Here is a 57,671-nt window from a genome sequence, read left to right on the forward strand (position 1 = left end):
TTGGTCTGATGGATATTTTGCTTGCTCAGTCGGCAATGCCTCCGCTGATACAATTCGAAAATATATTCAAGAGCAAGCTTAGTTTATCGATTCATCCCCGCGACTTTCGCTACGCTCGGATCACGGGGTTTTCTCGACAGATTAGATAAATTTTAGTTGAATGAATAAAATAAAAATGCAGCCATTAGGCTGCATTAGAAAGGGCATATTAATTGTGCGGCCACACTTGGGTTGGGTTTCTGTTTTCATCTACCGCAACAAAAGTAAACACTCCGCGTATCGCATGTTCACGATGATCCTTGTACATGTCTTCGACATAAATATTCACTTCAACTTTAAGTGATGTATTACCAACATGGATAACATTTGCAATCAGCTCAGCCAAGCTGCCAGCGGGTATCGCTTTTTTAAAATCGATACGATCAGAACTGACGGTAACTAAAGTTTTACGACAAAAACGGGTGGCGGCGATAAAAGCCGTTTCATCCATCCAAGCTAAAGCATCGCCACCAAATAAGGTGTTATGGTGATTGGTATTAGAGGGAAAAATAGCCTTTATAACGCGCGCTTCTGATTGAGCAATCCGTGCTGCAATATCATCAGGGAAATCGGTTTGGGTTTGTGCGGGGTTTTGAGTAAGGGACATACAACTACCTAATGTTATGCAGATTAACAAAGATTTAAGCGAAAAAAGCGGCGCATTATACTGTATTGCGTTTAGCCATGTCGATGTCACTGTGCCAATTGAGCTTAATAGAGCCCGTTTATTAGCCCTTCAGTGACCTGGCCACCGCATGATTGGCACTGCAGGTGACATGGCTTAGTCTTTAGTCTTTAGTATTTTGTATTTTGTATTAGTATTGACCTTACATTTGCCCATTAATAACGCAGTAAAACACAGGAGACCATTTGTTTATTTTGATTGAGCGTCACAATATACAGACGATCAAACTCATTCGCATCATCGATCGGACGTTGTTTTTCTGCGCTGAGTCGTTCAACTAAATCTGTCGACGTATTACTGTGACCAACCACTAAAATATTTCCTTGTTGAGTTAATAGTTGTTGAGTGAATACGGCCATATCGCGAGGGTCATAAACACTCAGATTGAGTTGCTGATCTTGGCTGACGGCAGTCGCAGTTTCACGGGTACGATTATAGTCAGTGGTGAACACCTTAGTTAGCGGTGTACTGGATAACACCTTCGCTAGGCGTAACGCCCGTAATTGACCTTGTGCGGACAAACTCGGATCTTTACCATCCAGTTTTTCAGCATGTCTGACAATAAAAATAACTTGATGGTTTTTTGGGGGAGTGGCGGGATGAGTAAGTTCAACCGATGCGGGAGCATTCGCCATTAATGGAGCACACATTAGGCTCATTAAACCGATTAGAAAAGAGGTGAATAATTGCTTCATGTTGTTAATCCGCTAAATAATATTCGATGGTTGATACTACGCGTACCTGTTTAATATAAGGCGTGTTTTTATCACGATTACTGATACTGAATTGCCCCTGAGTGGCTTTCTTAATTTTACCTAATCGACTTTGCGAGTCGGAAGCAAATTTTTTGGCGACTGAACGCGCATTGGTTGTCGACTCTTCAATCATTTTGGGTTTAACGTCATTTAATCGGCTAAAAATATATTCAACTTGGGCATCATAGTTATTTTGAGAAAAGACAATACCCATTTTACCCAGTTCAGTTAATTTGGGCATCACAGCGCGTACTTTTTCGATGTCGTTAGAATAGACTGTAATCGTTTGTGACCCCGTGTAGCGTAATTCTATCGGTTGATTTCCACCATATTGTTGCGCCAACTTATCGGTAATCGTGGGCGCGGTGAGCGTAACTTCTTTTGGGGCAACATTTAGCTCGGCTAGAAAGCTAACGACTTGGTTGCTTTGGGCTTCAAGCTGTTTGTAGAGTTCATCGAGATTATTATTGGCCGCAGTAAATTGAATAGGCCAAATGACGATGTCGGCAGGATATTCATTTTCTGCTAAGCCTTTTACCGTGACACTTCGATCGAGTAACTTATATTCAATAATAGCTTGTTTAAGTAATACGCCTAGTGTGCCGAGACCCAGCGCAATCAATATGCCAAAAATAGCAGCACTACGAGACGAACTTTGCATAACAACATCCTTATGGGGGAGTGTGTGGAATGATGACATTGGTTTTTTAGCTAACGCGATTATCTGTTAATAATTGTCCACGGTTATTAAACATCATTATTTACGTTAAAGATAAGCGTTATCGACAATATTAAGCCTCCAAATTAATGACAATCATAATCGAATATGTGCTGAATGTTGGTTTTATGGATTATTTTTAATCCTAGTGTTAGCAAATGCAACCTTCAGTCGGTCACTCAGTGGCGTGTCTTGAGTGAATTAATCCGTTACGCTCAAGCATACAATAGGAGGTTCAGCAATGCGTTGCGTACATTATCCTTGCGTCACTTGTCACTTATCCCTTCTGAGGACGTTATTGATCGTAATAAATTGAATTAATTATATAAAAATGCCAACCATAAATGGCTGGCATTAGGAAACGACTATATAAAGTATTGATAATAGTATAGCCGTTATACAAAGAGGATCGTAATTGGCTTTTTATTGTGTTCGTCACTAGCCTGTGACGTGACCGCTATTTTGCCAGTAAGGCTTTACGTTCTTTCGACGCTTGGGCTAAATCGCGTAACAGCTTTTCAGAATCGGCCCAATGTAAACAGGCATCGGTAATACTTTGTCCGTAAACTAATGGTTGGCCTTTAACCACTTTCTGGTTGCCCTCAATCATAAAGCTTTCAGCCATGATACCGGCTATCGCAGTGCTTCCATTACGCAGTTGCGCCATGATGCTATCGGCAACCTTCAATTGGTTTTGATGTTGTTTCTCACTGTTACCGTGGCTAAAATCTACCACCATACGTTGAGTCACGCCCACTTGCTCTAATTGAGCGCGAGCTACTTCAATATCTTCTGCACTATAGTTAGGTGTTTTACCACCCCGTAAAATAATGTGGCCAAATGGATTGCCATGAGTACGGTAAACTGCCATCGCACCATCTTTATCCGGAGAATAAAAAATGTGTGGCGCTTGAGCAGCGCGCACCGCATCAACAGCGATATTAATGTTACCGTCAGTACCATTTTTAAAGCCGACTGGGCATGATAGCGCTGAAGCCATTTCACGGTGAATTTGGCTTTCAGTGGTACGAGCCCCAATAGCACCCCAGGTAATAAGATCTGCAATGTATTGACCGTTAACCATGTCTAAAAACTCCGTAGCGATAGGGAGTTTTAATTCGGTAATCTGTTGCAGCAGTTCACGTGCGATGCGTAAGCCTTTATTTGGGCTAAAGCTGCCGTCTAAGTCTGGATCTGAAATTAAGCCTTTCCAGCCCACAATAGTTCGTGGTTTTTCAAAGTAGACTCGCATTACAATGCACAAATCATCTTTTAGCTCATGGTGTAATGCGGATAAGCGCTCTGCATATTCGAGTGCTGCTTTAGTATCATGGATTGAGCAAGGGCCAATAATCACCAATAAGCGTTGATCTTCGCCTGCAATAATCGCTTCAACTTCTCGGCGCTGGGCAACAAGATAGTCAGCAGCATCTTGAGTCAAAGGGTATTCTGATGCCAGCTGCGCGGGTGAAATGACTTTGCTTAAAAGGGTAGTTCGTAGTTCATCTGTTTTAATTGTCATGCATATTACCGAGAAATCGTGAGATGCATCTGCATCATATTGCCCGAGATTATATACCCAAAGAAGTTCAACATGCGAGGCTTAGCCTCGGATTCTAGTGGCTAAAAAACAGATTGCCGTAAAAGACTCACCCGAATCAAGCTAGTGAACTCGGGTTTAAAAGCCTTTTTACAGTGCTTTTTATTGTTTATAAATTAGAACATGTGGCGATCTAAACCGGTTATGTCGATAATTTTTGTGGCAATTTCTTCTACGGAATGATTGGTAGTATTCACAAAAGGAATACGCTCTTTTTTATACATCATCTCGACTTCTTTTACTTCAAGTCGGCACTGTCTTAATGATGAATATCGACTGTTTTCCATGCGGCTTTGACGAATTTCATGTAAACGATGTGGGTCTATTGTTAGGCCAAATAATTTTGATTTATTACGTTTCAATGCTTCAGGTAACTTGAGATCATCCATGTCATCTTCAGTAAATGGGTAGTTTGCAGCTTTAATACCAAACTGCATTGACAGATATAAGCTTGAGGGTGTTTTGCCGCAACGCGACACACCTAATAAAATGATATCGGCTTTATCCATGTGTTTCATGGTCTGACCGTCATCATTTTCCATAGTGTAGTTAATCGCATCGATACGGGTTTCATAACCGTGGTTACTTTTACCATGGGTTCGGTGTAATAAAGGCTTAGCTTGTATACCTAAGTGTTGTTCTAATGGCGCAACAAAGGTGTTCAAAAAGTCATAATCGACACATTCACTTGAAAATATAACATTGCGGATTTCAGGATTAATGATTGAGTGAAACACAAGTGGTCTAACGCCTGTTGTAATAAAACAATCATTTATTTGTTGCTTAACTTTTTGAGCTCGCACAACCGTTTCCACAAAAGGAATTGTAAGTGCTTCAAATTCTAAAGGAAACTGCGAAAGTACCGCATGTCCAAAAACCTCTGCTGTGATCGCGGTCCCATCTGAAATATAGAATACTTTTGGTGTCATTCTGACCTCTTGTAGTAATAAAATTACAAATAAAATTATAGATTTACGCTTGTTGTGTGGGAGTGTAAGATGCTATTGCCCTTATGTGAAGTGGCCACTGAAATAAAAACTTGCGGAGATAAAACTGTGCAGCAATATGTACTCTGGTATCAAGAATTAGGCATGGGTGATGTTAACAAGGTTGGCGGAAAAAATGCATCCCTTGGAGAGATGATCAGCAATTTGGCCAACGCAGGAGTTCAGGTCCCTGGCGGCTTTGCAACAACTTCTCATGCGTTCAATGAGTTCCTTGAACAAAGTGGAGTTAACCAGAAAATTTTTGACATTCTGGCAACATTGGATGTTGATGATGTTACTGAGCTGGCAAAAGTAGGTGCGCAGATCAGACAATGGGTTATCGACACCCCATTTCAGCCAGCATTAGAAGTTGCCATTCGCGAAGCTTACGAGCAGTTGTCGAGCGAAACTCAAGAAGCGTCATTTGCAGTGCGTTCATCAGCGACAGCTGAAGATATGCCAGATGCGTCTTTTGCCGGCCAACAAGAAACATTCTTAAACGTTAAAGGGTTTGATGCTGTCATGCTGGCTGTTAAGCATGTTTATGCCTCACTGTTTAACGACCGTGCAATTTCTTATCGTGTTCATCAAGGTTACGAACATCAAGGAGTTGCTTTATCTGCTGGCGTACAACGTATGGTCCGTTCAGACAAAGCTGCTTCTGGTGTCATGTTCACCATGGACACTGAATCAGGTAACAATGACGTTGTCTTTATCACTTCATCTTTTGGTTTAGGTGAAATGGTTGTACAAGGCGCGGTTAACCCTGACGAATTCTATGTACACAAACCTATTTTAGCGCAAGGCCATCAGGCTGTTGTGCGTCGAAATATTGGTAGTAAGTTGATTCAGATGGTCTACTCTGATGATGCTGCACATGGCAAGCAAGTTAAAATTGAAGATGTTGCTGCTGAACAACGTCGTATATTCTCTATTAATGATGAAGAAGTCATGGAGCTTGCTAAGCAAGCTGTGATTATTGAAAAGCATTATGGCCGTGCGATGGATATCGAATGGGCAAAAGACGGTAACGACGGTAAGTTGTATATCGTTCAAGCTCGTCCAGAAACGGTCCGTAGCCGTGAAGATGTCCAGTTAATTGAACGTTTCCACTTGAAAACTAGGGGTGACGTAATCTGTGAAGGCCGTGCTATTGGTCATAAGATTGGTACCGGTGTGGCTAAGGTATTATCTTCGATTGATGAGATGGACCAAATTCAACCTGGTGATGTATTAGTCACCGACATGACTGACCCTGATTGGGAACCTATCATGAAGCGCGCGAGCGCGATTGTGACTAACCGTGGCGGCCGTACTTGCCATGCTGCGATCATTGCACGTGAATTAGGTGTACCTGCTGTTGTGGGTTGTGGTGATGTCACTGACCGTATTAAAACGGGCGACATTGTCACGGTATCTTGCGCTGAAGGCGATACAGGCTTAATTTATTCAGGTAAACAAGACTTTGAAATCATCACTAACCGTGTTGATACATTACCTGATTTACCGATGAAAATTATGATGAACGTCGGTAATCCTGACCGTGCATTCGACTTTGCTCGTTTACCTAACGAAGGTGTCGGTTTAGCGCGTTTAGAGTTCATCATTAACCGCATGATTGGTATTCACCCTAAAGCCTTGCTTGATTTCAACGGTCAAACTGCTGAACTGCAAACTGAAATCAATGAGATGATCGCTGGTTATGATTCTCCTGTTGAATTCTATATTGCACGTCTGGTTGAAGGTATCGCCACTATCGCATCGGCGTTCTATCCGAAGAAAGTGATCGTACGTATGTCAGACTTTAAGTCTAACGAGTATGCAAACTTAGTCGGTGGTGATCGCTACGAGCCAGATGAAGAAAACCCAATGTTGGGCTTTCGCGGTGCCAGCCGTTATATCTCTGAATCATTCCGCGATTGTTTCGCGCTTGAATGTGAAGCGATTAAACGCGTTCGTAAGCAAATGGGCTTAACCAACGTTGAAGTGATGATCCCATTTGTGCGTACTGTTAATGAAGCTGCTCAAGTGATTGAATTGCTTAAAGAACAAGGTTTAGAGCGCGGTAAAGACGGTTTACGCGTCATTATGATGTGTGAATTACCGTCAAACGCACTATTAGCTGACCAATTCCTTGAACATTTCGATGGTTTCTCTATCGGTTCAAACGACTTAACGCAGTTAACATTAGGGCTTGATCGTGACTCTGGTATTATCAGCCACTTGTTTGATGAGCGTAATGATGCGGTTAAAGCATTATTATCTATGGCCATTAAAGCGGCTAAAGCCAAAGGTGCTTATGTGGGCATTTGTGGTCAAGGCCCATCAGACCATCCCGACTTTGCGGCATGGTTAGTAGAGCAAGGTATTGATTCTGTTTCTCTTAACCCAGATACAGTGATTGACACTTGGTTATATTTAGCTGAAGCACACTCATAAATAAGCATAAAAAATACAGTTTGATTTAACCTTTAACCTGTATTTTTTTCAACTTGTTAGAAAAGCCGCTATTTAGCGGCTTTTTTTTGTTTATAATGGATGTATATGCCAATAAATAATAAGTCCTCTATGTTACCTTTGCTATCACATAAACAAACATTAGAACCTATCTATCTTGAGTATCTTGACGCGCTTGAGCAAAGCGAGTTTGAAGGTGAAATAGACAAGCGTTACAGTGCGCGGCTTATTCAGGCAACCGATAACTCGGTATACCAGTTTTTACCGCAAGCGGTTATTTATCCTCTGCATCAACAAGATGTCGAGTTAGTGTTATCGCTAGCGGCGCAACCAAAATATAAACAAGTCACTTTTAGTGCTCGAGGCGGCGGCACCGGCACTAATGGTCAGGCGTTAACTCATGGGTTAATTTTGGATGTGTCACGTCATTTAGACCAAGTGCTTGAGATTAATGTCGAAGAAGGTTGGGCTAGAGTACAAGCTGGGGTGATTAAAGACGCCTTAAATGATGCCTTACGCCCGCATGGATTATTTTTCAGTCCCGATTTATCAACGTCTAATCGTGCCACTATTGGCGGTATGGTTAATACCGATGCCTCTGGTGCTGGCTCATTAGTTTACGGAAAAACATCAGATCACGTGTTAGGCGTGACCAGTGTACTCATTGATGGCAGCGTACTGACCACAACGCCTATTGCCCATAACAAGGTTGATCAACAACCCTTTGGTGCTAATAAGCTGGGCAATACCATCGCCAGCCAAATAGCGGCGATATGCTTGCAAAAACGGGACACTATTATTGAACGTTTCCCTAAATTGAACCGGTTTTTAACCGGCTATGATTTAAAGCATGTGTGGAACGATGACCTTAGCCAGTTTGATTTATCGCGTATTCTCACCGGTTCGGAAGGCACGCTGGCAGTGATCACCGAAACCAAGCTTAATCTTACCCCATTACCTAAAACTCGGATGATGGTGAATATTAAGTATGACTCATTTGAATCCGCGTTACGTCATGCGCCATCATTAGTACAGGCCAAAGCGACCGTCGTTGAAACCGTTGACTCCAAAGTGCTCAACCTTGCCCGTGAAGACATTATTTGGCATTCGGTTGCTGAGCAAATTAAAGCCGTACCGAACAAGATCATAGAAGGTCTTAATATGGTTGAGTTTGCCGGTGAAGATGATGAGGTTAACCATAAAGTCGCGCTATTAGAGGAGATGCTCAGCGGCCAACTCAGTCAACCCCAATTTGGTTTAGTCGGTTTTCAAATCATTACCGACATAAGTGATATCGACAGTATTTATGCAATGCGTAAAAAAGCGGTTGGCTTATTAGGTGCCACTAAAGGGACTCGTAAACCATTAGCCTTTGCCGAAGATACTGCCGTACCGCCAGAAAACTTAGCAGACTATATTATGGAATTTCGGGCGCTACTCGATAGCCATAATTTGCAGTACGGTATGTTTGGTCATGTTGATGCGGGCGTATTACATGTACGCCCGGCGCTTGATATGTGTGATGTCGCCGATGAGCAATTACTCAAAGTGATTTCAGATCAAGTTGCGGCATTAACGCTTAAATATGGCGGGCTGATGTGGGGTGAGCATGGCAAAGGGGTTCGCGGTGAATATGGCCCAGCCGTGTTTGGCGACGAACTCTATGGCGTACTGGAGCAGATCAAAGGTTTGTTTGATCCTGATAATCGTCTCAATCCTGGTAAATTAGTGGCGCCGCCTAAGTCAGGCCCATTGCTATTTAATGTCGACAGCGTTAAACGCGGCAGTTTCGATAGACAAATCCCAGTGCAGGTGCGTGACGCGTTTCCTGATGTGATGAACTGTAATGGTAATGGTCTGTGTTTTAACTACAGCAGTTATTCACCTATGTGCCCGTCGTTTAAAGTCACCGGTGACAGAGTGCAATCACCTAAAGGTCGTGCGGGCTTAATGCGTGAATGGTTGCGTTTACTTGAAGCTGAAGGGGTCGATGTTGACGCTTTGGAAAAGTCTTCCCCACTGGGATGGATGCAACGAATTCAAAATACCCTAAACAACCAACGTGACTATGATTACTCCCATGAAGTGATGGAGTCACTTAAAGGCTGTTTGGCGTGTAAGGCCTGTTCTGGTCAATGTCCGGTCAAAGTAGATGTGCCGAAATTTAGGGCGCAATTTTTTAATATTTACTACAAACGTTATTTACGTCCTGCTAAAGATTATTTAGTTGCCGGTATCGAAGATTCATTGCCGTTGATGGCGGCCATGCCTAAATTGACAAACTTAGCCTCGCAAAACCCGCTGAGTAAATGGGTGATTAAAAAAGTCATTGGTTATGTCGATGCGCCTAAGCTATCAGTGCCTACACTAAAACAGCGCTTAGACGGACATTCAAGCCGCGGTTACGATTTGGGTTCCTTGTATACCATCCCTGAAGCGCAGCGCAGTCAATATGTGTTGGTGGTGCAAGACCCGTTTAACAGTTTTTATGATGCAGGCTTGGTTTACCGTTTTATTCAATTAATTGAAAAGCTTGGATTTAAGCCGATATTGCTGCCATTTAAACCCAATGGTAAGCCGACACATATTAAAGGCTTTTTGGACAAGTTTGCTAAAACAGCGCAAAACAGTGCTGACTTCTTAAACCGCGTTCATGCCCTTGGTATGCCGATGGTCGGGTTAGATCCTGCATTAGTATTATGTTATCGCGATGAGTATAAAGAAGCCTTAGGTCAGCGTCGTGGGCCATTTAAGGTGCTGTTAGCCAATGAATGGTTAACTGATGTTGTGGCATCTCGAAGTGAAGCGTCAGCTTTAGCAAAAGATGCACCGCAATACACTTGGTTCAGTCATTGCACTGAATCGACAGCGAAACCGAATACCGCCAATGAATGGAAAGCCATTTTTAGCCATTTTGGCGCCAAATTACACAGTGTTAATTTGGGGTGTTGCGGTATGGCGGGCACCTACGGTCACGAACTTGAAAACGTTGAGCGTTCTGAAATACTGTTTGAGATGTCTTGGCAGCCGAGCATTGAAAAAATTGCTCAACACAGCCAAGTATTGGTATCTGGATATTCTTGTCGCAGCCAAGTGAAGCGCTTTGCAGGCTTTAAACCTCAGCATCCGATTGAAGCATTGCTTAAATTAATGACATCATAGAAGAGGCCGATTATGGAAGATGAAACAGAAACATTAAGTTCATATACTCGACCTGACGGTGTCGTGTTATGCAGTGATGACACACTGTTTCATATTCAAGCTAATGGTGATTGGCTGTATCTAAACAGTCCGTTGCCAGCAAAGTTTGCGGCCTTGTTTAGTAGTATCTTGCATTGCATCGAAGGCGAGTATTTTTTGATCACTCCCGTAGAGAAGGTTAAAGTATCGGTTGAGGCTTATCCCTTATTGCTGGTGGACTATCATGCCGATCCTATTGACGGTTATAAAAAAAATAAACTGATATTTACCAGTAGCATAGGTACACAAATGCCCGTCATCGATGTTGCTGATATTACTGTGACAGACGATGGTATTTATGCACCAGTAGTACGGGGCCTAGTAGGGCAATTAAATCGCGCCTGCTATTATCGTTACATTAATGAATATTTATCTTTTGACTAAAATAGCTTTTCTTAACGTATAGAGATGGTAATCTAAAAATAAGTTCAAGTGTGATTTAGCTGCTGTAAAGGCATTGGCATTAGTCTTAAACCAGTCAATACATCCCACTGACGATGTAGGAGGTATCATTTGAAACGATTTGAAAGTTTAAGTTACCTGATTTCCCATCTTAATATTGCCTTGCAGCAAGAACTCGACACGCGTTTAAAGCGCTATGAGTTAGACAGTAAACTTTGGCCGGTGTTGTTTACGTTGTGGCAAGAGGAAGGATTAAGTCAAACAGAGTTGTCTAAGCGTTGTGATGTGGCCAACTACACAATGACTCGTCTGCTTGATCATCTGCAAGTCCAGGGATTTGTTACCCGTCACCAAGAAGCGGATAACCGCCGCGCATTTCAAATATTTTTAACCGACAATGGCAAAGCACTCGAGCAAGACCTAATTCATGAAGCCGGGTGGGTTAATCAACACTTTTTAGCGGCATTAACCGATGTTGAACAAAGCGAGTTTATGCGCTTACTGAATAAAGTGAATCAATTTAACCAATAAATAGAGTCGATAAGTTCAGTTAATAATATCTCAGGGTAGTAGCCGCTATTTATTTTTTTATGGCCTGCGACCGCTAAAGTCGTGGCCCTTGCTCACATCTAATACACAGACCAAAAGGGGAACTACAGCTAACCTCTTTTTGATCTCTTCAGCCGTTTCGGCATTTCCCTTAGTTACTTAACCTGATGTGATGGTCTCCTTCCACTACGGCATCGATTTGCCATGATTGAAGTGGTTACAAACAATCAAAATGGGAGAAGACAAAATAAAGATTACTTAAATCGCTGATGCTAAAATTTTGCGATGGGATTAGCCAGCACTTTTAACCTCATTTGTAACCGTCTTAGGTTCATCTTATTTGTAAAAAGTGAGAATGCTAACGTTTCCGCTGATGCATCTTGTGCTGAATGAATATTATTGATTAAAACGCTTCTGAAAAATCATTCATTATTAAAACCTATCTTTTGCGGCTTGCATACCATCATAAAAAGCTAGCGTCATCTAAGTTAAAAGTCCCTATATTGATTACCGTAGCACTGCTAGATAAATGGTGCATATTAGACAGTATGACTTCAAATGTTAACCAAGACATTAGGGTCCAAAATTACCCAGAAATAGTAGGCGCTCCATGACAAATTGATGAGAGTTTTACTATAATTAACAAGACAAAGGATTAAAGGACTATTTTTTATGGTTAAGGTCAAAAGGATTGTTCTGGATGTACTCAAACCTCATCAACCTAATGCGCTTGATTTTTCTCGGGCCATTGCCGAAACAGGTGTCGATTATCAAGTAAAACTGGTTGTTCTTGAGATGGATGAAAATACCGAAACGGTTCAAATAGAGCTGTTTGGTAGCGCGATTGATTTTAAAGGCGTTCAATCTGCCATTAGCAACATGGGTGGTTCTCTTCACAGTATTGATGAGGTTGAAGTACATAATGAAACGGTTGCTGGTTAACATTTTATGAGTCTGTTAAATCAGGCCAAATTTTTATTAGATATCACCCGTACGCGGGGGATTGTGCGTCGTTATTTTGTTGTTAATGGCTTTGATGGTGCACTTACCATGCTAGGACTGATCATGGGTTTTCTTGTCAGTACCCCCGCCGATTTATCAATGATTATTGGTGTCTGTTTGGGTGCGGCGATTGCGCTGAGCATTAGTGGTATTAGTAGTGCTTACATCAGTGAATCTGCAGAGCGAAAGCATGCTTTGGGGCAACTGGAGAGGGCAATGATGAGTGATCTTCAACATAGTGCGCATGGCATCGCAACGCGCTGGGTACCCTTGTTGATTGCATTGGTGAATGGCCTAGCGCCGCTGGTCATTTCACTGTTAATATTATCGCCACTATGGCTGGCAACTGCCGGCGTCAACCTTCCTATTCCACCTCTGTATGCCGCCATCTTTGTGGCCCTGCTGCTCACTTTTTTATTGGGGGTTTTTCTTGGCCGGATATCCGGGGTGACGTGGTTACGCAGTGGCATACAGGCATTGCTAGTGGCGGTGATAACCGCCTCGCTTATTTACTTATTGGTCGGAAACTAACATGTCATCAGTAAAGTGGCACAGTTTACCATTTGCAGATGTTCTACAGCGGCTTAACTCTTCGTTAACAGGCCTGACCACGGAGCAGGCAAAAAAACGCCTGATTGAATATGGCCATAATGCTATTATCCAAAAACGACGACGTTCTCTGCTGTACATTTTACTCGGACAGTTTTCTGATTTCATGATTATTGTGTTGCTGGTAGCTGCGGTGATTTCGGGTTTTATCGGTGAGCCACAAGATACCATTGCCATTTTAGTGATTGTATTACTTAATGCGGTTATCGGCACTGTACAGGAATTTAAGGCAGAGCGAGCCGTGGCGGCATTGCGAAAAATGGCAGCGCCAGAGGCCTATGTACTACGTGATGGTCATCAAGTGACTCTTGGCGCAACAGAGCTGGTGCCGGGTGATGTTGTCATACTGGAAGCAGGCAATATTGTGCCTGCTGATCTGCGCTTACTGGAAGAGGAAGAGCTGCTGGTCGATGAATCAACATTGACTGGTGAATCGCACGCAATAGAAAAGCAAACAGAGCCGTTAGCGGATACCGCGTTGGCCATTGGTGATCGTGTTAATCTAGTATTTAAGAGCAGCATGATCACTCGTGGACGTGGCAAGGGGGTGGTGGTTGCCAGTGGAATGGAAACCGAGATAGGCCAGATTGCTGGGTTGCTACAAGATGAAGCCAGTGTCAAAACACCGCTCCAAACGCGATTGTCACGTTTTGGCCGTTACCTTGCTTTGGCCGTGCTGGCAATATGTGTGGTGGTGTTTGCTGCAGGCTTGCTGCAAGGACAGCCCATATTACTGATGTTTTTGACCTCGGTGAGCTTGGGCGTTGCCGCGATACCGGAAGCACTGCCGGCGGTGGTGACCATTTCACTTGCTCTGGGTGCGCGTAACTTGATTCGGCATAACGTGCTAGTGCGTAACTTACCCGCAGTGGAGACCCTAGGTTCAGTTACCTATATCTGTACTGACAAGACAGGTACTCTGACACAAAATCTCATGACCGTTGAGTTATTTTTCGCCGCTGGAGAGCAGCGCGGATCACTGCCTGAGCCAGAAGCCAGTATTCCATGGGCTGAGCTGGGCCAAGCCATGGCACTGAACAATGACATCATGGAAAAAGATGGAAAACCCGCAGGTGAACCGACCGAACTGGCGCTGTTTGAAGCAGCTCACATGGCCGGTTTTGACAAGTCCATCTTAGAGCTGACAACGCCACGTATAGCTGTGATTGCGTTTGATAGCGAACGAAAACAGATGACAACCTTGCATCAAACCGCCGATTTAGTGACTGCGTACATCAAAGGTGCGCCGGAACAGGTACTACAACAATGTATTCAGGGCTTAAATAATGATGGGGTTACAGCCTTTGAAGTCGCGGCCGTGTTGGCTGAGGCCGCACAGTTAGCGAATAAAGGTTACCGTGTACTGGCATTTGCAAAACGTGAATTTAGCTGTTTACCTGAGTCAGTGGACGCCGAAACAGTGGAGCGAGAACTCACCTTTCTGGGGCTGGTGGCGCTGATCGACCCGCCACGGCCTGAAGTACCCCAGGCTGTGAATGATTGCCTTACCGCGGGCATTATTCCGGTAATGATTACTGGCGATCATCCAGGTACCGCGATGGCGATAGCACAACGTCTGGGTATTATAGATGATGATAGAAAGGTGTTAAGTGGTGATCAACTCGCTAAAATACCTGATGAAGAATTCTCCCGCCTAGTTGACTCGATACGGGTGTACGCGAGGGTGACGCCTGAACAAAAATTACGTATCGTCAAAGCGTTGCAAGACAAAGGCGAATTTGTCGCTATGACCGGAGATGGCGTCAATGATGCGCCGGCATTGAAGCGGGCGAGTATTGGCGTGGCCATGGGGCTGAAGGGAACCGATGTAGCTCGTGAAGCTTCGGATATGGTATTACTGGATGATGATTTTTCCTCGATCGTTCGAGCGATACGGTCGGGGCGCCGCACCTTCGATAATATTCGCAAATTTATCAAATATACTTTGAGTTCCAATGCCGGTGAAATATTGACCTTATTCTTAGCACCATTTTTCGGGTTGCCTATTCCTTTACTGCCGATCCATATCCTGTGGATTAACCTAGTGACCGATGGCCTGCCGGGCCTTGCATTAACCACCGAGCCAGCCGAACCGGATATAATGAATCGTGCGCCATGTCCTCCAAAGGAAAGTATTTTTTCTCATGGTATGTGGCAGCATATTCTCTGGGTTGGGTTATTTATTGGTGGAATATCCATTGCTACTATGGCGTGGGCTATTTCCCGTGATGTCGTTTACTGGCAGACTATGGTGTTTACCGTATTAACCGTATCGCAGTTGTTTCACTCACTGGCGGTTCGCAGCGAGAGCACTTCATTCTTGCGCATTGGTTTATTCAGTAATTTACCAATGCTAGGGTCATTTTTGCTGACGTTGTTATTACAGATGGTGGTGATTTATACGCCCGCATTAAATACCATTTTCCATACCCAGCCTCTACCAATGGTCGATCTTGCTGTCTGTCTGTTTATTTCTTCGCTTATTCTGTTTGCTGTCGAGATTGAAAAATGGCTAATGCACCGTGGTGTTATATACGCATAGTGCGTTACCACTATGGCCTACGGTGACTAACGTCGTGGTGCTTCGCCCACACTAGGCCATATCTTAAACCCACTTTTGTCCACCTCTCAGCTGGCATGGCTAGCTAAGGTCGCACGCCCCAAAGCAATTTAGAGCGACTACTCATTCACGATATACTTATATCGGTTTGCCATATATTTACTCATGCGAGCAATGGGGTTAGTTTCAATATCAATTAATTTACAAGAATGATTCTAAAAAAATGGCTAACCTTACTTAGCTTATAAAGTAAGGTTAGTACCAAAGGTAAAGCGGATATAATTGGCTAGTTCATTTTGAGATAGTCGCTAGAAAATGGCATCTTTTTCTACGTTTCAGCACCATAAAACCTTCCCATAGAGTGTTATGTTTATGTGTACGGCTATAATTGATTTATGCTAAAACACCGCCTAAGTTTCTCGTTATGAAAACACAGAAATGTTAGTAATAGCATGTTTAGCACTAGCCTCCAGCCCCCACAATACGCATCTTCAACACGTGTAAGAGTCACTACCTGATCTGAGAAATTACTACTCCAAATGGGGCCAAGTGAAAAATTTGCTGCCCATTGCTGCTACAGGTAGTACAACAACACGTAGGCCGATAGCAACCCAGCGATCCATAGCACAGTAGTGCCCACGGGCCAAGAGCGCGCGAACACGCCGCGCTCTTGGCTATCTGCTGTATGCGGTTGGCCTAGGTAACGCACTGCCATACGTTGTAAGAATTTCTGCAAGCGGTTTCGTTGTTGCGTAACCACTTCACCTAGTGAGCTAAGCGCTCGTTCGATCAACCTAAACAATGAAAAGGCCGCACGTCGCCAAAGCCAATCTGTGTCGAGGCTAATCGTCATGGTACGTTTCATTAGTGGCAATAATACGAAGAAAGCCAGTCCTGAAAATAGCAACAACTGCAAGTAGAAAAGTACTTTACCAATCGAGTACGGTTGGTAGTCAACGGGATAGGGAAGCAGGGCATAAAGCATTTCAGGGAAAACACCCAGTAAAATGCACAAGCTGGCAAAAATGATCATCGCCAACCCCATATTCCATGGCGCATCTTTTGGTCTTAACCCCGAGTCTTTTTGGAAGAACACAAACCATGGGAATTTGATCCCGGCATGAAGAAATACACCGGCCGACGCGGCGGTTAATGCCATGTAAACCCACACTAGATTTCCATCAACAGCTGCCTGGGATATCATGCTTTTTGTTGTAAAACCTGAAGTCAGTGGAAAACTTGAAATGGCTAGCGCGCCAATAATACCGCAGACGCAGGTGAGTGGCATGGTGCGAAATAGTCCACCCAGCTCCATACATTTATTTTTCCCGGTGCGGTATATAACAACCCCAGCACTCATAAACAGGAGTGCTTTATATATAATATGTGCAAAAGCATGAGCCGTCGCGCCATTAAGAGCCATTTCGGTACCAATGCCTACGGCAACCACCATAAATCCTACTTGGTTAACCACGGAATAGGCAAGGATCCGCCGTACATCATTTTCCAATAAGGCGAAAATAATACCGTACATAACCATAAATAGACCTATGCCAATTAGCACAGGTTCGCCTGGGAATAATAATATCAGTGCCAGTACAGCTGTTTTGGTCGTAAATGCCGACAGGAACACCGAGCCTGTGGGGGTAGATTCAGGGTATGCATCGGCTAGCCAAGCTGATACCGGAGGGGCCGCGGCGTTTATCAATATGCCGATAAGTATCATCCATGTGCTGAAATCTGTTGCCAGCATAGGTTGAATTTGGATAGAACCGGTACCTATCACTACACCTTCAATTCCAACTTTAAGCACCACGCCACCGAGAAGATGCATGATGGCATAACGTATTCCAGCTGCTCGTGCACCAGGCGTTCCACCACACCACACAACAATGGTAGAAAATATCGCCATCAGTTCCCAGTATAAAAACATCGTAATGAGGTCGCCGGCAAAACAGACGCCTATAGCACCTGCAGCGTATGCAAAGGCTGCGGCAAGTTCATACCAACGCGCTATACGAAAAGAGTAAAGACCTCCTACAAAGACCATGATCGCAAAAATAGTAGCAAACAATCGCCTTAGCGGACTCCCCTCGAGGGGTTCAATATTGTATGAAAGAAATTTTACCGTGCCCTGAACACCATCAGGGATCTGCCATATGGCCCACAGGGTAATAATTGGCGCTATTAATATGACAGCCGTCCGCGCGTGACCCTTAACCAAACATATTAGAACAGCAGCTATTAGCAGGATAAATGCTGGAGAGAAAAGTTCAAACGTCATTGCTGCTCTCCTTTACCTTGTCATGACTGGGGGCTGAGGTTTGAACTTGTTCTGGTTCATCGTAATAGTCTAGTGGGCGTTTTAGAAACAGACCTAATAATTTTGCGACTAGTACCATCACCAGACAACTGACAAATCCATAAACTGCACCAAACCCAAACCAGCCATCAAAGCCGAAATAACCTTTAACGTATATGACTGTCTGCGCAAGCACCACCAAGGTCAGTACAACACTGAAACCAATCCAGAGCTTACGAATCGTTGAAGGTCGCACTAACCAGTGCAATTGTTTTTCGTCATTCATTTTAACCGAGCCCCTTAACTACTTGGCTTTCCAATTCAATGACTGGACCGTTAAATAAAAAGAAAGCCAGTGTCAGTATGGCGGTCATACACAATGCCAGCACAGCTAAAAACGGTGCTTCGCCGTGTTCCTTGTCACCGTCTTTTTCTCGCTCAAACCAAACTAGGTATAAAATCGGCAAAAAGTAAGCGGCATTAAGAACGGTACTTGCAATGATGGTGAATACTGCCACTAGATTGTTAGCTTCGAAAGCTCCGGCCAAAATATACCATTTTGAGACGAATCCCGCGGTGGGAGGGACACCAATCATGCTCAGGGCACCGATGGTAAACGCCGCCATTGTCCATGGCATGCGCCTACCAATACCCCGTAATTGATGGATTTCGGTTTTTTTGGAGGCAACATAAATTGCGCCTGCAGCAAAGAACAAAGTAATCTTACCAAAAGCATGCGCCACCATATGTATGGCGGCTCCAACCTCTGCGAGTGGTTTGAGAATGGCTGAGGCCATAACCACATACGATAGCTGGGCAATAGTTGAGTAGGCTAGTAGGCGTTTGATGTTGGTTTGGCGCATTGCAACTAGACTCGCTACAATGATGGTAAAAGCCGCAACATATAAAAGCCATTCTGAGCTGGGTGATTCAAATAGATATTCAATCCCGAATATATAAACGATGATCTTGGTGATCGCAAAAACACCAGCTTTAACTACCGCAACGGCATGCAGTAAAGCGCTCACTGGGGTAGGTGCCACCATAGCCGCCGGTAGCCATTTGTGTACAGGCATCACTGCAGCCTTGCCAATACCGAATACAAACAAGGCCAGAAGTAACCCTATTTCTGGGTCATTCAACTTACCGGCGAGGATCCCGCCTGTAGTAAAGTCACCCGTTCCTGCCACGGTATAAGTCCAGATGATTGCAGGAAGGAACAAACCAATAGATGTACTGAGTAAAACACCCAGATAAATTCTTGCCGAACGTATTGTAGCCGCATCGCCTTTATGTGCTACCAGAGGGTATGTCGAGAGTGTTAATAGTTCGTAGAATAAAAAGAGAGTGAATAGATTCCCAGCGAAAGCAACACCAATAGTGGCTGAAAGAGCTAGCGCGAAGCATACAAAAAATCTAGTTTGGTTTTTCTCTTTATTACCGCGCATGTAGCCAACGGAATATATCGAGTTGATGAGCCAAAGTCCGGATGCCAATGCTGCGAATAACATGCCCAGAGGTTCAACAGTAAAGGCAATGTTGAGCCCTGGCATGACCTCGCTAACGTCTATCGAGGGCCGTCCTCCATCCATAAGGATCGGAAGTAATCCCCATACCACCCAGATTAATGAAACAGACGTAATAGCCGTTGCAGCTTCGCGAATATTAGGGCCTATACGCCCAGCAAGGGAAATAGCCAGAGCTCCTACTATTGGAAGGCCAATGGCGACTAATATGGTCGTTTCTGGTGTCATTGTGAACCCTCCAAGAGAAGGGCTGCAGCACTATTTGCGAGTTCTAATGGAACCTGTGGAAACAGTCCGAAGTATATATTGAGTAGTGCAATAAAACCGGTAACTAATAACATTTGTACTGGTGCTTCAGATGTTGGGCCTTCTCCGTCAACAGGAGCTTGGAAGTAAAGTGCTTCAACGATGCGCCAAACATAAACCACCGCCATCAAGGAACTGACGAGAATAATTGCTACTAGCCCCCAACCCCAAGGTCCGCTTTCCAAAGCTGCGGTAATAAGTAGCCATTTACTAATAAATCCCGCAGTACCAGGCACGCCGATTAAGCTCAAACCACACACAACAAAAGCAGCACAAGTCCAAGGCATACGAGCTGCAGCACCACCGAGTTGATTTAGGCGCAAGTCGCGATACTTATAAGCTAGACAAGCAACCGCGAGGAACAAGCCTCCTTTTGCCAGCGCATGGTTGAACAGATGCATCGCGCTGGCGCTGAGTCCGGCCATGCTGACAAAGCTAGCACCAAGCAAAATATAGCCTATTTGTGCAATAGATGATGAAGCAAGCAGTCTTTTAAGATGTCCTTCGAACATCGCGACTGCTGAGGCAATAAGTATTCCGAGAATGGCCAATGGCATCGCAAACAATGCGAACTGAATTTCGTGATCCTCAAGCGTGGCCTGAAATACCATATAGTCAAATCGGATCAGTACATACAGTGCAACCTTGGTCGCGCAAGCAGCGAGAAACACAGTCACCATGTGCGGTGCGTGTGTATAGGCGTTTGGCACCCAAACATGCAAAGGAAACACTGCAGCTTTAAGAGCCAAACCAATAGTGATGAATCCCGCCGCGACTAGAACCGGATTTATGTCGGTAACATCACCGAGGCGATCTTGTATATCAGCTAAGTTAAGTGTGCCGGTCATCATATAGATTAACCCCACACCAATCAGGTAGAAGGTTGCGCCAATAGTGCCCATCATTAGATATTTGAAAACCGCTGGAAGTGCGCGACGGTCTGGACCACCTGCTATTAATATGTAGCTGGCCAGCGATGAAATTTCCATGAAGACAAAAATATTGAAGGCATCTGCTGATACGACAATACCCACAAGTCCAGATAGAACCAGTAACCATGCTGAGTAGAATAGTGGCTGACGTTCAGATTCAACCTGTTGATCAATGCTTGATCTGGCTGCCAACAAGGCTGTAGCGCCGGCACCTGTGATCACCAGTAATAACAGTGCACTAAACGCATCTACCGACAAGGCAATACCATAAGGTGCAGGCCAGCCCCCCATGGCGTACTCGAGGGTTTGACCGTCTAAAACAGCTAAGGCAAGCGTCAGAGCGATGGCAAAACTCACCAAAGCGGCGGCAGTTGCCCCCGCCCATGCCAGACCTCGTGGTTGTAATAGGACAATAAGTGGTGCCGATAACATCGGTACCACAACTTGTAAAGCAGGAAGGTGTGCTAATAAGTCCATAGTAGTTAGTCGGCGTCCAAAATTTCGTTTTCTTCTATCGTGCCGTAACATTCACTGATACGTACCACAATGGCCAGTCCCAATGCGAGAGTAGATACTCCCACAACGATGGCTGTTAGTATCAGTACTTGTGGTACTGGGTTTGAAAATATTTGATCTTCTACACCGCTTTGTATGATGGGGGCTGTCCCGCCTTCTACCTTGTCCATAGTAATATACATAAGGAATACAGCAGATTGAAATATGGATAATCCAATTAGTTTTTTTATCAAATTGATTTTGCTAATCACGGCATACAGTCCCACCGTTAAAATGATAGCGAATACCCAATAATTGAAGTAGCCCAGCAGTTCCAATAGTTTCATGACAATCTCTCACGGGCAGCGAACGCATGGAAAATGGCCAGAAGTGCACCACAAACCGCCATGCCAACGCCGGCCTCGATAATTAATATACCCAGCTGTTGTCCAAACACTGGGTCAGCGGCTAGTACTGAATAATCTAGAAATGCTCCTCCCATCAACATGCAAGCCACACCCACGCCGCCATATAGCAATGCACCGCCTATAACCATACCCAACAGCACCCCGCGAGGTATTGCGCGCAACGCTTCGGATTCGCCTTCGAGCACGGCGTAAAGGATTACGCCTGTGGCAATAATTGCACCAGCTTGGAATCCACCGCCCGGGCCATATTCGCCATGGAATTGTACATAAAGACCAAATAACACGATAAACGGGATCAGCAGTCGGCCGACTACTTGGGGGATCAGATGGTGGCGTAGACCACTACTTTTTTTAATCACGGGCTGATTTTTTCGTGGAGGGCTCACACCAAGGATGAATAAAACCCCGATACAAGCAGCGAAAACAACAAACACCTCGCCCAGCGTGTCATAGCCTCGAAAGCTGCCAAGGATTGCGGTGACCACATTGGGAATATCGATATACTCAGGCGTTTTTTCTAGATACCAAGGCGCAAGATGTTGATGCACTGGGGCATCAGGGTCGCCGAGCCGTGGTTTGTCGAAAGTGGCGTATATTATTAGCAATGCCAGAACGCTCACAGTACCTAGAGCTACCCACCGACCTCCCTCTCGAGCTTTTTCCCGGTCACCAGTCAGCTCCAATGCACAGAGGAAGATTACCGTTGTCACTCCAGCACCCACCGCGGCTTCTGTGAGTGCTACATCAGCAGCGTCCAAAATAAAAAAGTTGGCCGCCATTAGTAAACTGAATATAGATGTCAGCATTACCGCGACAAACAGGTCGTCGGTGCGCACTATCGCAATAGCGGTAATGACGAGAAGGGTCAGTAGGAACAGTGCAAAAATTAAGATCATTCTCCGGTCCCCTCTTTGGGTAAGTTGCTAGCCTTGGGTGCGTCGCTAGCGCTTCCATCGTCTGGCTTAAGACCGGATAATAGCGCGGCATTGGCCAGCGCATAGGTAGCGGTTGGGCCAGTCAGTAGCAAAAACAGCATAATAGCAAACAGTTTAATAGCGGCTAGGGACAAACCGGCTTGTAGGATCATACCAACAAAAATTAAGATAGTCGCCATGGTATCAGTAAGACTGGCGGCATGAATTCTGGTGTAAAAGTTTGGCAGGCGCAGGCCGCCTATGCCGCCGATCAACACGCAGGCACCACCTAGAACGAGTAGAATCCAACTCAGAATATCTAGCGCGACATCAATCATTTTCTGCCTCAGAATCAGATTTTCTTCGGGAACGATTTTGGAAATAATTTAATACTGCAAGAATCCCGACCATATTGACCAGAGCGTAGGCCAACGCAAGATCAAGAAAATCAGGCCGACCGTAAAGAAATGCAATGACGGACAGTAACAAAACGGTCTTGGTACCAAACACATTGACTGCCAGTACGCGATCGTAAACGCTTGGCCCTTTAAGTGCTCTTACTAGGGCCAATACCATGGTCACCAAAATGGCTATAGAGACAACAATATACATAATTAGCGGGGCTCCAGAGCTGCTACTCGACGATTCGCTTCGCCTTTTTGTAATTCTCTTGCACTTTCACTGGTCAGGCAATGAATCAATACTTTTCCCTCGTGTAAATCCAACGTGACGGTTCCCGGGGACAGGGTAATGGAATTGCCAAAAATTACTTGGCCCACGTCCGTTCTGGCTTCCGCTTCAAGCACAACCACGGTGGGGCTTATAGGCATAGAGGGTTTCAGGATCAGCTTGGCTACGTCCAGACTCGAAATAATAATCTCTCGCAGCAGCCACAACCAATAGCCAGGCAGGCGAGGCATAAGTCTAAGCAAATCTGTATGATGCCGGAAAAAGCCCATACGATGTGCCAAGTAAACGCTGAGCAAGCAGGACAAAGCCCCCAAACTCATGACCAGTGGTTTGTAGAGTCCCGACCACAGAAGCCAAGATATTGCTAAAATAAGCAGAAGTAGCAAAACAGACGAGAGTCTTGTTTCGCCGCGTTGAAACGTATGCTGGGCTAGAGTTAAGTTCATAGTTTGCAAGGGTAGTTTTTCAGTAATGATTTATAGACGACTTCCATCGCCGGTTCATTTTCTTCGCTGCTATCTGTTTGGGCTGCTAGATCGGCGACGATAACGTTAACTACATCGCGCAATGGCAGCGGATCTCCGAGGCAAAAACCGGCTAGGTCTGCTGCTCTGGAACGGTCTAAACGGTTTGGCATACGAGTGCGAATCGCGCGTTCCGCGAAGGTCTCCTTACTTGCAAGGGCACTTTCGGCATTTAGCATGACTCTTGCATCGGTTGCTATTGCACCATCGATAAAGCCTTGAATATAGCGGACACAATACTGACCATCAACGCTTTCTGGTTCAGCGTTAAACAGTGCGCAGTGCGATGAAAGTTCTTGAGCCGTCAGTACTTCTACTGCCTTAGCTGGTGGTACGGACAACAATTGAACGGCCAAAAAAGCGAAAACCATTAAGGGGAAACTATCTTTTGACATATAAATCCTTTTTTTCTAATGATTTAACTTTATCCAATTAATCATAGTACTAAAAGTCGATTTTAGTTGTTTTTTCATCAATAAAAAATTGATAATGTATTTTGAGAAAATAAACATTAGATGAGAGAAAAGTACATTAGGGAATTATATGGTAAAGCTTAATTATCATCACTTGCAGTATTTTCATGCGATAGCGACACATGGCAGTATCGCTCAAGCATCAAAAGTCATGCATATTACGCCACAAACGCTTAGTGCTCAGTTAAACTTATTAGAAGTTCAATTAGGATATAGTTTGTTTGACCGAAAAGGTAAGCGTTTGGTGCTTAATGATATGGGTCACATCACACTGAGCTACGCACAGGAAATATTCAGTTTAGGAGATGAACTGATTCATTCATTGAAAAATCATTCAACTGACTTTTTTTTTCGTTTTTCCATCGGAGTCACTGATGTCATCGCGAAAGTGTTTTCATTTAATTTATTAAAAGCGGTCTACACGATGGACGACTCTATTAAGTTAGTGTGTAAAGAAGCGAGCTTGGACGTATTACTTGGAGAATTAGCGCTAAATAAACTTGATGCTGTTTTAAGTGATACATCATTGCCAACAGGTTCTTCGTTAAAAGCATACAGTCACCTCGTAGGTCAATCCGGTATTAGTTTTTTTGCTCATAAAAATCTTGCTAAAACGTTAGCTGTTAACTTTCCACACTCTCTTGACGGTAATCCATTTTTTACGGCAGGAGAAGGATCTAATCAGCATTTGAGTGTACTTTCTTGGTTTAATGAACTAAATATATCGCCCCAAATAATAGGTGAATTTGACGACTCAGTGTTGGCCAAATATTTTGGGCAAGCAGGGTACGGTGTTTTTTGCGCGCCAACTATCATTGAAAATCATGTTATAGAACAATTTGATGTTGAAATTATTGGAAGAACAACGGAAATTACTGAACATTATTATTTAATATCGCCTGAGCGAAAGATTAAACATCCCGCCGTTCAGCATTTATTAACTGAAGGAAAAAAACTGTTTAATCAGCCTATAGTTTAAGATCTTTAGTGAGAACCCTGACATCGTCGTTGCTACCGATTAAATTGGCTATAGGAAATATCGTTTTATTATCATTTCTTTTGTAATAATGATCGGCCAGTGGTTTCAATATGATTGAGAAACTTAGTCGCGAGCCAGGTTTACCGTTTTGATTTAGACTAAACAAACCAATAAGAATTCATCGACAATTATTTTATCGGTAAACGTACAAGCCAAGTTCTCCACCATACATCAAGGTATGTGCCGACAATATTGATACACCTAGCCTTGACATAACCAAGTGTTTAATCGCTTCATTTATTATTAGCTCAACTCGTTACAGGGGAAAAGTGTGTTTGAGGTATTGATTAATTCAGCTTACTTGGTATTGGTTTAGCTTGATTTATAACGTAGCTTCATTTGAACTTATTGCCTGCAGCAGGTGAGCTACAGTACGTAGTAAATGTCGCGATCACAGGGATGTGAAAGAGTGACCTTAGTGCAGATGATTAAGCGAGACGCCAGCTCTTGATTTTACAATCAGCATCCTTGTGGGCTTAACCAAAACATCCCTGTTTTGGATACTCGCTGACTCATCTACACCTGTAATTTAACTCTCTTCGATTTAGCCGCATAGTTGTCTATAGATGAAAGCTAAAGAGGAAAAGCTCAAATCTAATTAGCGGACTTACTTTTGTCGGATAGACGACAATTGTTGCCAAGTGCCGCCCTCCTATGAACCCAGCGTGCAACTTTCACTAATTGCAATACTATTTCGAATGATTAGTTGGATTCACTTAACTTAACATTGTAATATTCTATCCTCTGCTAAAATTAGTGAATAAGCTCTAATGCAAGCGGAATACAACATATCGTGATGATCGCTCGCCACAAGTATGATGTGTGATACAGACTTGTGGCTGCTGGTTTAACACCAAAACTCATTTTCAGTAAAGTCGAGCGTTTTACAATCAGCATCCCTAACCAACAAAGAGTAATTGTTAGTATTAATACAGCAACCCCCTCCAAAGCTATTGGTATTCGAAAACCTGATAACGTGTATGCCATTACAATAATGATGGTTTGATGAACGATGTAAACTGGAAATACCCATCGATTAAGTTCGCTAACAATGCGGGATTTTCGATTTAGATAACGACTAGCAATAGCGAGTATCGCAAGCACAGGCATTGTTTTCGCGCTAGCATAGACAATACCGAACATCATCGCTGCAACATCATCGTTTTCATAAAGTCCGGTTTGCCAAATATAACTGAACCCAAATTGAAGTGCCATAAGTGATATGAATGCGAATAGTGTTATTTCTATCCACGATGCGCTCAATTTACTCCAGAATGAACCAATACTTCCCAGACAAAAGCCCACTAAGAGTAATAGTAAACCGTACATTTCACGAACGGCATCCCCAGTTAGCAGAGTGTCGATTAACAATGTCGAAGCGATTAGCATAATTGAAAGCGCTAACAGTTTGTTACTGGCAAAAACTACAGCCTTTTGAACCCACTTTTTTATAAGTAATGGAGAATGTTTGCATAAAAGCGTGATCAGCAATAACGCCATACTGTTCTTCCACAACGAACGTAAAAACCAAAGATGGTTTACATCAACATGAGGCCAAATACCGCTTTGATAATCGTCAAAGTAATTGAGGGGGGCAACATAGAAGGCGTAAACGAACGGCCAGAAGTCTAAAGGCATTTTGCCAGCTTGTTTCATTTCAATATAAAGCTGTGGAGGTACAACAATCAGTACACCAATTAATAATGGGAAAAGCAGTTGAAGGCTTCTGCTCCACAGTAATTTTCCGCTGGTTTCTTTGAGTAGCATAAATCTCAATGCGACACCTGATATGAACCATAACAGCCCCATTCTCCACGGTGACAACGTAAGCATTAAATGCTGCAACAAAGTAGATTGCGATTCATGTTTGAAATGAAATCCCCATTCCGGCACATACACCATGCCAGTGTGGAATAGAACCAACAATCCGATGGCTATAACTCTCAACCAATCTAAATGATGCAATCTATTTGATTGATTTGACTCTTTTTCATTTAATAAATCCATAAGTAATCTCTTGTATATGGTCTAAACCTTCTGCACACTATATCTCTATTGGATGTATGGATTTACCGCTATTCCATTGAAAATAAATGAATAAGTGATAAGCGGTGGAATCTAGGGATAAGAGGAAGCGCTTTAAGATGTTATTTACCAAGCTGCATTATCAAAATAATAAAATCAGTTATGAAGCATTCATTTTATCTGTGTATTTCTTTATTAATGCAGGAATAAATTCGACATCAGTCCTGATGGAATCCAAGCGCGATGGCATTGCAAACTTAGCTAATTGGGAACCGTTTGTTTGGGAGTATTCAAGCGCTTTATCATCGTTATTGCTATTGCCCCTTGTCGCTATTTTTATGACCAAGTATCCGTGGCAATGGAAGCAACCTAAATGGTCATCGTTGCAATATTTAACCGCTGCTGTTGTTTTCTCAATGGCTCATGTCGTTGTTATGCTCGTTTTGAGAGAGATAAGTTACCAATTTTCTTCGCTTGAATATGATTTTGCAAAATCAATATCTGAATTCAGTTACGAACTTATTTATGAGCTTCGAAAGGATGTTTGGAGTTTTTGTTCATTCGTCATTTTGATCTCTTTTTACCGACAAATCATTCAGCAATGGTTGGGTGATGCGAGCTGTATAGACATCACTACAAACGCCAGTAGCAAGCTGACAAAGCACTTACTGGTGAAAAAGTTAGGCAAAGAGTTCTTGATTAAAACTGAGCAAATCGAGTGGATGCAATCAGCGGGTAATTACGTCAATCTGCATATTGGTGATCAAGTTTATCCAACCAGAAGTACACTGGTTGAATTTGTGGCCAGTGATCCGACAAACTCGCTATGCCAAATACACAGATCATTAGCAATAAATTTAAACTTTGTACATTGTATTGAGCCGCTTGCTAGTGGCGACGCTGAAATCACCATGCAGTCTGGACAAACACTTCGTTTATCTCGGAGATATAAAAACTCATTTAAACAGCTAAAACAGTCGAATAATTTTGTAGAATAATTGAATATAGGGAAGCATAAACATCGGTAATTTTAGAGAATAAAAATTTTAATATTATTAGGTTTAGGAAGTATTTTTTCTAATAAAAACCGTCGGCGGCTAAACTTCACTCTAACTTGAAATTGTCGGATAGGCGGCACTTGTTACCAAGTACCGCCCTCCTAAGAACCGTACATGCAACTTTCACTGCATACGGCTCAAGCCTCCACTAAGGCGTGTTCTGTTACCCAGCACCCTATATAGCAGCCAAGACAGGATCAAACCAAGAGTTTCTGCTTTCCTTTACCCGCTTGCGCTTACCTAAGTAAACTTCATATTCTGGGTCGTAAGGCGTCGCTGCACTCCTGATTTTCACATGTCTTTTTATCGGCGTTTGAGCTATCTGAACCAGATTAAAATGGCAGTCCATGTTGGCAATCTTCTGCCAGCCGTGGAATTGCCACCCACCTATGCGATTCATGTAGTATTTTCGACGTACCCAGTCTTTGCTTTTCGTGGGGTGACGCCTTACCGCCCATCGCCATAAAAGCCAGAAAAGTTGATGGCCTACATAACCGAAAACTTGCTTTGCAACACTGTGGCGATAATAGTTCGCCCATCCTCTCAGTTTCGGATTCAATATTTTGATTAAATCATTAACAGGTATTGTGGGATGTTTTCTGATGAATTCACGTAGATTGCTCAAAAATAATAGAACGTTGCTCTTGCTCGGTTTAATGAGCAGTTTGCCTTTGTACTTCCTGATATTGAATCCCAGAAAGTCAAAACCATCATTGATATGAGTAATGTGTGTTTTCTCATCAGAGAGTGTTAAGCCCCTTTCCTGTAGAAAGCCAATGAGTTGCGGCTTGATTTCATTAACTAGGACTTCTTGCGAAGAACCTGTGATGACAAAATCGTCTGCGTATCCGATAAAGTTGACTCTATTCCCTGTTTTACAGGCAATAGACTTAACCAACTGTTCTAACCCAGCCAGCGTGAGCAACATCAGCGTTGGGGAGATTATCCCACCTTGTGGTGTTCCTTCAGCTGTTTTATAGAACAATCCTTTATCAATATAACCACATCCAAGCCATTGTTTCAGCATTCGTTTATCTAATTGAATGTTGTCGATAAGCCATTGATGACCAATCTTATCGAAACAGGCTTTGATGTCACCCTCAAGAACCCATTGGCTAGAGCGCTTCATACATAAACATTTGAAGCACTGTGCAATTGCATCTGCTGCGCTTCGATTAGGTCGAAAGCCATAGCTATTGAGGTCGGCTACCGTTTCCGAAATAGGCTCCAAAGCGAGAAGATGAAGCGCTTGCTGCGCTCTATCTATCATGCAGGGTATGCCTAAAGGTCTGAGTTTGCCGTTTTTCTTGGGGATGTAGATACGCCTGAGCGGTTTGGCATGATAGCCTTTTCGACTCAGTTGATTCACCGCAGTCATACAACGAGCATCAGTGTTCCAAATGATGCCGTCAATTCCTGGTGTTTTGCTGCCTTTATTTTGAGAAACTCTTTTAACAGCAAGCAATTTTGCTGATGTAGAGTGGGTGAGTATCCACTGCAATGCTTTCGACTTACCGTGTTTACCTTCTCGGGTTGCTTTTGCAATGCGCATTTGAAGCTTTAATACATGTTGCTTAACAGCCTTCCAGTTAATGGATTGCCATTGAGTGCTGTCAGAAGAGGCACTAACTTCGTTTGAAGCCATCATTTGCGTTTCTCCTTGAATAAAGTTCTTCAAATCATCTTGCAACGGGAGACCAGCTAGAAGTCAGCTCGCTTTCGCGCCAGATAACAACCTGTATCCATATCATTACAATGCGGCATTTGCTTTTTCTAGCCTCCTTTACCTGCATTACTATCGGCAGTCTTCGCAGACCACTTTCCCAAAGGGAGCAATACAGGCTTACCCTGTTCCGTATGTCACGCAACGTCAGGTTAGATGCCCACTATAGTGCGGAGAGCGTATCGATCACGAAAGAATACTGGACAATTTCTTTCCAACTCTCATTGCCATTTTGGCCACAGCGTATAAACCACTTCCGCTGTTTCTCGTATAACGCACCTTACATGGATTCACTTACGTTCATCATACTGACACCCTAGCACTTACCCGATTTGTGGTTATCAGGAAGAACATCCTCTCACGATTCTGTTCCCATTCGGCAAAAGCCGAATATCGTTACATTGTCAGACTCGCTGCTTTATTCAGAGTCTTAGGGGCACCTGGTGATACAGATGGTTCACTCTTATCGCGGTGAACAGCGCTTCATACGACCTCAGGTCGCACGTCCAGAAACGAGCTAGTCGTGATCTGCCTTTATCACTACGAGCAAACATTGATGTAGTTGAATTGACTTTGTCTGCCAAACATATCGATGAAAGGCTTATGCTTATTGTCTCTGAACAGAAAGCATTAATCATCGCAAGTGGTGCTAATCTATTTAAGCTACTATTGATTAAAACCACAGCCTGATCAAAATCACAGCCGGACTTAAACCACAGCAGGCTATAATAGTTAGTTTAAATGTTAGTATTATTTTTACTCAGTAGCGTTAGCTGTTCACTCTTTTTAGCAGGAACACCGTCATGGCATTTAATGATTTATTTAGGCTCAGTTCTCATGCGGTGATCACCAATGATGATGGGCAAGTTCTATTATTAAAAGCCAATTACGGCGATAAGCATTGGGGCTTACCGGGCGGTGGACTTGACCCTAATGAAACCATCCATCAAGCATTACAGCGGGAATGCCAAGAAGAATTGGGTTGTTCAGTTACGGTCAATTATCTGTCTGGGGTCTATTTTCACCGTGCGTATCAATCACAAGCATTTATTTTTCGCTGCGAGCTACCACAAGGATCGGAAATACACTTAAGTGATGAACACAGTGAGTACGCTTACGTTGCTGTTACTGAATTATCGACGATTCAGCAACAGCGAGTAAACCAATGTTTAGCGTTCAGTGGTGTGGTTTGCAGTGCGGCTTTCTAACGCGGCTTTATGCCATGTTGTTAGCATTTGCATAATATCAACAGAGTCGCTGAGCTGTACCAAAGGTCTAGGTACTGTGTATTGTTTAGTTTCTAATGCGTTAAGCACAGCTTCTACTTGATAGTAAAAGCCATTGCCTTTGGCTTCAACGTTTACTAGTTCAGCTTGTTGCTCATATAACCTAACGGTAAAGTGATTGTCTTGAGATTCTGGTAACCAAGGGTTTGAGGTGAACTCAATACTTCCTAAGCTGCCCAAGATAGTAAAGCCTGCGTGCAGACCATAGTCTTCAGCGGTGTGAAGATGACATTGCACCCCATTGCTGTAACTGACGATGGCAGTCGATTCGCAAATATTACCGTCTTGACCACGTCTTCCAGTCGCTTCAATGTGGTATTGCTGGCTCTGCTCTGTGCCAAATTGCTGTTGCATCACTAACTGTATTAATGATGCTGGGTAACAACCTAGGTTAAACAATGCACCAAGGCTAGCGGGGTTAACAAACTGGCTAATGGCAGCGCAATATTGGCCGCGGATACTTTTTACTTCACCTATCACACCAGTGGCTAATGTTTTGCTTAGCTGTTGCATAAATGGATGAGCTAAGTACATTAAGCCTTCAAGGAAAAACACTTTGTTTTGTTTTACAGCATCCAGACTTTTTGCAGTTTTTGTCATGTCTACTGACAATGATTTTTCACATAAAATCGCTTTGCCAGCATTAGCCGCTTTTACCACGTATTCATGATGTAAGTGATTTGGCAGGGCAATGTATATAACATCGACTTCAGGGTTGTTGATTAACGCATCAAAATCAGTAAATTGATGTGGAATTTGATACTGGGTCGCAAACTCTGCCAATGTTGTGGTGTTGCGTCCTGCCACGCCATAAATTGTACTTTGACCTTGTGCTTTAATCGCATCGGCCATTACCCCAGAGATAAAACTGGTGCCTAATATTGCCCACTTAATTGATTCAGACATTGATTATCCCTCAGTCGTTAATAGTTGATAGTCAAATGCTTGCTTTAAATCGGTTAACGCCGATTTGATAAATGCCTGAGTATGTTCAGCTGCAAAGTGGGCATCAAATGCTGCTTGGTCATCATAACGTTCCCAAAACACAAATTGCTTAGGGTTGGTTTTATTTTGCAGAGCCATTGCAAGTGAGCAGCCTGGTTCGTTGTTCATATCTGCACAAAATTGACGGACAGCTGCGATTCCTTGTGCCAATGGCACTTGGTCTTTAATGTGAATTTCGGCCGTGATAAACACGCCTTGTTGATCCAGTTTGTTATCCATATCGACCCCTTAATAATAATGGGGCATCGTAAACCAGTTCTGCGTAAGGCAAAATGGCTTGGTGGTGTTTACAGAAAACACTATAGGTTTATAATTAAGGCTGGTTTAATGAAGTATTAAGGACATTCGGTGGATAAATTAACCGCAATGCAGGTGTTTAGTCATGTGGCTGAGCAGGGCAACTATGGTACAGCTGCGCATAAATTTAATATCAGCCGGACTATGGTCAGTAAACACATTAATCAGTTAGAGGCCTACCTTGGGGTTAAGCTGATTAACCGTACTACTCGTCAACAAGAATTAACGGAATCGGGCCACGTTTATTACCAAGAATGCCAGACAATCTTGATGGCTATTGAGCAAGCTGAAAATACCCTGCAGTCGATGAATTCGACGCCCAAAGGCACCATTAGAATTAATGCGCCAGTTAGTTTTGGCAATATTGTGCTGGCACCGATAGTGAATCAATTTTTGCTGCAATATCCGCAAATTGATGTGGAGCTACGGCTTGATAATAATCTAATCGATCCCATGGTAGATCATGCTGATGTGGTGGTAAGGATTGGCACTCTTGATGACTCCGCGCTAATTGGCAGGCATATTATGAATTATGAAATGGTATTTTGTGCTTCACCTCACTACTTAGCTCAACACCCGCCAATAGCGTCAATTGACGATTTACCTCATCATGATTGTTTAGGCTTTAGCTATTCAAAAAGTGCTTCATTAGCGGGTGCCCATAGCCAGTTGTTTGGTAAACGCAGCTTTAGATTGTTGTCCAATAGTGGCTTGGTATTAATCCAAGCCGCGATAGATGGATTGGGTATTATTTTACAGCCACAGATAGTGGTGAAAGAGGCAATTCAAGCTGGATTGTTGACAAATGTCAGCGTATTAATACCTCCAGATGCGATGCCAATACACTTATTATATAAAGACAAAAATCTGCCGTTAAAAACCCGGACCTTAATTGAATTTATTATTCACCAACTCGAATGATGAGATTTGTGCATTATGGACATCGCGCATTATGACTCGGCAATCATGCCTTTTAAGACGATATTGTCATAAGTGACAAAACCTAAAATTTCACCCGCTTCAATCACAGGTGCTTTGTTAATATTAAAGCGTTCAAATAGCCGTGCGGTATAGCGAACATCCATGTCAGCAGACAATGACAGCACTGGCTTTATCATAATTTCGTAAATATTGGTGCGTGCAGGAGACTTGTCTTTGGCTAACACTTTTCGGGCAATATCGCTCATCAGTACCATGCCATATTCGTCATGTTCATTGCGTTTATTCACCACTAAAATATTGACCTTTTTACTGATGGCCACTTGTATTGCTTCTGCTACTGTGTGCATTCCGTCAATCATAGCGTAATGGTTATTCATCACATCGCGATTGCGAATAGGGAGTTTGTTGCTCATATTTGATCCTCAATATCTTTACTCAATTTTTCAACTTGATGGGCAACACCAACCGCATCTTCGACATCAATTTGAATCGCAATACCTTTGCCCGAATTGGTGTCAAATTCGCCGACTTGAGCAATCGTTTCTAAAATATAGCGGCTCATGTGTTCTTCTACCAGCCATAAAATAACATCACGTTGGACATCGAGTGTTAAGCCCATAAAGGTTTTCTTCTTTTCTAGACCTTCGCCGCGGGCATGATTAATGACAGTTGCACCTGTGGCTCCGGCAATACGCGCTGCATCGAGCACTTTGTCGGTGCAGTCGTCGTCGACAAAGGCAACAATTAATTTAAAGCGCATAGGTTACTCCTTAGTGGCTTTTCGTTTTGATAAATAATCAACCACTTGGGCGTAACCCATAACAGTGATCATTGGAAATAAGCTGGCAAAGGCAATTAAACCAAAACCATCAATTAATGGATTACGACCTTCGACATTGGTGGCGAGTCCAAGCCCTAACGCGGCCACAAGTGGTACCGTGACGGTAGAGGTGGTTACGCCTCCTGAGTCATAGGCCAATGGCACAATCATTTTAGGGGCGTAAAAGGTTTGGATCACCACCACCACGTAACCGGCCATAATGTAATAGTGGATGGGATCGCCTACCACAATACGAAAACAGCCTAAAGTAATACCGATAGACACCCCAAATGCCACCGACATTCGTAAGCCTTGAATTCCTATGGTGCCACCAGAGACTTGGTTGGCTTTGATTGCCACCGCAATTAATGACGGTTCTGCAATAGTGGTGCTAAAACCAATAGCTGCGGCAAATACATATACCCAAAAATAGTCTTGCCATATAAACGGTGCATTGCCGCCATCGGGATGCAAAAATTCGCTGGTGGTTAATTGATTTGCCATGCTTTCCCCAATGGGGAATAAAGCAAGTTGTAAACCAACTAAGAAAAAAGTAAGTCCAATAATGACATACACAAAACCGAGTAATACTTTACGCCATTGGCTAATAGGGCGTTTAAGCACGCCAAGTTGAAAGCCAAATAAAATCACCGCAATAGGGATGACATCACGGGCGGTCAGTAATAGGGTGGTCATCAATTCATTCAGCAAAAGAACTCCTTGTTCTATTAGCTATATCGATCACTGCAAAAACACCATGCCGTACAGCAACACAAAAATCATTGGACTCAGGCTTGCAAAAGCAATTAACCCAAAACCATCGATCATTGGGTTGCGGCCCTTGATGACACTGGCTAGACCCACACCTAGTGCGGTAACCAATGGCACGGTAATGGTTGATGTGGTGACGCCGCCAGAATCATAAGCTATGCCGATAATGTTGGCGGGCGCAAAGCTGGTGAGGATCATCACTAACACGTAACCACCAATAATAAGATAATGAATTGGCCATCCCTTAAGGATGCGGATCACGCCAAGCAGAATGGCCAAACCAACCGAAATGGCGACGGTTAATCGTAAGCCCATGGCATAAGAACTCATGGCTTGTTCATTTGACTCTATCGCGCCAGCGTTAGCGGCAACTTGTGCGGCTTCGTTTGCCACTGCCGTGAGGGCTGGCTCTGCTAATGTGGTGCCAAAACCTAAGGAGAAAGAGAATATGACTAACCAAAACACACTGCCTTTTCGCGCTAACGCTTGAGCTAGAGATTCGCCAATAGGAAATAAACCCATTTCTAAACCAAAGACAAAAAAAGTCAGTCCCAACACAATAAACACCACACCAACAAGAATAGAGCCCAGTTCTGCTGGCGCTTGATGCAGTACAAATATCTCAAAAAAACTGACGACTAAAATAATGGGAATAAGATCTTTAAAACTGCTGAGCATAGCATGGAGCAATTTTGCGATGGCTGACATCTTGTCTCCTGTATTGACCCTCACTGGGATAAAAGATAAATGAGTCATATATTCAGTTTGCCTAATGATAGATATTTCACAACGTATTGTTTACAATAATGTTCATTAAGTTGATGTGGGTCATAAAATTGATTCAGACTGGCTTGAAAATTGTTAAAATAGACTGAGACCAATGCGCTGCTTAGCGGTAAATGGTTAGAGAGAAAGACTTAGGGATAAAAAATAAAAAGGATTTAGATGACGATGAAGACAATTTTACGCTTATCAATTGCAGCGGCTTTTATGACCCATGTTGCCTACGCTGTACCAACCGATATCGATGGTTTTTCACAAGCTTATCAACAGTACAATCTGTCTGTTAACAGCAATAACAACCAAGATACGCTGAAATATGCACAACAAACCTATGCATTAGGCCAAGTTAAATTTGGCAAGGACAGCCTTGACAGTGGCAAGTTAGCCATTAATTGGGCCAATGCCCTAGTGAATGAGTCAAAGAGAAATCATAACGGTCGTATTATTGAAGATGCCGCGACGCTCCAGGCACAAAAGTTATTTGAGTCAGCGTTGAGGGTATATCGCAATAATGTTGCTGATAATGATATCGCTCTGATTGATCCGTTAGTGGGGTTAGCTCAAACGACTGCAAATGACAAATATGCTAAAGATCTTTTATTTGAAGCTATCAGCGCCGCTGAAAAAGCGGATAATTTATTAACGGTTGCTGAAGTTAAACTCATTGCGTTCCATCGCTTATCGGGTACCGAGTATTATACGCGTACCGTGAGAAGTTTTGTCATGGATGCCAATGATATCTATGTCAATAAACTACCTGAAAATGCGATTAAACGCGTCAATTCAACCTATCTAGTTGGGGCACTTTATGCGGCAATGAACCGCCCAAATGATGCAACGCCGCTTTTACTTGAAGTGATTAAACAATATCAAGCATTGCCTTATAGTCATCCATATGAACTTCATGCCCATGCATTGTTAGTGACACTTTACGAACAACAAGGCAAAAGCAATAAAGCCACTGAGCATTGTGTTGCCATTGGTAAAATGACCCCATGGGATGACCAACAAGAACAAACGCCGTTATTTAGAAAACCACCTAATTACCCTCGGTCATATGCCGAAAGAGGTAAAGATGGTTGGGTGCAAGTTGAGTTTACGGTTGATGAACATGGCTTTGTTAAATCGCCTGAAATTATTGACTCCAAAGGCGGGTACCAGTTTGAAAGAGAATCGATAGAAGCATTAACGCAATGGCGTTATGCGCCTAAGTTTGTTGATGGCAAACCTACATCCGCAAAGTCGAAGGTACAGCTTGAGTTTACCCTAGGTTAATCATTTATCAGTTTGTATTGGTTAACCTAACCAATACAAACTGAGCATGCCTATAAACACAATAACTAAGGTCGTCTCAATCAGTAACTGGCTTTGTTGTAGCTGTTTTTTACCCTGTTTTAAAATAGTCACCAACTGGTTTTGTTTATAGATCCGGCATGATACTAATTCTGTTTGTGGATCGACAACTAATTGAAAACGGCATTTCTTACCATTATTCAGCAAGACATCATGCATGCTTTGCAAACCAAAGTTGAACTTGCGTGACACCATCTTGCCATTAATAAATACCCGTTCTAGCCCGCACCAATTACTCGCTTGTAACTCAATATTGTCTTGATTGAGATGGTAAGTAAACTTAGTCATAATGCCGTCCTTATCGCATGATAGTTGCGAGCCCTGTGTGTAATCTAAGCAGAGCAATGTGACATTTTCCAGTATAGAAATATGAACAATTTACTAAATCAAGCTATCTAGTTGGCAAGCTTAATAATTTTTATTTTTTTAGGATTTGTTGCAAAAAAGGTTTCTGTCTACATTTCAACATTAGGTGTTTATGATAAATGATGCAGAGTATGGCAGAGTATACCGGCTAATATTTGGGCTAAAATGGCTAAAACTTGGGTGAAAATGGCTAAAAACACGGCCACATATACAGTCAAAAGTGTGACGTTAGCAGCCAGCGTATTTTTAGGTTAGATAAGGTTTAGCAGATAAAATCGTGATCACTTACCTAAGGCAATAGGCATTCAATAGATCTTTCCAAGTAATAATGCCCACAATGGTGTTGTTGTCTAATACGGGTAAACAACCGATATCGTGGTCTAAAATCAGTTTGCTGGCTTGGTGGATGTCGCAATGGGGGGCAATGGTGAATGGATTGTGGGTCATGACTTGATGAACCCTTTTTTGCAGGGTTTCTGTGTCTCGAATTAACTCGGCTGCGGTCCCTATATTGGGACTGAGTGCACGTAAAAAGTCTCGATAAGACAATATGCCACTCAGTTGCTTATTATCAACCACCAGTAAGTGATGGAAGCTAACATTATCAAAAATTTCTTTGGCAAGTGTCAGTCTGTCATCCATATCTATGGTAACCACTCGAGTGGTCATGATGTCCGCGATGCAGATATGTTTGGCCGCATTATTCGTTAATGTCTCTGTCGACATTTCGGTAGACGTTGTCATAAGCGATCCTCCACGTATTTATTCTTTTATATCAGACAAATATAAATTTAACAATCATTTAACGCCTAATGACAACCACTTATTCAGGTTCGCAGCTTGTATTTGGTCAAGATGCAATTTTGTTTTCGGGTAAATGCCCCGCTAAGTATTTTTGATATTTAATCGGCTTTAATTGATGAATATCGACTAAGACTAAACCATCGATACAGTCACCAAATTCAGCATCAATACCAAAGTCGAGAAATTGCACGCCGTGGTTGTTACATAGCTCGCCATATTGCTTAAATAACGTCGGTACTGATACACCCATATTCGATAGCGTCCGTTTGAGTATTTTAAAATTCTCAGCATAGTCATCGCCATTAAATAGCTGGTGTAATTGATGCTGACGTTCGGTGGTGAATTGATATGAATTAAATGAAGTCGCTAAAACGTGTTTAGTGGCGAAATGATGTTGGTAAAAAAATACCAGCATCTCTTTGGCCGGTACCGGCAAGCTATCGCTTAGGGATACAGGGCCAAAGAGGTAACGATACTGCGGATTTTTAATTAAAAACGCACCAATACCTTGCAACAAATATTCTAAGCTACGGCGGCCCCAATATTTAGGCTGGACAAAACTGCGTCCAAGTTCGAGTCCTTGGTCAAAATAGGGTGCAAACGCATCGTGGTATTCAAATAGTGATTGGCTATACAGGGCATTTTTACCAATGGTTTCATGGAGTATTTTGGCACTGGCAAAACGGTATGCCCCGACAATCTCTAATTGGTCTTTATCCCATAACACTATGTGAAAATAGTGATTATCATACTTGTCGGTATCACGACGTTTACCGGTACCTTCGCCAACGGCTCTGAATGCGATCTCACGAAGCCGACCAATCTCACGCATAACTGCACTGCTTTGAGTATGCTTATACAAATAGATTTGTTTGTTGTCTTGGGTTTTGCCTAATAGTTCGCATTGTTGTAAAGCTTGTTGTAATTCACAGCGTTTTTCTGGATGGGCAATGGCATTTTGGGTGATAAATAATGGACTGCGATTTTTACCTATGCGGTATAAATGATTTTTAAGCAAATTCACTTTGGTTTTAAGCGGAAAATCTTGAGTGCTGACCACTTCTTTAGCGATCAGTTGGCCAATTCGCACCGGCATCACATGATCCATTTGTTTGAACATTTCTTTAATCAGTAATAGCGTTGCCAATGGCTTGTAAATCATTGAGGCGCCATAAAACGTAGCAGAGTTTTTTGCGTCAACGAACATCGGTAAAAGGGGGGCATTACAGGCGCAAGCCATTTTTAAAAAGCCGCTGTGCCAATGTAAGTCAGTAACCCCTGTTGGGCGTAAACGTGACACTTCACCCGATGGGAAAATCAATATCGCGCCTTCATTTTTAAGATGATGATGGATTTCATTTAAATGTTGTTTAGGTGTACCGCCAGTCATGTTACGTACTGGCAATAAAATGGAATGTAACGGTTTAATAGCCATTAACAGCTCGTTGGCGACCACCTTAATATCCGGACGAACTTGGCTAATTAATTTAATCAATGCTAATGCATCAAGTGACCCAATAGGGTGGTTAGCGTAAATCACCACTCGACCTTCAATCGGAATATTTTCAACTTCGTTATTGGGAACGCTGTAACTGAAATTTAAGCACGCTAAAATTTGCTCAACAAAATCGACACCGGATAAATGCGCGTGTTCGTTAGCTATGTCATTACACTGCTTTTCATGAAGCAAGTAACGTAACATGGCTTTAGTCGGCACGGCTAACCACGGCTTGTTATGCACATTTGGCAGGTTTTTTTCTACCACATTATCGACAGTAAATATCATATTTAAGCCTTATTTATGCAACGTGCTGTGTTTGGGGCGTGATGATTGATTTAGCCTCTGAACTGCAAAAATCAATCGTGTTTACTGCTGTAGCTTGTAACGTTTGTTGATCCCACTTGAGTAACTGCACATCACCGATTTCTGTTTCTGCAATGAGAGTACAATTTTCAACCCAATCACCATCATTAGCGTAAGTGATGATGCTGTCATTAATCGTATGTTGTGATAACTCTGGCTGGTGGATATGACCACAGATAACCATGTCGACCTGTTGTTTGGCGCAATAGCGTAATACCGCATCACGGTACTGATTAACGGCTTGCTGGGCTTTGTTGACGCGGAGTTTGATGTAGCTGGCTAATGACCAATAGGGATACCCTAGGCGACTTCTTACCCTATGTAATTGGCGATTAAGCCAAAGCAACACATCATATAAATGGTCACCTAGTTTGGCATAGGCTCTGCTGACACAGACTTGTGAGTCAAATTGATCGCCATGAAGCATTAAAAAGCGTTTGCCGCTAATCGACTCATGAATATGCTGTTTGGCGAGGGTAATGCCCCTAAAGTGACTGTTTGCATAAGCTTTAAAAGCCTCATCATGATTACCAGGGATATAGATCACTTGTGTGCCGTTACTGGCCAGCTCGAGGATTTTCTTGATGACGTTATTGTGGCTATTGGGCCAATAGAAGCGTTTTTTTAATGCCCAAATATCGACAATATCGCCAACTAAATACAAGTAGTTACTTTGACTATGGTTTAAAAAATATAATAAAAACTCAGCTTTACAATCAATGCTGCCTAAATGGACATCCGATATCCACAGAGCATGAAACTGCTGGATTTTCCCCTGCTGAGTTAAGTGAGCTAAAGGTTGGCGGTGCTGATGTTTTTTTTTGCTGTGCGAGATCATCGGTCATTCACCCTAATACACAGATTGCGTCAGTGTTGATTTAGGGTAGGGCAGTTAGTTGACGCTAAGGTGAACGATTTGTTGCAACTTGATGAATCAGTCATTAAGTAAAAATGTAATGGGCAGACAATAAAAAAGGAAATGCATAGGCATTTCCTTTTAGCTTTGTTTATAAATTCATGTCTATAAAGTCATGTTAAGGCATTAAAAAGCCCTAATATAAAGCTGATTAACTATCTCGCGGCATCAATAATAGCTTTAGCCATTTCATCGGCAACAGAACCCGTAGTGCGGTTCTCGCTATCAGCACGTTCAAAAATAGTCAGTAGGGTATTGTAAATCTGCTCAACCTTGGCAGTAGAGGCGGCTACGTCATAGTGTTTCTCAAATGACACATTGATAATGCCGCCAGCATTAATCACGTAATCTGGGGCGTACAAAATACCCATTTGTTTGAGTTTTTCGCCGTGGCGCACTTCTGCTAATTGGTTATTGGCACAACCGGCAACGATGGTGGCTTTTAATAGTGGTAAGGTGGTGTCATTAAGGGTGGCACCTAATGCACATGGCGCATACACATCAACATCTTGGGTGTAGATATCTTGCGGAGCAACAAGAGTTGCGCCAAATTCATCGGCGACTCGGTCTAATGAGGCTTGATGAATATCGGTGACCACCAGCTCAGCGCCGGCATCATGTAAGTGTTTACACAAGTAATAGCCGACATGACCGACGCCTTGCACTGAGACTTTAATCCCTTTTAGGCTATCAATACCACGTTGATGTTTTACGGCGGCTTTTATGCCCAGATAAGTGCCTAATGCCGTCTGCGGTGAAGGATCACCTGATTTGCCTTCAAGACCGGCTACGAATTCAGTTTCACGGCTGGCTATCATAATATCCGCTGTGGAAACGCCAACGTCTTCAGCAGAATAATATTTACCACCTAAACTGTTCACAAAGCGTCCGAATGCAAGAAATAACGCTTCACGGTCGGTTGTTTTGGGATCGGCGATGATCACCGCTTTACCGCCGCCCATGGCAAGACCCGCTAATGCATTTTTATAGGTCATTCCACGAGATAAGCGTAGTACATCGGTTAAGGCTTCATCATCCGATTGATAGTTCCACATACGACAACCACCCACGGCAGGACCTAGGTTAGTATTATGGATGGCAATAATGCCTTTCAGACCACTTTGCTTATCATGACAAAAGACCACTTGTTCGTGTTCATCGAACGAAACATGATTAAAAACTGCCACGTGACATCTCCGCTTGAAAAAATGAGTTTTTCGCCCCTTATGTTACTTGATGACATAAGGCGCCAACGACTGCTTGTTATATTTATTGCAGCACGATAGCATTTAGGGATACTCTGAACAAAGCTTGATTGAGTTATTTTTGTGATTAGTGTGGCAATTTAGCTTGCCACCTTACGTAAACGTAAGGTAATTTGTGTTACGTGATTGTTTTGAAGCTATATTAAGATTGTTTTGTGATTAACGAGCAGGTGAGTTTTCGTTCTAATCTGCATTATAACAATAAGATAGGAAGTATTATGACTGAAGAAGTTGCAGAAAAGGTGGCACAGCCAACGCCAGATCCAGAAGCTCAAAGACAAGAGTGGGTGCGCACTCAATTCCAAAAGGCGAATCGGTTTTTGGCTGAAAAGGGCGTGATCCCAAACAAAGTGCTTACTGATGAAAGCCGTTATCTTGCGCCCTATTTAGCCATTTGGAAGATGGAATCGAAACAACCTAAAAAACAAACTTTTTGGGTTATGTCAGGTGATTTGCCATCCGATTATGTTGATGTGAAAGTGGCGGAAACGGCTCGTGATGCGATTAGACATTTTTCGATGATGTGGCAGCTCAAAGCAGAAAACTTGCATAAATCGGGCGTAACAAAAGACCCAACTCAACTGAAGTTTGCGCAATTGCTTATCTCGCGAGCAGAAAGTTTATATAAAATGAACCAAGATGAAAAACTGTGGGCTTAATAAACTGAAGCAACAGAGATAAAAAAGGCACTATTAGTGCCTTTTTTGTTATCTCCAGCTAAGCATGATGATCCATCTTGCTTGCCATCATAAGATCAGTGGCTTATATGCTACTCATTATTCGCTTTCGTCTTCGGCTAAGTAGAATAACCCTTGATTAAGTAATCCGGTCAGAACGTCAAGAGCTGCTGCATTGGCGGTGAATAAATTAGCCTCTTGTGGCGTAAGCCTCACCTTGTTAGCCAAGAGTTGCAGCATTTCATTGCTAGCATCACCAAAGACGTAAACGTCGCCATTGATAAATAAACGTGGTTCGCTGTCCTGCTCTAATTGTAATACTTTCAGGCCGCCGATACGTTGAATGATTGCGCCTTGCTCAACAGCTTCTAATAAATCCGCTGCGGTTAATGGCTCTTCACCTTCACAAACATCAAGCTCGAAACGACTTTGACTGAGTAATTTACCTAACATGGTTTGGTAGCTGGCGGGATCTTGTGCCAATTGCGCCAACAAATCCATGATCCCTTTTTGGTGTGTCTGGCTGATAAGACCCGGTTGTGCCGGTTCATCTGAAGAGGTGAAACGCTTCTGACCTTGGTTGCTATCAATCAAGGTATCGGCTAATTCGGTTAACAGTTCTTGCTGACTCGGGGCTCTAAAACCGATTGAGTATGATAAGGCTAGCGATAAGGTTTCGCCGCAATGTGGATATCCTGGTGGAATGTATAATACATCGCCTTTTTGCAATATCACATCGATAATGGGTTCGAAATCGTCAACCAAAGGTGAGTTAGGATTATCGCCGCGACGCTTGTGCTGGCCTTTATCACCCACTTTCCAGCGACGTTCGCCATCACCTTGAATGATAAATACGTCATAGTTATCGATATGCGGTCCAACCCCACCACCGGGAGTGGCAAATGATGCCATTAAGTCATCAAAGCGCCAGTCGGGTAAAAATCGAAAGGCTTCGACTAAAGGTTGTGAGTCTGGATACCAATGGTTTACGGCTTGAACTAATAGCTGCCAGTTGTCTTCACCAAATTGGTCATAGTCTTCAAATGGACCTTGGACCACATCCCAGTCATTGCCTTTGGTGATCACCACTCGTGAAGATATTTCTTCTTCACAGGCAAGACCTGCAAGTTCATCTGCTGCAATAGGATCTTCAAAGTTGATAAAAGCCTGTTTGATCACCAGCGGTTTTTGTTGCCAATGCTGCTTAATAAAGGCTTGGGTATCAATATTTAATGTGTACATCATTGACCTCAGTCGAGATATTTGTCAGTGGTTAATGCAATAAAAAAGCGGTCACATATGCGACCGCTAATGATATGCATAAGCTTATAAAACTATTTTAGCTCATCAACAAAGGCTTCTGCGCGGCCAATGTAGTTTGCAGGGGTCATTTTTTTTAGGTCGGTTTTGACTTGTTCAGGTAGCTCAAGGCCATCAATAAACACGGCAAGTTGTGCAGCATCAATACGCTTACCACGAGTCAGTTCTTTTAACTTCTCATACGGCTTTTCAATGCCGTAACGACGCATAACGGTTTGCACCGGCTCAGCCAATACTTCCCAGTTTTTATCTAATTCAGCTAAAAGCTGTGCTTGATTCACTTCTAACTTACTAATGCCTTTTAAGGTCGCTTGATAAGCAATTAACGAGTGCGCCATACCCACGCCTAGATTACGTAATACGGTTGAGTCCGTTAAGTCACGTTGCCATCTTGATACCGGTAATTTGGCGGATAAATGTTGCATCAGCGCGTTAGCGATACCTAGGTTACCTTCAGAGTTTTCAAAATCAATTGGATTGACTTTGTGCGGCATAGTTGATGAACCAATTTCGCCAGCAATAGTGCGTTGCTTAAAGTGGCCTAATGCAACATAACCCCAAATATCACGATCAAAATCGATTAAAATAGTGTTAAAACGAGCAATAGCATCGAATAATTCTGCGATGTAATCATGTGGCTCAATTTGGGTGGTATACGCGTTCCAGTTAATGCCAAGACTGGTCACAAAACGTTGTGAAAGTTCGTGCCAGTTGACTTCAGGGTAAGCAGAAATATGTGCGTTATAGTTACCCACGGCACCGTTAATTTTACCCATAATCTCAACAGCGTTGATTTGGTTTAGTTGACGATCTAAACGCACTGCAACGTTAGCCATCTCTTTACCGAGAGTCGATGGTGATGCAGGTTGCCCATGGGTGCGAGACATTAACGGCACGCTTTTATTGTCATGAGCTAATTTTTTGATGGCATCAATAATCTGCTGGCATTGCGGCACTAACACTTGTTCGCGCGCTTCTTTTAACATTAAGCCATGAGATAAGTTGTTGATGTCTTCGGAGGTACAGGCGAAATGAACAAATTCATCAATGGCGACTAACTCGGCATTGTTGGCAATTTGTTCTTTAATAAAGTACTCAACCGCCTTCACGTCGTGATTGGTGGTGCTTTCAATTGCTTTAACACGCAGAGCGTCTTGTTCGCTAAAGTTGTCCTTGATGCTGTCTAACAAGGCTAATGCGGTTTCGCTAAAAGGGGGAACTTCTTCAATCTCTGGGCAGCTAGACAATAGCTTTAACCAGTTGATTTCAACTTGAACACGGTACTTAGTAAGACCGAACTCGCTGAAAATCCCTCGTAATGAGGCGGTTTTACTACCATAACGACCGTCTACCGGAGAGATAGCAGTTAGTGCGGAAAGATCCATTTTAAGCTCCTTGATGAACTTTGTTGTAGGGTGATTCGATTAATTGTTATTTTGGCTTTGTTTTGCTGTATCAAATATGGATTTACGGGCAAACACTAAATGGCGGCGTTTGCCACCTAATTGGCGCCATAATACTGCGCTGCGCATGGCTGCAAGCAGTAACGCGCGAATTTTTTGTTGTACCAGAGATTGCTTTAAGCAATCGGGATTACCCGATATTTGTAATTTAGGCCCTAATTCACTGATGATGTCGCTGTAAATACTGGCCAAATTGGCAATAACTTGTTCATCAGTAATCGCAAAATGGGTTAATTGGCGATGCACTTGATTGATGCGTTCCGCTAGCATGCCTAAACCATTAGGTGAATGGGCTAGCTTGCGTTCAAGGGCTAACACGCCGACTAAGTAACGAGTGGTTTCAATATCTTTGTTACCGCCATCACCGAGTTGATTTTGGATCAGTTGATAACCGTTATCTAAAATGGCTTTATCTTGATAAACATCAGCCGTTGATTCTGGCTCTGTCACTAAAATAGTATTAAGCGTAGCAGCTAGGGCGTCTTTATCGCTTTCACCGTGACGAGCTAAATACTGGACCTGGCCAATCGCCTGTAAAATACCAGCGAAGGCCATGGTGCGTTCAAACAAGATGTTGTCTGGAGTTTGGCTCACGGCTTATCCTCGGATTAAGGTATCGATTATGCCGCCACCTAAACAGATGTCACCATCAAAAAATACTGCTGATTGCCCAGGGGTCACTGCGGCAACCGGTTCATCAAACATAACGGTAATATTGTCTGAGTCATTATAGACGAGTGTGCAAGCTACATCTCGTTGACGATAACGGGTTTTTACCGTTATGTGACAGTTATTTTCAGGTCCTTTGCGATCAACCCAATGCAATTGATTGACTGTCATGCCGCTTGACATTAAACGAGGGTGATTGCCCCCTTGTGCGACAATTAGCACATTGCGTAATAAATCTTTTTCAACCACATACCATGGATCTTCATTACTATTTTTCAGACCACCAATACCCAAACCTTTACGTTGTCCAAGCGTGTGGTACATCAATCCTTGATGTGTCCCAATCACTTCACCTTCAGCGTTTTCGATATCGCCCGGTTGAGCCGGTAAATAGGTCGCTAAGAAGTCGGTGAATTTACGTTCACCGATAAAGCAAATACCGGTGCTGTCTTTTTTGTCGTGGGTAATTAATCCCAGTTTTTGGGCTATTTCACGCACTTGATGTTTTTCAAGTTCACCGACAGGGAACAAGCTGCGGGCAACTTGTTCGTGGCTTAACGTGTATAAAAAGTAGCTCTGATCTTTATTACCATCAACTCCGCGAAGCATTTCTACGCTGCCATCGCTATTATCACGTCGGCGGACATAATGGCCCATGGCGATATAATCGGCATCTAAAATATCGTCCGCAAATTCAAGAAAGGCTTTAAATTTAATTTCTTTATTGCACATGATATCGGGGTTGGGGGTGCGGCCGGCTTTGTATTCTGCTAAAAAATATTCGAATACGTTATCCCAGTATTCGGCAGCAAAATTGACGGTATGCATTTTAATGCCTAGCTTGTCGCAAACTGATTGTGCATCTTTTAAATCATCAGCAGCCGCGCAATATTCATCGGTATCGTCTTCTTCCCAGTTCTTCATAAACAGACCTTCAACTTGATAGCCTTGCTGCATTAACAAGTAAGCTGATACTGAAGAGTCCACACCGCCGGACATGCCGACAATGACTTTTTTACCATTTGAAGTAGGGCTAAGTGATGTCATAAATCCTAAAAACCTTGAAGATAGATAATATGTATATTGTGCCGCAATGCCAATGTTTCAAGGCGATTGAGCTAGATTTTTGTTCGTTGTGAGCCTGAATGTTGTTGCATGCACATTTCGACGAGATTAATTAGTTGACCGTCAAGTGCCGGCTGAATTTTATGGTCAAAATCTATTCGATATAAACGGTTTTCTGTTTAAATAAGAATGCGCTGCAAGTCTTAAAGCAAACTGTCTACGTAAACTAATATCTTACAACAAAGACCTTCGCTTACCAATAAGTGCACCTGTTTAGCCGATCCCTATGAGTAGCATTTTGGGCTTCTTTCTACTAGGTTAACGCTTATTTATGAACAACAACGACATGTCATAAGCTCTGCCTAGTATAAATAGCCGAAACAGCTGCAAAATTCACCTTTAAAGATCCTCGAGTCCTAATAAACATGACATTTGTGCGGCGCATATTCTATCACGCATTCGCTGAATGGGCTATCTTGAGGCGTATGCAAATAGCCCAAGACAAGGCTCTAAAAATAATCGACATTGAACAGTGATAAAGGGGTGTGCTGTGGTAAAAGGTTTTTATCAGCTTGTTGTAAGAAATCTTCAATACTTTTTACCACTAATGGGCTGCGAAGTTGGCTACCAAGGGCGATGATTTCAGCAAGACTGAGCCAGTGAGTATCTGTAATGGCATTATCGCGAGGTTTAGCGTGTTGTTGCTTGGTCAGTTCAATACAAAAGGTATAACGAACGAACGCTAAGTTTGCAGATGCTCTAAATTGATAAATGCCCACTAAGGCTTGTGGTGTTAACTCAAGACCGGTTTCTTCAACAATTTCACGGGCGCACCCATTGATAATCGATTCATTCGCCTCTAGATGTCCAGCTGGTTGGTTAAATTTAACCGCACCATCAATGCATTCTTCCACTAATAAAAATTTGCCTTGGCTATAAATAACGCAAGCTACAGTGGTATTCGGTTTATAACGTTCGGTCATAATTCCCTCTGATCCTAAGATGCTCAACTTGTGGTTATTTAGCGGTGCTCATCACTTTGTATTCGCCATTAGGTAAATCATCTAGACACCATTGACCTATTTTATAACGGATTAGTCTTAAGGTTGGATGACCGACATGGGCTGTCATACGCCTAACTTGGCGATTTCGACCTTCGCAAATTTGTACTTCAAGCCAAGTGGTAGGAATGGCTTTTCGCTCTCTCACTGGCGGGTTTCTAGGCCAAATATCAGGCGAGCCCATTACGTGGACTTTTGCAGGCAAAGTCATTCCGTCTTTCAACTTCACGCCTTGGCAAAGTGCATTTAACGCCTCATCTGACGGTTGCCCTTCAACTTGAACCCAATAGGTTTTAAAGGTTTTTTGAGTCGGCTGAGTCAACTTTGCTTGCAGCTGTCCATCATTGGTAAGCAATAGTAAACCTTCACTATCACGGTCTAAACGTCCTGCTGCATATACATCGGGAACCGGAATAAAGTCTTTTAGTGTTTGGCGGCCCGCTTCATCGGTAAATTGGCACAACACATTAAAAGGTTTATTAAATAGCACTATGACGGGATTTTCAGTCCGAGGTTTTTGTGGCAGCCGCGATTTTATCCTGTTGCGATTGGCTGCATTATTGGCTGCATTACTGGCCGCACTTCTGGGCACAACATTGACTGATTTAGTTGACGCGTTAACGCTGTTTGTAGCTGTTTTTTTGAATGGACTGAATTTACCGATTTTTGACATAAAGGTATGGTTAACATCCCTAGGTTATAAGAGTGAGTGATAAGTGAGCGAATATAAATCAATTTATGATAGTTTACTGCGTATTCGTCCTTAGTGGAATTTGAAAATGATTAAGAATGATCTATGATGTCCGCCTAAAAAGTGTGATCTATAGCTAATTTATCATTCTGGGGCATCTGGTTTACCTGCCAAAGCTCAGCGGTTTGAGAACAAAATATAATAATAAATGGGATCGGCGATTTCACATACTTGGCAGACTAAAAAGATGCGCCAAGGTTGCAAGTCAAGGTTTACTTGCGCGTGTGTTGTCAACGAAAATCCATTAAATGCTTACACAATTTATTCTAATAAATTGATAATTTACAATAATGTAGGAAATAAAATGAAAGATAACACTCCAACGATTATATACACAGAAACCGACGAAGCGCCGGCACTGGCTACGCTGTCTTTCTTGCCTATTATCCGTACCTTCACTAATGCAGCAGGCGTAAAAGTTGAAACCCGTGATATTTCTTTGTCAGCTCGTGTTATTGCTCACTTCCCTGAAAAATTAACCCCAGAGCAAAAAATTGCTGATGCGCTAACAGAATTAGGCGAATTGGCTAACCAGCCAGAAGCCAACATTATTAAATTACCTAACATCAGTGCCTCAGTTCCGCAGTTAAAAGCCTGTATTGTTGAACTTCAAGCAAAAGGCTATGACATTCCTAACTACCCTGATGAGCCTAAAAATGACGCTGAAGTTGAAGCTCAATCCCGCTATGACAAAATTAAAGGCAGTGCCGTAAACCCGGTATTACGTGAAGGTAACTCAGATCGTCGTGCACCGACGTCAGTGAAAAACTACGCCAAGAAAAACCCCCATTCAATGGGCAAATGGTCGAGCGCGTCTAAGTCTCACGTTGCTCATATGAACGAAGGTGACTTCTACGGAAGCGAACAGTCTGTAACCTTAGCAGCAGCAGATAAAGTCAATATCGTGTTGACCCAACAAGACGGTAAAGATGTTGTGCTTAAGAGTGGTTTAGCGCTATTGGCTGACGAAGTTATTGATTCTTCAGTGATGAGCAAAAAAGCGTTAGTCGATTTTTATGCTCGTGAAATCGAAGCGGCAAAATCAGAAGATGTTTTATTATCTTTGCACCTTAAAGCCACCATGATGAAAGTGTCTGACCCAATATTATTTGGTCTTGCCGTGAAAGTGTTCTTTAAAGACGTCTTCGATAAGCACGGCGCGTTATTTGCTGAACTCGGTGTTGATGTAAATAACGGCTTTGGTGATGTGTATGCCAAAATAAGTACCTTACCAGAAGCTAAACGTAGTGAAATTGAAGCTGACATTGCCGCTGTTTATGCTGCTCGTCCAGCACTTGCTATGGTTGATTCAGATAAAGGCATCACTAACTTACACGTACCAAGTGACATCATTATTGATGCATCAATGCCAGCCGCAATCCGTTCGTCAGGGAAAATGTGGGGCCCAGATGGCCAGTTACAAGACACCAAAGCGATGATCCCAGATCGTAGCTACGCGGGTGTTTACCAAGAAACGATTGCGTTCTGCAAAAAGCACGGTGCATTTGACCCAACCACAATGGGCAGTGTGCCTAACGTGGGCTTAATGGCTCAAAAAGCAGAAGAATACGGTAGCCACGACAAAACCTTTGAAATTATTGCGCCCGGTACGGTTAATGTGATTAACCAAGCAGGCGATGTATTAATGAGCCATAACGTTGAAGCTGGCGACATTTACCGTATGTGCCAAGTGAAAGATGCGCCTATTCGCGACTGGGTTAAACTGGCCGTTAAGCGTGCACGTTTAAGCAATACACCAGCGGTATTTTGGTTAGACAGTCATCGTGCTCACGATGCTGAGTTAATTAAAAAAGTGACTCAATATTTATCAGAGCAAGAAACTGCTGGTTTAGATATTCAGGTGATGTCACCAGAAGATGCAACACGTTTCACCTTAGAGCGGATCATCAAAGGTGAAGACACTATTTCGGTAACGGGTAATGTATTACGTGATTACTTAACCGATTTGTTCCCAATTCTTGAATTGGGCACGAGTGCGAAAATGTTGTCTATTGTGCCGTTAATGAGTGGCGGTGGTTTATTTGAAACAGGTGCGGGTGGTTCTGCGCCTAAGCACGTACAACAAGTGGAAAAAGAAGGTCATTTACGTTGGGATTCATTAGGTGAGTTCTTGGCATTAGCGGCTTCTTTAGAGCACTTAAGTCAAACGACCAACAACCCTAAAGCACAAGTGCTAGCAGACACGTTAGACGTGGCTATTGGTAAGTTCCTTGACACCAATAAATCACCCTCTCGTCGTGTAGGTGAACTTGATAATCGCGGTAGCCACTTCTACCTAGCGATGTATTGGGCACAAGCATTAACTGAGCAAACAGAGGATTCAGCGCTGGCTGCGTATTTTGTACCATTGGCTAAATCATTGGCTGCAAATGAAACGGTTATCCTTGCGGAGTTGAATGGTTCACAAGGTCCTGCCGTAGATTTAGGCGGTTATTACCGTTTAGATGCTGCGAAAGCTGAACAAGCGATGCGCCCAAGTGCCACATTAAACCAATTTTTTAAGGGCTAATGTCTGCGGGTAACGCCTTCGAGGTGATTGCGTGGTGATGACATCAACAGCGATAGCGTCAACTGAAGTTGTCATCTTGACTAAATTGAGACTAAAAACCTCAACGCTGGCTAACAAACGGTTAAATAATTATTTATTTTTGTTCATTGAGGTTATTTAAGTCAATAAAAAAAGACAGGGATTAAAATCCCTGTCTTTTTGTCTTATAGTCTCACCAATTATTTTGTTGGCGAGATGGCTGAAGCATGCATTCCTTTGGGACCAGCTTCAACTTCGAAGCATACAGGTTGACCTGCTTTTAAGGTACGATAACCTTCCATTTCGATAGTTGAATAGTGCGCAAATACATCTTCGCCACCCTGATCAGGGCAAATAAACCCGAATCCTTTGGCGTTGTTGAACCATTTTACAGTTCCGTTTGCCATACTTCCACTTCCTTCTATTGTCTACTTACCAGTAAGATAGTAAAACTTATTATCCAGCGGTCTATTATTCGCCGCCTAACAAATAGAATGAAATTTGTACGAAAAGATGTCAAGCAGTAATTAACAAAAAGGCAACATTTAATTAATTTAATAATATCAAGTGGTCGGGAACCAAACGAGAGGCTAGTATTAAACAATGGCTAAAATAGGCAGTGTAGAACATATTGAAGAAAAGGTTGAATCTAAGCTACAACCACCCCATATGTATAACGTGGTGCTAAACAATGATGATTACACCCCGATGGATTTTGTGGTAGAAGTATTACAACGTTTCTTTGAGAAAAATGAACAGCAAGCTGTTGATATTATGTTAGCAATCCATAACCAAGGCAAAGGATTGTGTGGTGTGTTTCCATTTGGAATTGCAGAAACAAAAGTTTTTCAAGTAAATCAGTTTGCAAGAGAAAACCAACATCCGTTACTGTGTACGTTAGAGAAAGCATAATATCGATTTCTCACAGTCTGTGGTTAAATTTAGGGGGTGCTTATGCTGAACAAAGACCTGGAAGTCACCTTGAACCTAGCGTTTCAGCAAGCTAGAGATTCACGTCATGAATACATGACAGTAGAACATTTATTATTAGCGCTGATTGATAATCCCTCTGCTTATGAAGCATTAGTTGCTTGTGGGGCGGATGTTAATCGTTTACGAGAAGAAGTGGCTAATTTCATTCAACAAACCACACCGATTATTGCCGAATCAACTGAAGAGCGTGAAACACAGCCTACCTTAGGATTTCAACGTGTTCTGCAACGTGCGGTTTTCCATGTGCAATCATCTGGTCGTAATGAAGTTTCTGGCGCCAATGTGCTGGTTGCTATTTTTAGTGAGCAAGAATCCCAAGCGGTTTATTTACTGCGTCGTTGTGAGATTACCCGCTTAGATGTGGTTAATTTTATTTCTCATGGCATGGGAAAAGAAGACGATTCTGGCGAACCACAAGATCAAGAACGCATTGATGATCAATCTGAAAATGCCGAAGACCGTAGCATGTTGGCGCAATTTGCGGCTAATTTAAACCAATTAGCGCAAGACGGTACTATCGATCCATTAATTGGTCGTGATGCTGAAATTGAACGTGCGATTCAGACACTCTGTCGTCGTCGCAAAAACAACCCCTTACTCGTGGGTGAAGCTGGCGTGGGTAAAACGGCTATAGCAGAAGGTTTGGCTTATCGCATCGTCAACAAACAAGTGCCTGAAGTGATGGCCAATGCGACCGTGTATTCGTTAGATTTGGGCGCATTATTAGCGGGCACTAAATACCGTGGTGATTTTGAAAAGCGCTTTAAAAGCTTATTAAAAGAATTAGCTGCGGATGAGCATGCTATTTTATTTATTGACGAAATTCATACCATTATTGGTGCTGGCGCCGCTTCTGGTGGTGTGATGGATGCGTCTAACTTACTCAAACCATTGTTATCAAGTGGTAAGTTACGTTGCATGGGGTCAACGACGTTCCAAGAATATCAAAGCATTTTTGAAAAAGACCGTGCTTTAGCACGTCGCTTCCAAAAAATTGATATCAATGAGCCTTCTGTCGCTGAAACCACCAAAATATTGATGGGGCTTAAATCTAAGTACGAACAATACCATGGTGTACGCTATACCCAAGCGGCCATCAGTAGTGCAGCTATCTTATCGGCAAAGCACATTAATGACCGTCATTTACCCGACAAAGCGATTGATGTGATTGACGAAGCGGGTGCGCGTATGGTGATGATGCCGCAAAGCAAACGTAAGAAGACCATTGGTCAAGCTGAAATAGAGGCTATCATTGCCAAGTTGGCGCGTATTCCTGAGAAGTCGGTATCGTCGACTGACAAAGATATGCTGCGTAACCTAGAACGCAACCTTAAGATGGTGGTATTTGGGCAGGACAAGGCTATTGAGAGCCTCAGTTCCGCTATTCGCTTGTCGCGCAGTGGTTTAGGCTCAGAGAAAAAGCCAGTGGGTAGCTTTATGTTTGCCGGCCCGACAGGGGTAGGTAAAACCGAAGTCACCAACCAATTGGCTAATTGTCTCAATCTTAAACTCATTCGGTTTGATATGTCTGAGTATATGGAACGCCACACTGTGTCGCGTTTAATCGGTGCTCCTCCAGGTTATGTTGGTTACGATCAAGGTGGCATGTTAACCGATGCTGTGATTAAAAACCCACATTGTGTGGTGCTACTTGACGAGATTGAAAAGGCGCACCCTGATGTATTCAACTTGCTATTACAAGTGATGGATCACGGTACGTTAACTGACAATAACGGTCGTAAAGCTGATTTCAGAAATGTGACGTTAGTGATGACAACCAATGCTGGCGTGCAAGAAACTATTCGTAAATCGATTGGCTTTAGACAGCAAGATCATACTCAAGATGCCTTAGCTGAAATCAATAAAATCTTTTCACCTGAGTTTCGTAATCGATTAGATTCAATCGTATGGTTTAATCATTTGGATATGACAGTAATCGCCAAAGTGGTTGATAAGTTCTTAGTTGAGTTACAGGCACAACTTGATGATAAACATGTCACCTTGGATGTCAGTGACGAGGCTCGAACCTTGCTTGCGGAGAAGGGATACGACAAATCGATGGGCGCGCGTCCTATGTCGCGTGTGGTGACCGAATTGATTAAACGCCCACTAGCCGATGAAATTCTATTTGGCGTGCTTGAAAGGGGCGGTGTTGCGCACATTGACGTGAAAGACGGTGAGATCAATATCAATTGTGAGTCGTTAGAAAAAGTGTCGTAGTCATTAACGATACAATTGAAAAAGATGACCCATGGGTCATCTTTTTTATGTGTGTTAATTGCGCCTAATACCGTTTCTTGATAAATAAGTCATCAACTCAGAGCGTTACTCACTGTTCAATTCAATGGGTATTGATGGCAAAATGGGTATTCCCTTTTTAAATCAATACAACATAGCAGTGGAGCGTATGAGGTGCTTCTGCAAAACGGATTACAACCATCGCTATGCTTGGTTGAATGCTCTGATAAAGGGATACCCATTACGTTGAACATTCGTTTTGTTTGATGCGTGTTGCTTTGCGCTGAGTACACTTTACTTATGCAGTTTGGTATAACAACAAAAAAACCGACAGGCAGTCGGTTTTTACATTGTTGAGGCTAGCGATTAACGTGCGCGGAAGACGATACGACCTTTTGATAAGTCATAAGGAGTCAACTGAACCGTGACTTTGTCACCGGTTAAAATACGGATGTAGTTTTTGCGCATTTTGCCAGAGATGTGGGCTATCACCACATGTCCATTTTCAAGCTCTACGCGGAACATTGTATTTGGCAAGGTCTCAAGGATAGTGCCCTGCATTTCAATGTTGTCTTCTTTCGCCATTAATTAGTTATCCCATTAGCCTTCAAATATGAAAAAATCGGGCGTATCATGCCCCAAAAACCCTGAACTGTAAAGGGCGTTAACGAGAAAGAGGTGTAAGATTTTCGCCAACTTGCCAACCAAGTGCTGTTAAAATTTGATATGGACGGTATTGGCGTTTATAACTCATTTTCCTATTTTGATCAATTTGATAGCCCAAATACAAAAATCGCTTACCCAATGACTTTGCCAATTGGCATTGAATTAAAATCATCAGTGAACCCAAGGATCGTTCAGCATAGTCCGGGTCGAAGTAACTGTAAATCGCCGAATAACTCTGTGCCATATCATCGGTGACCGCGACTGCAATTAACTTCTCATGATCAAATACTTCGATATACATTGGCGGCAACCAATCAGATAATAAAAAATCATCATATTGGCTTTGTGATGCCGGGAACATGGGTCCATCGCTGTGCCGTTCATTAATGTAACGCTGGTACAAAATATAATGTTCAGGCCGTGATGTATGGCTGACTTTCCAATGTAAATCTCGGTTGTTCTTTAACGTGCGTTTCTGACGTTTTGATAACACAAAATCGTTCACATTCAATCGAATAGACTGACAGGCTTGGCAGTTTGGGCAACGTGGTTTATAAATGGCATTTCCATTACGACGAAACCCCATAGCCAGAAGTTGTTCAAATAATGCTGCGTCAACTTGTGGTTCCTGGATGACCAACAATTGTTCTTTATTGCCTTCAATATAGTTGCAATCAAAAGGTTGGCTTATGCCGACGCTGACCGATTTAGAATTCAATTAACACCTCTTGTTTGTGCCATATTGACGCTGAAATGGCTTGATCTCGATATTGATGAAGTATCGACAAAAATTTGCGTCTTGGTAGGGCGTTAGCGCCAAGGCTGAGCAAATGTGGGTTTATTATTTGGGCATCAATTAACTGGAAATTATTTTTCACCAAGTGTTGATTCAGTATAGCAAACGCAGCTTTTGATGCATTAGTTTGGCGATGGAACATCGATTCACCGCAAAAAACACCTCCTACCGGAATACCATACAGACCACCGACAAGGTGTTCGCCATCCCACACTTCAATAGAGTGAGCGCGCCCTTGAAGATGAAGTTCATAATAGGCCATTTGAATTTCTGCCGATATCCACGTGCCACTTTGGCTATCGCGAGGCTGTGCACATCCCGCGACTACGTCCAAAAATGCATGATTAATGGTATAGCGCCACGTTGATTTTTTAAGAAACTTAATCAAGCTTTTACTGCCAAAAGGTTGAGTCGGCGTGAACACAGCTCTAGGGTCGGGCGACCACCATAAAATCGGGTCATTGGCATTAAACCAAGGAAAAATACCTTGATAATAGGCTTGTATTAAGCGGGTGGGCTGCAAGTCTCCTCCAATGGCTAATAAGCCATTAGGATTAATGAGGGCTTGTTCCGGCGAAGGAAACTCGATGGATTGATTTAAATAACACAGTGAGTTCAAATTGAGTATATTATTTGTAATATCGTATCGTTAACTTAGCGGAAATTAGCCATGTTTAAAATCATAACTGTGAGTATGAAGAGTATTTTTGCAGTATTGCTGACAATTTGCCTTTTTTTTGGCCAAAGCCAAGCTGCTTATGAGCGAAATCAAGCGGTCCCCGTTGAGAAAGTACTGTATGGACAAATTGAATCGGTAAAGCAGGTGAGTGAAAAACAGCTGGTTGAAGACAGTCACAGTGGTTGGAAAACCTTTGGTGGAGCCTTAATCGGTGGTGTTATTGGCCATCAATTTGG

General features: G+C 42.9%; 56 protein-coding genes (1 of these 56 running past the window's edge). 18 read left to right on the forward strand and 38 right to left on the reverse strand.

Annotated elements, in window-relative coordinates:
* A partial coding sequence (locus tag AAEZ02_RS11210) for a transposase (RefSeq protein ID WP_351089687.1) occupies positions 1 to 82 on the forward strand: 82 nt, incomplete at its 5' end.
* Positions 83 to 208: 126 nt separating this feature from the next.
* Here AAEZ02_RS11210 and AAEZ02_RS11215 read toward each other — a convergent pair.
* From AAEZ02_RS11215 to ppsR, 5 genes are all read right to left on the reverse strand, one after another.
* Positions 209 to 646: an acyl-CoA thioesterase gene (locus AAEZ02_RS11215; RefSeq protein ID WP_101030892.1), complete on the reverse strand. Its 438-nt coding sequence runs from the start codon at positions 644 to 646 to the stop codon at positions 209 to 211.
* 233 nt (positions 647 to 879) lie between these two features.
* Positions 880 to 1,419: a SixA phosphatase family protein gene (locus AAEZ02_RS11220; protein WP_124014352.1), complete on the reverse strand. Its 540-nt coding sequence runs from the start codon at positions 1,417 to 1,419 to the stop codon at positions 880 to 882.
* A gap of 4 nt (positions 1,420 to 1,423) precedes the next feature.
* Entirely contained in the window at positions 1,424 to 2,140 is a 717-nt protein-coding gene (locus tag AAEZ02_RS11225) for an SIMPL domain-containing protein (RefSeq protein ID WP_124014353.1), read from the reverse strand.
* 514 nt (positions 2,141 to 2,654) lie between these two features.
* The gene (locus AAEZ02_RS11230) at positions 2,655 to 3,719 is read right to left on the reverse strand and encodes a 3-deoxy-7-phosphoheptulonate synthase (RefSeq protein ID WP_101030898.1); all 1,065 of its coding nucleotides are present in this window, start codon (positions 3,717 to 3,719) and stop codon (positions 2,655 to 2,657) included.
* 194 nt (positions 3,720 to 3,913) lie between these two features.
* Positions 3,914 to 4,726 (reverse strand): posphoenolpyruvate synthetase regulatory kinase/phosphorylase PpsR, encoded by an 813-nt coding sequence (ppsR, locus tag AAEZ02_RS11235; RefSeq protein WP_101030900.1) that lies wholly within the window; start codon positions 4,724 to 4,726, stop codon positions 3,914 to 3,916.
* A gap of 126 nt (positions 4,727 to 4,852) precedes the next feature.
* Between ppsR and ppsA the strand changes: the two genes are divergently transcribed.
* From ppsA to AAEZ02_RS11270, 7 genes are all read left to right on the forward strand, one after another.
* On the forward strand, positions 4,853 to 7,222 hold the full coding sequence (ppsA, locus tag AAEZ02_RS11240; RefSeq protein ID WP_351074500.1) for a phosphoenolpyruvate synthase: 2,370 nt from the start codon (positions 4,853 to 4,855) through the stop codon (positions 7,220 to 7,222).
* Between the two features lie 129 nt (positions 7,223 to 7,351).
* Positions 7,352 to 10,402, forward strand: coding sequence for a D-2-hydroxyglutarate dehydrogenase YdiJ (gene ydiJ, locus AAEZ02_RS11245; protein WP_351123132.1), 3,051 nt, complete (start codon positions 7,352 to 7,354; stop codon positions 10,400 to 10,402).
* Between the two features lie 12 nt (positions 10,403 to 10,414).
* Positions 10,415 to 10,864 (forward strand): DUF1285 domain-containing protein, encoded by a 450-nt coding sequence (locus AAEZ02_RS11250; protein ID WP_335686220.1) that lies wholly within the window; start codon positions 10,415 to 10,417, stop codon positions 10,862 to 10,864.
* A gap of 129 nt (positions 10,865 to 10,993) precedes the next feature.
* Positions 10,994 to 11,413 carry a MarR family winged helix-turn-helix transcriptional regulator gene (locus AAEZ02_RS11255; RefSeq protein WP_101030906.1) on the forward strand — a complete coding sequence of 140 codons (420 nt, stop codon included), beginning with the start codon at positions 10,994 to 10,996 and terminating at the stop codon, positions 11,411 to 11,413.
* A 690-nt stretch (positions 11,414 to 12,103) separates the two neighbouring features.
* Positions 12,104 to 12,373 (forward strand): DUF211 domain-containing protein, encoded by a 270-nt coding sequence (locus AAEZ02_RS11260; RefSeq protein ID WP_124014292.1) that lies wholly within the window; start codon positions 12,104 to 12,106, stop codon positions 12,371 to 12,373.
* Between the two features lie 6 nt (positions 12,374 to 12,379).
* Positions 12,380 to 12,964, forward strand: a complete 585-nt coding sequence (locus AAEZ02_RS11265; protein ID WP_101030910.1) for a VIT1/CCC1 transporter family protein — start codon at positions 12,380 to 12,382, stop codon at positions 12,962 to 12,964.
* A 1-nt stretch (position 12,965) separates the two neighbouring features.
* Positions 12,966 to 15,584 (forward strand): cation-translocating P-type ATPase, encoded by a 2,619-nt coding sequence (locus AAEZ02_RS11270; protein WP_351074461.1) that lies wholly within the window; start codon positions 12,966 to 12,968, stop codon positions 15,582 to 15,584.
* A 592-nt stretch (positions 15,585 to 16,176) separates the two neighbouring features.
* On the opposite strand, the gene AAEZ02_RS11275 is transcribed toward AAEZ02_RS11270, so the two are convergent.
* Genes AAEZ02_RS11275 through AAEZ02_RS11320 form a run of 10 tightly spaced genes read right to left on the reverse strand, consistent with a single transcriptional unit; the run spans position 16,177 to position 24,114 of the window.
* Positions 16,177 to 17,886: a Na(+)/H(+) antiporter subunit D gene (locus tag AAEZ02_RS11275; RefSeq protein WP_124013884.1), complete on the reverse strand. Its 1,710-nt coding sequence runs from the start codon at positions 17,884 to 17,886 to the stop codon at positions 16,177 to 16,179.
* Positions 17,876 to 18,190 carry a hypothetical protein gene (locus AAEZ02_RS11280; protein WP_124013885.1) on the reverse strand — a complete coding sequence of 105 codons (315 nt, stop codon included), beginning with the start codon at positions 18,188 to 18,190 and terminating at the stop codon, positions 17,876 to 17,878. Before AAEZ02_RS11280 ends, AAEZ02_RS11275 begins: the two co-directional genes overlap by 11 nt.
* A gap of 1 nt (position 18,191) precedes the next feature.
* Positions 18,192 to 19,658: a monovalent cation/H+ antiporter subunit D family protein gene (locus tag AAEZ02_RS11285; RefSeq protein ID WP_124013886.1), complete on the reverse strand. Its 1,467-nt coding sequence runs from the start codon at positions 19,656 to 19,658 to the stop codon at positions 18,192 to 18,194.
* Positions 19,655 to 21,145 (reverse strand): monovalent cation/H+ antiporter subunit D family protein, encoded by a 1,491-nt coding sequence (locus AAEZ02_RS11290; RefSeq protein WP_124013887.1) that lies wholly within the window; start codon positions 21,143 to 21,145, stop codon positions 19,655 to 19,657. Before AAEZ02_RS11290 ends, AAEZ02_RS11285 begins: the two co-directional genes overlap by 4 nt.
* A gap of 5 nt (positions 21,146 to 21,150) precedes the next feature.
* Positions 21,151 to 21,510 (reverse strand): cation:proton antiporter subunit C, encoded by a 360-nt coding sequence (locus AAEZ02_RS11295; RefSeq protein ID WP_101030922.1) that lies wholly within the window; start codon positions 21,508 to 21,510, stop codon positions 21,151 to 21,153.
* The gene (locus AAEZ02_RS11300) at positions 21,507 to 22,487 is read right to left on the reverse strand and encodes a DUF4040 domain-containing protein (protein ID WP_124013888.1); all 981 of its coding nucleotides are present in this window, start codon (positions 22,485 to 22,487) and stop codon (positions 21,507 to 21,509) included. Before AAEZ02_RS11300 ends, AAEZ02_RS11295 begins: the two co-directional genes overlap by 4 nt.
* Positions 22,484 to 22,843: a monovalent cation/H(+) antiporter subunit G gene (gene mnhG / locus AAEZ02_RS11305; RefSeq protein WP_124013889.1), complete on the reverse strand. Its 360-nt coding sequence runs from the start codon at positions 22,841 to 22,843 to the stop codon at positions 22,484 to 22,486. The genes AAEZ02_RS11300 and mnhG overlap by 4 nt, the downstream gene beginning before the upstream one ends.
* Entirely contained in the window at positions 22,836 to 23,117 is a 282-nt protein-coding gene (locus AAEZ02_RS11310; protein ID WP_233768506.1) for an MrpF/PhaF family protein, read from the reverse strand. The genes mnhG and AAEZ02_RS11310 overlap by 8 nt, the downstream gene beginning before the upstream one ends.
* A 2-nt stretch (positions 23,118 to 23,119) precedes the next feature.
* Positions 23,120 to 23,641, reverse strand: coding sequence for a Na+/H+ antiporter subunit E (locus AAEZ02_RS11315; protein ID WP_267898623.1), 522 nt, complete (start codon positions 23,639 to 23,641; stop codon positions 23,120 to 23,122).
* Entirely contained in the window at positions 23,638 to 24,114 is a 477-nt protein-coding gene (locus AAEZ02_RS11320) for a Rap1a/Tai family immunity protein (RefSeq protein ID WP_351074466.1), read from the reverse strand. The genes AAEZ02_RS11315 and AAEZ02_RS11320 overlap by 4 nt, the downstream gene beginning before the upstream one ends.
* A gap of 148 nt (positions 24,115 to 24,262) precedes the next feature.
* Between AAEZ02_RS11320 and nhaR the strand changes: the two genes are divergently transcribed.
* On the forward strand, positions 24,263 to 25,171 hold the full coding sequence (nhaR, locus tag AAEZ02_RS11325) for a transcriptional activator NhaR (RefSeq protein WP_124013891.1): 909 nt from the start codon (positions 24,263 to 24,265) through the stop codon (positions 25,169 to 25,171).
* Positions 25,172 to 25,984: 813 nt separating this feature from the next.
* On the opposite strand, the gene AAEZ02_RS11330 is transcribed toward nhaR, so the two are convergent.
* Positions 25,985 to 27,238, reverse strand: a complete 1,254-nt coding sequence (locus AAEZ02_RS11330) for an acyltransferase family protein (RefSeq protein WP_124013892.1) — start codon at positions 27,236 to 27,238, stop codon at positions 25,985 to 25,987.
* Positions 27,239 to 27,375: 137 nt separating this feature from the next.
* Between AAEZ02_RS11330 and AAEZ02_RS11335 the strand changes: the two genes are divergently transcribed.
* Entirely contained in the window at positions 27,376 to 28,254 is an 879-nt protein-coding gene (locus tag AAEZ02_RS11335) for a LytTR family DNA-binding domain-containing protein (RefSeq protein WP_124013893.1), read from the forward strand.
* 235 nt (positions 28,255 to 28,489) lie between these two features.
* Here AAEZ02_RS11335 and ltrA read toward each other — a convergent pair whose 3' ends face one another.
* Positions 28,490 to 29,962 (reverse strand): group II intron reverse transcriptase/maturase, encoded by a 1,473-nt coding sequence (gene ltrA, locus AAEZ02_RS11340; RefSeq protein WP_124693505.1) that lies wholly within the window; start codon positions 29,960 to 29,962, stop codon positions 28,490 to 28,492.
* An 878-nt stretch (positions 29,963 to 30,840) separates the two neighbouring features.
* On the opposite strand from ltrA, the gene AAEZ02_RS11345 reads away from it, so the two are divergent.
* On the forward strand, positions 30,841 to 31,245 hold the full coding sequence (locus AAEZ02_RS11345; RefSeq protein WP_124013894.1) for an NUDIX hydrolase: 405 nt from the start codon (positions 30,841 to 30,843) through the stop codon (positions 31,243 to 31,245).
* Here AAEZ02_RS11345 and AAEZ02_RS11350 read toward each other — a convergent pair.
* Both AAEZ02_RS11350 and AAEZ02_RS11355 read right to left on the reverse strand, forming a co-directional pair.
* Positions 31,207 to 32,229 (reverse strand): Gfo/Idh/MocA family protein, encoded by a 1,023-nt coding sequence (locus AAEZ02_RS11350; protein WP_351074469.1) that lies wholly within the window; start codon positions 32,227 to 32,229, stop codon positions 31,207 to 31,209. The two genes, AAEZ02_RS11345 and AAEZ02_RS11350, sit on opposite strands and share 39 nt — an antisense overlap.
* 3 nt (positions 32,230 to 32,232) lie before the next feature.
* Positions 32,233 to 32,547, reverse strand: coding sequence for a putative quinol monooxygenase (locus tag AAEZ02_RS11355; protein ID WP_351074471.1), 315 nt, complete (start codon positions 32,545 to 32,547; stop codon positions 32,233 to 32,235).
* Between the two features lie 129 nt (positions 32,548 to 32,676).
* Here AAEZ02_RS11355 and AAEZ02_RS11360 point away from each other — a divergent pair, with 129 nt between their 5' ends.
* Entirely contained in the window at positions 32,677 to 33,546 is an 870-nt protein-coding gene (locus tag AAEZ02_RS11360; protein WP_351074473.1) for a LysR family transcriptional regulator, read from the forward strand.
* A gap of 29 nt (positions 33,547 to 33,575) precedes the next feature.
* Here AAEZ02_RS11360 and AAEZ02_RS11365 read toward each other — a convergent pair whose 3' ends face one another.
* Genes AAEZ02_RS11365 through AAEZ02_RS11380 form a run of 4 tightly spaced genes read right to left on the reverse strand, consistent with a single transcriptional unit; the run spans position 33,576 to position 35,866 of the window.
* Positions 33,576 to 33,980 (reverse strand): CBS domain-containing protein, encoded by a 405-nt coding sequence (locus tag AAEZ02_RS11365; protein ID WP_335688912.1) that lies wholly within the window; start codon positions 33,978 to 33,980, stop codon positions 33,576 to 33,578.
* Positions 33,977 to 34,327: a P-II family nitrogen regulator gene (locus AAEZ02_RS11370; protein WP_351123118.1), complete on the reverse strand. Its 351-nt coding sequence runs from the start codon at positions 34,325 to 34,327 to the stop codon at positions 33,977 to 33,979. The genes AAEZ02_RS11365 and AAEZ02_RS11370 overlap by 4 nt, the downstream gene beginning before the upstream one ends.
* 3 nt (positions 34,328 to 34,330) lie before the next feature.
* Positions 34,331 to 35,083 (reverse strand): DUF1538 domain-containing protein, encoded by a 753-nt coding sequence (locus AAEZ02_RS11375; RefSeq protein WP_101034653.1) that lies wholly within the window; start codon positions 35,081 to 35,083, stop codon positions 34,331 to 34,333.
* Between the two features lie 45 nt (positions 35,084 to 35,128).
* On the reverse strand, positions 35,129 to 35,866 hold the full coding sequence (locus tag AAEZ02_RS11380) for a DUF1538 domain-containing protein (RefSeq protein WP_124013897.1): 738 nt from the start codon (positions 35,864 to 35,866) through the stop codon (positions 35,129 to 35,131).
* A 237-nt stretch (positions 35,867 to 36,103) separates the two neighbouring features.
* Here AAEZ02_RS11380 and AAEZ02_RS11385 point away from each other — a divergent pair, with 237 nt between their 5' ends.
* Positions 36,104 to 37,216 carry an energy transducer TonB gene (locus AAEZ02_RS11385; protein ID WP_351074476.1) on the forward strand — a complete coding sequence of 371 codons (1,113 nt, stop codon included), beginning with the start codon at positions 36,104 to 36,106 and terminating at the stop codon, positions 37,214 to 37,216.
* Positions 37,217 to 37,237: 21 nt separating this feature from the next.
* Here the strand turns inward: AAEZ02_RS11385 and AAEZ02_RS11390 are convergent, their stop codons facing one another.
* The 5 genes from AAEZ02_RS11390 to AAEZ02_RS11410 form a co-directional block, all read right to left on the reverse strand.
* A complete protein-coding gene (locus AAEZ02_RS11390; RefSeq protein ID WP_124013898.1) occupies positions 37,238 to 37,582 on the reverse strand; it encodes a hypothetical protein in 345 nt (114 codons plus the stop codon).
* Positions 37,583 to 37,945: 363 nt separating this feature from the next.
* Positions 37,946 to 38,404: a CBS domain-containing protein gene (locus AAEZ02_RS11395; RefSeq protein WP_335688908.1), complete on the reverse strand. Its 459-nt coding sequence runs from the start codon at positions 38,402 to 38,404 to the stop codon at positions 37,946 to 37,948.
* Positions 38,405 to 38,510: 106 nt separating this feature from the next.
* Positions 38,511 to 40,250, reverse strand: a complete 1,740-nt coding sequence (gene olsF, locus AAEZ02_RS11400; protein ID WP_351123121.1) for a bifunctional ornithine lipid synthase OlsF — start codon at positions 40,248 to 40,250, stop codon at positions 38,511 to 38,513.
* A gap of 13 nt (positions 40,251 to 40,263) precedes the next feature.
* A complete protein-coding gene (locus AAEZ02_RS11405; protein ID WP_124013901.1) occupies positions 40,264 to 41,166 on the reverse strand; it encodes a UDP-2,3-diacylglucosamine diphosphatase in 903 nt (300 codons plus the stop codon).
* Between the two features lie 233 nt (positions 41,167 to 41,399).
* Complete coding sequence (locus AAEZ02_RS11410; protein WP_101030955.1) at positions 41,400 to 42,431, reverse strand: Glu/Leu/Phe/Val dehydrogenase dimerization domain-containing protein; 1,032 nt, start codon at positions 42,429 to 42,431, stop codon at positions 41,400 to 41,402.
* Between the two features lie 296 nt (positions 42,432 to 42,727).
* On the opposite strand from AAEZ02_RS11410, the gene AAEZ02_RS11415 reads away from it, so the two are divergent.
* Positions 42,728 to 43,168: a DUF4826 family protein gene (locus AAEZ02_RS11415; protein WP_124013902.1), complete on the forward strand. Its 441-nt coding sequence runs from the start codon at positions 42,728 to 42,730 to the stop codon at positions 43,166 to 43,168.
* Between the two features lie 117 nt (positions 43,169 to 43,285).
* Here the strand turns inward: AAEZ02_RS11415 and AAEZ02_RS11420 are convergent, their stop codons facing one another.
* The 6 genes from AAEZ02_RS11420 to AAEZ02_RS11445 form a co-directional block, all read right to left on the reverse strand.
* The gene (locus AAEZ02_RS11420; protein WP_351123135.1) at positions 43,286 to 44,428 is read right to left on the reverse strand and encodes a ribosomal protein uL16 3-hydroxylase; all 1,143 of its coding nucleotides are present in this window, start codon (positions 44,426 to 44,428) and stop codon (positions 43,286 to 43,288) included.
* A 92-nt stretch (positions 44,429 to 44,520) separates the two neighbouring features.
* Complete coding sequence (gene purB, locus AAEZ02_RS11425; protein ID WP_124013903.1) at positions 44,521 to 45,891, reverse strand: adenylosuccinate lyase; 1,371 nt, start codon at positions 45,889 to 45,891, stop codon at positions 44,521 to 44,523.
* 39 nt (positions 45,892 to 45,930) lie between these two features.
* Complete coding sequence (gene hflD / locus AAEZ02_RS11430) at positions 45,931 to 46,563, reverse strand: high frequency lysogenization protein HflD (protein WP_351123126.1); 633 nt, start codon at positions 46,561 to 46,563, stop codon at positions 45,931 to 45,933.
* 3 nt (positions 46,564 to 46,566) lie between these two features.
* Positions 46,567 to 47,685: a tRNA 2-thiouridine(34) synthase MnmA gene (mnmA, locus tag AAEZ02_RS11435; protein ID WP_124013904.1), complete on the reverse strand. Its 1,119-nt coding sequence runs from the start codon at positions 47,683 to 47,685 to the stop codon at positions 46,567 to 46,569.
* A 527-nt stretch (positions 47,686 to 48,212) separates the two neighbouring features.
* Positions 48,213 to 48,686 carry an NUDIX hydrolase gene (locus tag AAEZ02_RS11440; RefSeq protein ID WP_124013905.1) on the reverse strand — a complete coding sequence of 158 codons (474 nt, stop codon included), beginning with the start codon at positions 48,684 to 48,686 and terminating at the stop codon, positions 48,213 to 48,215.
* 34 nt (positions 48,687 to 48,720) lie between these two features.
* The gene (locus AAEZ02_RS11445; protein ID WP_351088929.1) at positions 48,721 to 49,437 is read right to left on the reverse strand and encodes a pseudouridine synthase; all 717 of its coding nucleotides are present in this window, start codon (positions 49,435 to 49,437) and stop codon (positions 48,721 to 48,723) included.
* A 382-nt stretch (positions 49,438 to 49,819) separates the two neighbouring features.
* Between AAEZ02_RS11445 and AAEZ02_RS11450 the strand changes: the two genes are divergently transcribed.
* Positions 49,820 to 52,045, forward strand: a complete 2,226-nt coding sequence (locus AAEZ02_RS11450) for an NADP-dependent isocitrate dehydrogenase (protein WP_124013907.1) — start codon at positions 49,820 to 49,822, stop codon at positions 52,043 to 52,045.
* Between the two features lie 218 nt (positions 52,046 to 52,263).
* On the opposite strand, the gene cspD is transcribed toward AAEZ02_RS11450, so the two are convergent.
* Positions 52,264 to 52,470, reverse strand: coding sequence for a cold shock domain-containing protein CspD (cspD, locus tag AAEZ02_RS11455; protein WP_101030973.1), 207 nt, complete (start codon positions 52,468 to 52,470; stop codon positions 52,264 to 52,266).
* A 196-nt stretch (positions 52,471 to 52,666) separates the two neighbouring features.
* Between cspD and clpS the strand changes: the two genes are divergently transcribed.
* Complete coding sequence (gene clpS / locus AAEZ02_RS11460) at positions 52,667 to 52,975, forward strand: ATP-dependent Clp protease adapter ClpS (protein ID WP_124013908.1); 309 nt, start codon at positions 52,667 to 52,669, stop codon at positions 52,973 to 52,975.
* Positions 52,976 to 53,017: 42 nt separating this feature from the next.
* Positions 53,018 to 55,276 (forward strand): ATP-dependent Clp protease ATP-binding subunit ClpA, encoded by a 2,259-nt coding sequence (gene clpA / locus AAEZ02_RS11465; protein WP_124013909.1) that lies wholly within the window; start codon positions 53,018 to 53,020, stop codon positions 55,274 to 55,276.
* A 384-nt stretch (positions 55,277 to 55,660) separates the two neighbouring features.
* Here the strand turns inward: clpA and infA are convergent, their stop codons facing one another.
* The 3 genes from infA to aat form a co-directional block, all read right to left on the reverse strand.
* A complete protein-coding gene (infA, locus tag AAEZ02_RS11470; RefSeq protein WP_011496276.1) occupies positions 55,661 to 55,879 on the reverse strand; it encodes a translation initiation factor IF-1 in 219 nt (72 codons plus the stop codon).
* 79 nt (positions 55,880 to 55,958) lie between these two features.
* A complete protein-coding gene (locus AAEZ02_RS11475; protein WP_124013910.1) occupies positions 55,959 to 56,678 on the reverse strand; it encodes an arginyltransferase in 720 nt (239 codons plus the stop codon).
* Complete coding sequence (gene aat / locus AAEZ02_RS11480; RefSeq protein ID WP_124013911.1) at positions 56,668 to 57,375, reverse strand: leucyl/phenylalanyl-tRNA--protein transferase; 708 nt, start codon at positions 57,373 to 57,375, stop codon at positions 56,668 to 56,670. Before aat ends, AAEZ02_RS11475 begins: the two co-directional genes overlap by 11 nt.
* 51 nt (positions 57,376 to 57,426) lie before the next feature.
* Here aat and AAEZ02_RS11485 point away from each other — a divergent pair, with 51 nt between their 5' ends.
* On the forward strand, positions 57,427 to 57,671 hold the 5' portion of the coding sequence (locus tag AAEZ02_RS11485) for an outer membrane lipoprotein (RefSeq protein WP_372491477.1). Its footprint extends 244 nt past the window's final position; the window shows 245 of its 489 coding nt (coding positions 1-245); its start codon is at positions 57,427 to 57,429; its stop codon lies off the right edge, out of view.

The organism is Shewanella sp. T24-MNA-CIBAN-0130, assembly GCF_040310185.1.
Lineage (GTDB): Bacteria > Pseudomonadota > Gammaproteobacteria > Enterobacterales > Shewanellaceae > Shewanella > Shewanella psychromarinicola.

What these genes read in the sequence shown, in the direction of transcription:
- AAEZ02_RS11215 (WP_101030892.1), bottom strand. Translation starts at nt 646, where the DNA reads ATGTCCCTTACTCAAAACCCCGCACAAACCCAAACCGATTTCCCTGAT.
- AAEZ02_RS11220 (WP_124014352.1), bottom strand. Translation starts at nt 1,419, where the DNA reads ATGAAGCAATTATTCACCTCTTTTCTAATCGGTTTAATGAGCCTAATG.
- AAEZ02_RS11225 (WP_124014353.1), bottom strand. Translation starts at nt 2,140, where the DNA reads ATGCAAAGTTCGTCTCGTAGTGCTGCTATTTTTGGCATATTGATTGCG.
- AAEZ02_RS11230 (WP_101030898.1), bottom strand. Translation starts at nt 3,719, where the DNA reads ATGACAATTAAAACAGATGAACTACGAACTACCCTTTTAAGCAAAGTC.
- ppsR (WP_101030900.1), bottom strand. Translation starts at nt 4,726, where the DNA reads ATGACACCAAAAGTATTCTATATTTCAGATGGGACCGCGATCACAGCA.
- ydiJ (WP_351123132.1), top strand. Translation starts at nt 7,352, where the DNA reads ATGTTACCTTTGCTATCACATAAACAAACATTAGAACCTATCTATCTT.
- AAEZ02_RS11250 (WP_335686220.1), top strand. Translation starts at nt 10,415, where the DNA reads ATGGAAGATGAAACAGAAACATTAAGTTCATATACTCGACCTGACGGT.
- AAEZ02_RS11260 (WP_124014292.1), top strand. Translation starts at nt 12,104, where the DNA reads ATGGTTAAGGTCAAAAGGATTGTTCTGGATGTACTCAAACCTCATCAA.
- AAEZ02_RS11265 (WP_101030910.1), top strand. Translation starts at nt 12,380, where the DNA reads ATGAGTCTGTTAAATCAGGCCAAATTTTTATTAGATATCACCCGTACG.
- AAEZ02_RS11270 (WP_351074461.1), top strand. Translation starts at nt 12,966, where the DNA reads ATGTCATCAGTAAAGTGGCACAGTTTACCATTTGCAGATGTTCTACAG.
- AAEZ02_RS11275 (WP_124013884.1), bottom strand. Translation starts at nt 17,886, where the DNA reads ATGACGTTTGAACTTTTCTCTCCAGCATTTATCCTGCTAATAGCTGCT.
- AAEZ02_RS11280 (WP_124013885.1), bottom strand. Translation starts at nt 18,190, where the DNA reads ATGAATGACGAAAAACAATTGCACTGGTTAGTGCGACCTTCAACGATT.
- AAEZ02_RS11285 (WP_124013886.1), bottom strand. Translation starts at nt 19,658, where the DNA reads ATGACACCAGAAACGACCATATTAGTCGCCATTGGCCTTCCAATAGTA.
- AAEZ02_RS11290 (WP_124013887.1), bottom strand. Translation starts at nt 21,145, where the DNA reads ATGGACTTATTAGCACACCTTCCTGCTTTACAAGTTGTGGTACCGATG.
- AAEZ02_RS11295 (WP_101030922.1), bottom strand. Translation starts at nt 21,510, where the DNA reads ATGAAACTATTGGAACTGCTGGGCTACTTCAATTATTGGGTATTCGCT.
- AAEZ02_RS11300 (WP_124013888.1), bottom strand. Translation starts at nt 22,487, where the DNA reads ATGATCTTAATTTTTGCACTGTTCCTACTGACCCTTCTCGTCATTACC.
- mnhG (WP_124013889.1), bottom strand. Translation starts at nt 22,843, where the DNA reads ATGATTGATGTCGCGCTAGATATTCTGAGTTGGATTCTACTCGTTCTA.
- AAEZ02_RS11310 (WP_233768506.1), bottom strand. Translation starts at nt 23,117, where the DNA reads ATGTATATTGTTGTCTCTATAGCCATTTTGGTGACCATGGTATTGGCC.
- AAEZ02_RS11315 (WP_267898623.1), bottom strand. Translation starts at nt 23,641, where the DNA reads ATGAACTTAACTCTAGCCCAGCATACGTTTCAACGCGGCGAAACAAGA.
- AAEZ02_RS11320 (WP_351074466.1), bottom strand. Translation starts at nt 24,114, where the DNA reads ATGTCAAAAGATAGTTTCCCCTTAATGGTTTTCGCTTTTTTGGCCGTT.
- nhaR (WP_124013891.1), top strand. Translation starts at nt 24,263, where the DNA reads ATGGTAAAGCTTAATTATCATCACTTGCAGTATTTTCATGCGATAGCG.
- AAEZ02_RS11330 (WP_124013892.1), bottom strand. Translation starts at nt 27,238, where the DNA reads ATGGATTTATTAAATGAAAAAGAGTCAAATCAATCAAATAGATTGCAT.
- AAEZ02_RS11335 (WP_124013893.1), top strand. Translation starts at nt 27,376, where the DNA reads ATGTTATTTACCAAGCTGCATTATCAAAATAATAAAATCAGTTATGAA.
- ltrA (WP_124693505.1), bottom strand. Translation starts at nt 29,962, where the DNA reads ATGATGGCTTCAAACGAAGTTAGTGCCTCTTCTGACAGCACTCAATGG.
- AAEZ02_RS11345 (WP_124013894.1), top strand. Translation starts at nt 30,841, where the DNA reads ATGGCATTTAATGATTTATTTAGGCTCAGTTCTCATGCGGTGATCACC.
- AAEZ02_RS11350 (WP_351074469.1), bottom strand. Translation starts at nt 32,229, where the DNA reads ATGTCTGAATCAATTAAGTGGGCAATATTAGGCACCAGTTTTATCTCT.
- AAEZ02_RS11355 (WP_351074471.1), bottom strand. Translation starts at nt 32,547, where the DNA reads ATGGATAACAAACTGGATCAACAAGGCGTGTTTATCACGGCCGAAATT.
- AAEZ02_RS11365 (WP_335688912.1), bottom strand. Translation starts at nt 33,980, where the DNA reads ATGAGCAACAAACTCCCTATTCGCAATCGCGATGTGATGAATAACCAT.
- AAEZ02_RS11370 (WP_351123118.1), bottom strand. Translation starts at nt 34,327, where the DNA reads ATGCGCTTTAAATTAATTGTTGCCTTTGTCGACGACGACTGCACCGAC.
- AAEZ02_RS11375 (WP_101034653.1), bottom strand. Translation starts at nt 35,083, where the DNA reads ATGACCACCCTATTACTGACCGCCCGTGATGTCATCCCTATTGCGGTG.
- AAEZ02_RS11380 (WP_124013897.1), bottom strand. Translation starts at nt 35,866, where the DNA reads ATGTCAGCCATCGCAAAATTGCTCCATGCTATGCTCAGCAGTTTTAAA.
- AAEZ02_RS11385 (WP_351074476.1), top strand. Translation starts at nt 36,104, where the DNA reads ATGACGATGAAGACAATTTTACGCTTATCAATTGCAGCGGCTTTTATG.
- AAEZ02_RS11390 (WP_124013898.1), bottom strand. Translation starts at nt 37,582, where the DNA reads ATGACTAAGTTTACTTACCATCTCAATCAAGACAATATTGAGTTACAA.
- AAEZ02_RS11395 (WP_335688908.1), bottom strand. Translation starts at nt 38,404, where the DNA reads ATGACAACGTCTACCGAAATGTCGACAGAGACATTAACGAATAATGCG.
- olsF (WP_351123121.1), bottom strand. Translation starts at nt 40,250, where the DNA reads ATGATATTTACTGTCGATAATGTGGTAGAAAAAAACCTGCCAAATGTG.
- AAEZ02_RS11405 (WP_124013901.1), bottom strand. Translation starts at nt 41,166, where the DNA reads ATGATCTCGCACAGCAAAAAAAAACATCAGCACCGCCAACCTTTAGCT.
- AAEZ02_RS11415 (WP_124013902.1), top strand. Translation starts at nt 42,728, where the DNA reads ATGACTGAAGAAGTTGCAGAAAAGGTGGCACAGCCAACGCCAGATCCA.
- AAEZ02_RS11420 (WP_351123135.1), bottom strand. Translation starts at nt 44,428, where the DNA reads ATGTACACATTAAATATTGATACCCAAGCCTTTATTAAGCAGCATTGG.
- purB (WP_124013903.1), bottom strand. Translation starts at nt 45,891, where the DNA reads ATGGATCTTTCCGCACTAACTGCTATCTCTCCGGTAGACGGTCGTTAT.
- mnmA (WP_124013904.1), bottom strand. Translation starts at nt 47,685, where the DNA reads ATGACATCACTTAGCCCTACTTCAAATGGTAAAAAAGTCATTGTCGGC.
- AAEZ02_RS11440 (WP_124013905.1), bottom strand. Translation starts at nt 48,686, where the DNA reads ATGACCGAACGTTATAAACCGAATACCACTGTAGCTTGCGTTATTTAT.
- AAEZ02_RS11445 (WP_351088929.1), bottom strand. Translation starts at nt 49,437, where the DNA reads ATGTCAAAAATCGGTAAATTCAGTCCATTCAAAAAAACAGCTACAAAC.
- AAEZ02_RS11450 (WP_124013907.1), top strand. Translation starts at nt 49,820, where the DNA reads ATGAAAGATAACACTCCAACGATTATATACACAGAAACCGACGAAGCG.
- cspD (WP_101030973.1), bottom strand. Translation starts at nt 52,470, where the DNA reads ATGGCAAACGGAACTGTAAAATGGTTCAACAACGCCAAAGGATTCGGG.
- clpS (WP_124013908.1), top strand. Translation starts at nt 52,667, where the DNA reads ATGGCTAAAATAGGCAGTGTAGAACATATTGAAGAAAAGGTTGAATCT.
- clpA (WP_124013909.1), top strand. Translation starts at nt 53,018, where the DNA reads ATGCTGAACAAAGACCTGGAAGTCACCTTGAACCTAGCGTTTCAGCAA.
- infA (WP_011496276.1), bottom strand. Translation starts at nt 55,879, where the DNA reads ATGGCGAAAGAAGACAACATTGAAATGCAGGGCACTATCCTTGAGACC.